59 protein-coding genes and 1 tRNA gene (2 of these 60 running past the window's edge) are annotated in these 55,286 nt (G+C 59.5%); 35 read left to right on the top strand and 25 right to left on the bottom strand.

All coding sequences use genetic code 11. From position 1 onward, the window contains the following. The 3 genes from HEP89_RS17180 to ade all read right to left on the bottom strand — a co-directional run. Positions 1-206: the beginning of a long-chain fatty acid--CoA ligase gene (locus HEP89_RS17180; protein ID WP_168692595.1), read on the bottom strand. The gene continues 1,465 nt to the left of window position 1, outside the view; the window shows 206 of its 1,671 coding nt (coding positions 1-206); its start codon is at positions 204-206; its stop codon lies off the left edge, out of view. Between the two features lie 305 nt (positions 207-511). Further along, positions 512-1,669 (bottom strand): AAA family ATPase, encoded by a 1,158-nt coding sequence (locus HEP89_RS17175; protein WP_077292410.1) that lies wholly within the window; start codon positions 1,667-1,669, stop codon positions 512-514. Positions 1,670-1,682: 13 nt separating this feature from the next. Further along, positions 1,683-3,404 (bottom strand): adenine deaminase, encoded by a 1,722-nt coding sequence (ade, locus tag HEP89_RS17170; RefSeq protein ID WP_168692594.1) that lies wholly within the window; start codon positions 3,402-3,404, stop codon positions 1,683-1,685. A 363-nt stretch (positions 3,405-3,767) separates the two neighbouring features. Between ade and HEP89_RS17165 the strand changes: the two genes are divergently transcribed. The 8 genes from HEP89_RS17165 (at position 3,768) to eda (ending at position 13,733) form a co-directional block, all read left to right on the top strand. Continuing rightward, positions 3,768-5,090 (top strand): ROK family transcriptional regulator, encoded by a 1,323-nt coding sequence (locus HEP89_RS17165; RefSeq protein ID WP_197923239.1) that lies wholly within the window; start codon positions 3,768-3,770, stop codon positions 5,088-5,090. A 24-nt stretch (positions 5,091-5,114) separates the two neighbouring features. Then, the gene (locus HEP89_RS17160) at positions 5,115-6,131 is read left to right on the top strand and encodes a sugar ABC transporter substrate-binding protein (protein WP_023000622.1); all 1,017 of its coding nucleotides are present in this window, start codon (positions 5,115-5,117) and stop codon (positions 6,129-6,131) included. A gap of 81 nt (positions 6,132-6,212) precedes the next feature. Beyond that, positions 6,213-7,295: an ABC transporter permease gene (locus HEP89_RS17155; protein WP_023000621.1), complete on the top strand. Its 1,083-nt coding sequence runs from the start codon at positions 6,213-6,215 to the stop codon at positions 7,293-7,295. Continuing rightward, positions 7,271-8,068 carry an ATP-binding cassette domain-containing protein gene (locus HEP89_RS17150; protein WP_208984213.1) on the top strand — a complete coding sequence of 266 codons (798 nt, stop codon included), beginning with the start codon at positions 7,271-7,273 and terminating at the stop codon, positions 8,066-8,068. Before HEP89_RS17155 ends, HEP89_RS17150 begins: the two co-directional genes overlap by 25 nt. Before the next feature lie 440 nt (positions 8,069-8,508). Beyond that, positions 8,509-9,456: a carbohydrate kinase gene (locus tag HEP89_RS17145; RefSeq protein WP_168692592.1), complete on the top strand. Its 948-nt coding sequence runs from the start codon at positions 8,509-8,511 to the stop codon at positions 9,454-9,456. A gap of 97 nt (positions 9,457-9,553) precedes the next feature. Further along, on the top strand, positions 9,554-11,029 hold the full coding sequence (gene zwf, locus HEP89_RS17140) for a glucose-6-phosphate dehydrogenase (RefSeq protein WP_055655338.1): 1,476 nt from the start codon (positions 9,554-9,556) through the stop codon (positions 11,027-11,029). A gap of 140 nt (positions 11,030-11,169) precedes the next feature. Beyond that, positions 11,170-12,990, top strand: a complete 1,821-nt coding sequence (gene edd, locus HEP89_RS17135; protein WP_023000617.1) for a phosphogluconate dehydratase — start codon at positions 11,170-11,172, stop codon at positions 12,988-12,990. 104 nt (positions 12,991-13,094) lie between these two features. Continuing rightward, the gene (gene eda, locus HEP89_RS17130) at positions 13,095-13,733 is read left to right on the top strand and encodes a bifunctional 4-hydroxy-2-oxoglutarate aldolase/2-dehydro-3-deoxy-phosphogluconate aldolase (protein WP_023000616.1); all 639 of its coding nucleotides are present in this window, start codon (positions 13,095-13,097) and stop codon (positions 13,731-13,733) included. 80 nt (positions 13,734-13,813) lie between these two features. On the opposite strand, the gene HEP89_RS17125 is transcribed toward eda, so the two are convergent. The 3 genes from HEP89_RS17125 to HEP89_RS17115 form a co-directional block, all read right to left on the bottom strand. After that, the gene (locus HEP89_RS17125; RefSeq protein WP_031269168.1) at positions 13,814-14,011 is read right to left on the bottom strand and encodes a CsbD family protein; all 198 of its coding nucleotides are present in this window, start codon (positions 14,009-14,011) and stop codon (positions 13,814-13,816) included. 207 nt (positions 14,012-14,218) lie between these two features. Further along, entirely contained in the window at positions 14,219-15,178 is a 960-nt protein-coding gene (locus tag HEP89_RS17120; protein WP_209014743.1) for a PRC-barrel domain-containing protein, read from the bottom strand. A 296-nt stretch (positions 15,179-15,474) separates the two neighbouring features. Next, complete coding sequence (locus HEP89_RS17115) at positions 15,475-16,092, bottom strand: PilZ domain-containing protein (protein ID WP_168692591.1); 618 nt, start codon at positions 16,090-16,092, stop codon at positions 15,475-15,477. Positions 16,093-16,329: 237 nt separating this feature from the next. Between HEP89_RS17115 and HEP89_RS17110 the strand changes: the two genes are divergently transcribed. The 6 genes from HEP89_RS17110 (at position 16,330) to HEP89_RS17085 (ending at position 20,493) form a co-directional block, all read left to right on the top strand. Beyond that, on the top strand, positions 16,330-17,121 hold the full coding sequence (locus HEP89_RS17110; RefSeq protein ID WP_168692590.1) for a delta-class carbonic anhydrase: 792 nt from the start codon (positions 16,330-16,332) through the stop codon (positions 17,119-17,121). A 148-nt stretch (positions 17,122-17,269) separates the two neighbouring features. Beyond that, positions 17,270-18,892 (top strand): glucose-6-phosphate isomerase, encoded by a 1,623-nt coding sequence (gene pgi / locus HEP89_RS17105; RefSeq protein WP_168692589.1) that lies wholly within the window; start codon positions 17,270-17,272, stop codon positions 18,890-18,892. A gap of 232 nt (positions 18,893-19,124) precedes the next feature. Beyond that, positions 19,125-19,394, top strand: coding sequence for a glycine zipper domain-containing protein (locus tag HEP89_RS17100; protein WP_023000610.1), 270 nt, complete (start codon positions 19,125-19,127; stop codon positions 19,392-19,394). A gap of 50 nt (positions 19,395-19,444) precedes the next feature. Next, positions 19,445-19,714: a glycine zipper domain-containing protein gene (locus HEP89_RS17095; protein ID WP_023000609.1), complete on the top strand. Its 270-nt coding sequence runs from the start codon at positions 19,445-19,447 to the stop codon at positions 19,712-19,714. Positions 19,715-19,757: 43 nt separating this feature from the next. After that, positions 19,758-20,027, top strand: coding sequence for a lipoprotein (locus tag HEP89_RS17090; RefSeq protein WP_055655350.1), 270 nt, complete (start codon positions 19,758-19,760; stop codon positions 20,025-20,027). A gap of 193 nt (positions 20,028-20,220) precedes the next feature. Then, the gene (locus HEP89_RS17085) at positions 20,221-20,493 is read left to right on the top strand and encodes a hypothetical protein (RefSeq protein WP_006932815.1); all 273 of its coding nucleotides are present in this window, start codon (positions 20,221-20,223) and stop codon (positions 20,491-20,493) included. A gap of 209 nt (positions 20,494-20,702) precedes the next feature. On the opposite strand, the gene ald is transcribed toward HEP89_RS17085, so the two are convergent. After that, the gene (ald, locus tag HEP89_RS17080) at positions 20,703-21,842 is read right to left on the bottom strand and encodes an alanine dehydrogenase (RefSeq protein WP_168692588.1); all 1,140 of its coding nucleotides are present in this window, start codon (positions 21,840-21,842) and stop codon (positions 20,703-20,705) included. Between the two features lie 183 nt (positions 21,843-22,025). Between ald and HEP89_RS17075 the strand changes: the two genes are divergently transcribed. Then, positions 22,026-22,496: an Lrp/AsnC family transcriptional regulator gene (locus tag HEP89_RS17075; RefSeq protein WP_023000605.1), complete on the top strand. Its 471-nt coding sequence runs from the start codon at positions 22,026-22,028 to the stop codon at positions 22,494-22,496. Between the two features lie 133 nt (positions 22,497-22,629). Further along, entirely contained in the window at positions 22,630-23,520 is an 891-nt protein-coding gene (locus HEP89_RS17070; RefSeq protein WP_168692587.1) for an SMP-30/gluconolactonase/LRE family protein, read from the top strand. A 315-nt stretch (positions 23,521-23,835) separates the two neighbouring features. Here the strand turns inward: HEP89_RS17070 and HEP89_RS17065 are convergent, their stop codons facing one another. From HEP89_RS17065 to HEP89_RS17055, 3 genes are all read right to left on the bottom strand, one after another. Next, positions 23,836-24,066: a hypothetical protein gene (locus HEP89_RS17065; RefSeq protein WP_023000603.1), complete on the bottom strand. Its 231-nt coding sequence runs from the start codon at positions 24,064-24,066 to the stop codon at positions 23,836-23,838. Between the two features lie 82 nt (positions 24,067-24,148). Then, positions 24,149-24,736: a hypothetical protein gene (locus tag HEP89_RS17060; RefSeq protein ID WP_168692586.1), complete on the bottom strand. Its 588-nt coding sequence runs from the start codon at positions 24,734-24,736 to the stop codon at positions 24,149-24,151. Positions 24,737-24,827: 91 nt separating this feature from the next. After that, the gene (locus HEP89_RS17055) at positions 24,828-25,670 is read right to left on the bottom strand and encodes a rhodanese-related sulfurtransferase (RefSeq protein WP_077292404.1); all 843 of its coding nucleotides are present in this window, start codon (positions 25,668-25,670) and stop codon (positions 24,828-24,830) included. A 451-nt stretch (positions 25,671-26,121) separates the two neighbouring features. On the opposite strand from HEP89_RS17055, the gene HEP89_RS17050 reads away from it, so the two are divergent. From HEP89_RS17050 to HEP89_RS17035, 4 genes are all read left to right on the top strand, one after another. After that, positions 26,122-26,649 carry a PAS domain-containing protein gene (locus HEP89_RS17050; RefSeq protein ID WP_023000600.1) on the top strand — a complete coding sequence of 176 codons (528 nt, stop codon included), beginning with the start codon at positions 26,122-26,124 and terminating at the stop codon, positions 26,647-26,649. Continuing rightward, positions 26,624-27,955: a methyl-accepting chemotaxis protein gene (locus HEP89_RS17045; RefSeq protein ID WP_209014742.1), complete on the top strand. Its 1,332-nt coding sequence runs from the start codon at positions 26,624-26,626 to the stop codon at positions 27,953-27,955. The genes HEP89_RS17050 and HEP89_RS17045 overlap by 26 nt, the downstream gene beginning before the upstream one ends. Before the next feature lie 133 nt (positions 27,956-28,088). Next, positions 28,089-29,363 (top strand): malonyl-CoA decarboxylase, encoded by a 1,275-nt coding sequence (locus HEP89_RS17040; RefSeq protein WP_168692585.1) that lies wholly within the window; start codon positions 28,089-28,091, stop codon positions 29,361-29,363. A 558-nt stretch (positions 29,364-29,921) separates the two neighbouring features. After that, positions 29,922-30,185, top strand: a complete 264-nt coding sequence (locus HEP89_RS17035; RefSeq protein WP_023000596.1) for a hypothetical protein — start codon at positions 29,922-29,924, stop codon at positions 30,183-30,185. A gap of 4 nt (positions 30,186-30,189) precedes the next feature. Here HEP89_RS17035 and HEP89_RS17030 read toward each other — a convergent pair whose 3' ends face one another. The 3 genes from HEP89_RS17030 to HEP89_RS17020 all read right to left on the bottom strand — a co-directional run bounded on the left by HEP89_RS17030 (position 30,190) and on the right by HEP89_RS17020 (position 31,339). Then, positions 30,190-30,378 carry a hypothetical protein gene (locus HEP89_RS17030; protein WP_055655358.1) on the bottom strand — a complete coding sequence of 63 codons (189 nt, stop codon included), beginning with the start codon at positions 30,376-30,378 and terminating at the stop codon, positions 30,190-30,192. Positions 30,379-30,450: 72 nt separating this feature from the next. Then, positions 30,451-30,645 carry a hypothetical protein gene (locus tag HEP89_RS17025; protein ID WP_168692584.1) on the bottom strand — a complete coding sequence of 65 codons (195 nt, stop codon included), beginning with the start codon at positions 30,643-30,645 and terminating at the stop codon, positions 30,451-30,453. After that, a complete protein-coding gene (locus HEP89_RS17020) occupies positions 30,623-31,339 on the bottom strand; it encodes a hypothetical protein (protein WP_023000594.1) in 717 nt (238 codons plus the stop codon). Before HEP89_RS17020 ends, HEP89_RS17025 begins: the two co-directional genes overlap by 23 nt. A gap of 432 nt (positions 31,340-31,771) precedes the next feature. Between HEP89_RS17020 and HEP89_RS17015 the strand changes: the two genes are divergently transcribed. Beyond that, a complete protein-coding gene (locus tag HEP89_RS17015) occupies positions 31,772-32,179 on the top strand; it encodes a hypothetical protein (protein WP_023000593.1) in 408 nt (135 codons plus the stop codon). A 129-nt stretch (positions 32,180-32,308) separates the two neighbouring features. On the opposite strand, the gene HEP89_RS17010 is transcribed toward HEP89_RS17015, so the two are convergent. Both HEP89_RS17010 and HEP89_RS17005 read right to left on the bottom strand, forming a co-directional pair. Further along, positions 32,309-32,384: transfer RNA gene (locus HEP89_RS17010), tRNA-Lys, on the bottom strand. An 80-nt stretch (positions 32,385-32,464) separates the two neighbouring features. After that, complete coding sequence (locus HEP89_RS17005) at positions 32,465-32,821, bottom strand: hypothetical protein (protein WP_168684466.1); 357 nt, start codon at positions 32,819-32,821, stop codon at positions 32,465-32,467. A 270-nt stretch (positions 32,822-33,091) separates the two neighbouring features. Here HEP89_RS17005 and HEP89_RS17000 point away from each other — a divergent pair, with 270 nt between their 5' ends. The 3 genes from HEP89_RS17000 to HEP89_RS16990 all read left to right on the top strand — a co-directional run bounded on the left by HEP89_RS17000 (position 33,092) and on the right by HEP89_RS16990 (position 36,488). Next, the gene (locus HEP89_RS17000; RefSeq protein ID WP_055655364.1) at positions 33,092-34,867 is read left to right on the top strand and encodes an acetolactate synthase 3 large subunit; all 1,776 of its coding nucleotides are present in this window, start codon (positions 33,092-33,094) and stop codon (positions 34,865-34,867) included. 29 nt (positions 34,868-34,896) lie between these two features. Further along, positions 34,897-35,469: an acetolactate synthase small subunit gene (ilvN, locus tag HEP89_RS16995; RefSeq protein WP_023000590.1), complete on the top strand. Its 573-nt coding sequence runs from the start codon at positions 34,897-34,899 to the stop codon at positions 35,467-35,469. A 182-nt stretch (positions 35,470-35,651) separates the two neighbouring features. After that, complete coding sequence (locus HEP89_RS16990; protein ID WP_168692583.1) at positions 35,652-36,488, top strand: arylamine N-acetyltransferase; 837 nt, start codon at positions 35,652-35,654, stop codon at positions 36,486-36,488. A gap of 612 nt (positions 36,489-37,100) precedes the next feature. Here HEP89_RS16990 and HEP89_RS16985 read toward each other — a convergent pair. Next, on the bottom strand, positions 37,101-37,844 hold the full coding sequence (locus HEP89_RS16985) for a hypothetical protein (protein ID WP_168692582.1): 744 nt from the start codon (positions 37,842-37,844) through the stop codon (positions 37,101-37,103). 273 nt (positions 37,845-38,117) lie between these two features. On the opposite strand from HEP89_RS16985, the gene serA reads away from it, so the two are divergent. Beyond that, the gene (serA, locus tag HEP89_RS16980; RefSeq protein WP_023000587.1) at positions 38,118-39,362 is read left to right on the top strand and encodes a phosphoglycerate dehydrogenase; all 1,245 of its coding nucleotides are present in this window, start codon (positions 38,118-38,120) and stop codon (positions 39,360-39,362) included. A 115-nt stretch (positions 39,363-39,477) separates the two neighbouring features. Here serA and HEP89_RS16975 read toward each other — a convergent pair whose 3' ends face one another. Then, positions 39,478-40,737, bottom strand: a complete 1,260-nt coding sequence (locus HEP89_RS16975) for a GGDEF domain-containing protein (protein WP_168692581.1) — start codon at positions 40,735-40,737, stop codon at positions 39,478-39,480. A 255-nt stretch (positions 40,738-40,992) separates the two neighbouring features. Between HEP89_RS16975 and HEP89_RS16970 the strand changes: the two genes are divergently transcribed. The 6 genes from HEP89_RS16970 (at position 40,993) to HEP89_RS16945 (ending at position 45,891) form a co-directional block, all read left to right on the top strand. Further along, positions 40,993-41,433, top strand: coding sequence for a DCC1-like thiol-disulfide oxidoreductase family protein (locus tag HEP89_RS16970; RefSeq protein ID WP_168692580.1), 441 nt, complete (start codon positions 40,993-40,995; stop codon positions 41,431-41,433). After that, positions 41,426-43,153 (top strand): SDR family oxidoreductase, encoded by a 1,728-nt coding sequence (locus HEP89_RS16965; RefSeq protein WP_168692579.1) that lies wholly within the window; start codon positions 41,426-41,428, stop codon positions 43,151-43,153. The genes HEP89_RS16970 and HEP89_RS16965 overlap by 8 nt, the downstream gene beginning before the upstream one ends. 102 nt (positions 43,154-43,255) lie before the next feature. Next, a complete protein-coding gene (locus HEP89_RS16960) occupies positions 43,256-44,005 on the top strand; it encodes a pyridoxine 5'-phosphate synthase (RefSeq protein WP_062488201.1) in 750 nt (249 codons plus the stop codon). Further along, positions 44,005-44,589, top strand: coding sequence for an HD domain-containing protein (locus HEP89_RS16955; protein ID WP_077292395.1), 585 nt, complete (start codon positions 44,005-44,007; stop codon positions 44,587-44,589). The genes HEP89_RS16960 and HEP89_RS16955 overlap by 1 nt, the downstream gene beginning before the upstream one ends. 46 nt (positions 44,590-44,635) lie before the next feature. Further along, complete coding sequence (locus HEP89_RS16950; RefSeq protein ID WP_023000581.1) at positions 44,636-45,259, top strand: LysE family translocator; 624 nt, start codon at positions 44,636-44,638, stop codon at positions 45,257-45,259. Positions 45,260-45,348: 89 nt separating this feature from the next. Then, positions 45,349-45,891, top strand: a complete 543-nt coding sequence (locus HEP89_RS16945; protein WP_167579582.1) for an NADPH-dependent FMN reductase — start codon at positions 45,349-45,351, stop codon at positions 45,889-45,891. Positions 45,892-45,915: 24 nt separating this feature from the next. Here the strand turns inward: HEP89_RS16945 and HEP89_RS16940 are convergent, their stop codons facing one another. The 3 genes from HEP89_RS16940 to HEP89_RS16930 form a co-directional block, all read right to left on the bottom strand. Then, entirely contained in the window at positions 45,916-46,548 is a 633-nt protein-coding gene (locus HEP89_RS16940; protein ID WP_168692578.1) for a DUF1826 domain-containing protein, read from the bottom strand. Continuing rightward, positions 46,545-47,759 carry a GTP-binding protein gene (locus tag HEP89_RS16935; RefSeq protein ID WP_168692577.1) on the bottom strand — a complete coding sequence of 405 codons (1,215 nt, stop codon included), beginning with the start codon at positions 47,757-47,759 and terminating at the stop codon, positions 46,545-46,547. Before HEP89_RS16935 ends, HEP89_RS16940 begins: the two co-directional genes overlap by 4 nt. Positions 47,760-47,963: 204 nt before the next feature. Next, positions 47,964-48,428, bottom strand: a complete 465-nt coding sequence (locus tag HEP89_RS16930; RefSeq protein ID WP_168692576.1) for an Lrp/AsnC family transcriptional regulator — start codon at positions 48,426-48,428, stop codon at positions 47,964-47,966. Between the two features lie 157 nt (positions 48,429-48,585). On the opposite strand from HEP89_RS16930, the gene HEP89_RS16925 reads away from it, so the two are divergent. After that, complete coding sequence (locus tag HEP89_RS16925) at positions 48,586-49,602, top strand: 1-aminocyclopropane-1-carboxylate deaminase (RefSeq protein ID WP_168692575.1); 1,017 nt, start codon at positions 48,586-48,588, stop codon at positions 49,600-49,602. A 74-nt stretch (positions 49,603-49,676) separates the two neighbouring features. Here the strand turns inward: HEP89_RS16925 and HEP89_RS16920 are convergent, their stop codons facing one another. The 5 genes from HEP89_RS16920 to HEP89_RS16900 all read right to left on the bottom strand — a co-directional run bounded on the left by HEP89_RS16920 (position 49,677) and on the right by HEP89_RS16900 (position 53,123). Further along, on the bottom strand, positions 49,677-50,291 hold the full coding sequence (locus HEP89_RS16920; RefSeq protein WP_168692574.1) for an MliC family protein: 615 nt from the start codon (positions 50,289-50,291) through the stop codon (positions 49,677-49,679). A gap of 170 nt (positions 50,292-50,461) precedes the next feature. Further along, positions 50,462-51,259 carry a siderophore-interacting protein gene (locus tag HEP89_RS16915; RefSeq protein WP_197923238.1) on the bottom strand — a complete coding sequence of 266 codons (798 nt, stop codon included), beginning with the start codon at positions 51,257-51,259 and terminating at the stop codon, positions 50,462-50,464. A 233-nt stretch (positions 51,260-51,492) separates the two neighbouring features. Continuing rightward, the gene (locus HEP89_RS16910; protein ID WP_006932858.1) at positions 51,493-51,987 is read right to left on the bottom strand and encodes a YHS domain-containing (seleno)protein; all 495 of its coding nucleotides are present in this window, start codon (positions 51,985-51,987) and stop codon (positions 51,493-51,495) included. 151 nt (positions 51,988-52,138) lie between these two features. Beyond that, entirely contained in the window at positions 52,139-52,747 is a 609-nt protein-coding gene (locus tag HEP89_RS16905; protein ID WP_168692572.1) for a TetR-like C-terminal domain-containing protein, read from the bottom strand. Next, positions 52,740-53,123, bottom strand: coding sequence for a darcynin family protein (locus tag HEP89_RS16900; RefSeq protein WP_168692571.1), 384 nt, complete (start codon positions 53,121-53,123; stop codon positions 52,740-52,742). The genes HEP89_RS16905 and HEP89_RS16900 overlap by 8 nt, the downstream gene beginning before the upstream one ends. Before the next feature lie 156 nt (positions 53,124-53,279). On the opposite strand from HEP89_RS16900, the gene gatC reads away from it, so the two are divergent. The 3 genes in view from gatC to gatA are tightly spaced (at most 14 nt apart) and all read left to right on the top strand, a layout consistent with a single transcriptional unit that may run on beyond the window. Beyond that, positions 53,280-53,567: an Asp-tRNA(Asn)/Glu-tRNA(Gln) amidotransferase subunit GatC gene (gene gatC, locus HEP89_RS16895; protein ID WP_023000570.1), complete on the top strand. Its 288-nt coding sequence runs from the start codon at positions 53,280-53,282 to the stop codon at positions 53,565-53,567. A 14-nt stretch (positions 53,568-53,581) separates the two neighbouring features. Beyond that, on the top strand, positions 53,582-54,055 hold the full coding sequence (locus HEP89_RS16890; protein ID WP_075283531.1) for a GNAT family N-acetyltransferase: 474 nt from the start codon (positions 53,582-53,584) through the stop codon (positions 54,053-54,055). 12 nt (positions 54,056-54,067) lie between these two features. Then, a protein-coding gene (gene gatA, locus HEP89_RS16885) for an Asp-tRNA(Asn)/Glu-tRNA(Gln) amidotransferase subunit GatA (protein WP_168692570.1) crosses the window boundary here: on the top strand, positions 54,068-55,286 show its 5' portion. Its footprint extends 266 nt past the window's final position; 1,219 of the gene's 1,485 nt are visible here — the first part of the coding sequence; it begins with the start codon at positions 54,068-54,070; its stop codon lies beyond the right edge, outside the window.

The raw sequence follows: 55,286 nt of genomic DNA, 5'->3' as shown, positions 1-55,286 counted from the left end.
AGGCCGACGTGAACACCCGGGCCGACGCCCATCGCCTGCAGTCCGGCAGCCGTCCTGTCGACCAGCGCTCCGAACTCGGCATAAGACCACACCTTGCCCATGAAATCACAGGCAGGACGGGTCCCGTATTGGGCAACGGTCGTCTCGAGATACTCGTGTACTGGACGGGGCTTGAACGCCGCGTTCCACTCCTCCGCAGTCGTCATTACGTTCTCCAACGCGTTTTATCGCTTCACTGCGCGGACGGGCCTTTATCCTGAAATTTCGTGATCCGGACAAAATCCGTACCGCGAAATGGTCCTCCTCAAGGGCCCGGCCACCAATGAGGCGTCACCTCTTTGGGTCTCTTCTGACATGACGCAACCTTCCGTTCACGTCAACTCGCGACGTAACGACACCTCGTCGTTTTTTTGCGCGCGAAGAACCATCCGCTTAAGATAAGCCAGCTGAGCCGGTTGGCAATAGAGACGTCAAATCAAAAACTTATAGACAACTCCGCAAAACAGGCGGTTTATCTCTTTGGCCAGTTCCAGCGAGGTGTGTCAGCGCTATCCACAACCGTCTCGCCAAGTTCCTTGCGCAGATCGTAGCGCATGCAGCCTCTTTCCGACGACAGCACGGACACCAGTTCTTCCGCATGGGAAACGACGATCACCTGCGTCTTTTCCGCGGCCCGTGCAATCAGCCGGGCGAGAGGCTCCAGCAATGCCGGATGGAGGCTTGTCTCGGGCTCGTTCAGCACCACCAAGGGCGCCGGGCGCGGAGACAGGAGCGCCGCCGTCAACAGGAGATACCGGAGCGTTCCGTCAGACAGTTCACTGGCCCGTAGCTCGCGCAACAGCCCCTTCTGCTGCATCAGCGGTTCAAAATAGCCGTCGTTGACCGAAATCCTGACGGATGCTCCGGGGAACGCGTCATCGACAGCTTCTTCCAGGGCCCGCTCGTCACCAATTTCCAGGATGGTCTGAAGAGCGGCTGCCAGATCCCCGCCATCCCCGCTCAGCACAGGTGTCCGTGTTCCTATCTTGGGAAACCGCGCGGGAGCGTCCCTGTCGGTGCGCAGGTGATCATAAAAGCGCCAGGCGCGCATGCGCTCACGCATGACCAGAAGTTCCAGACCGTCTTTCGGATCGGCGGCATGGGTCATCATGCTGTCGAAGCGGGCAAGGTTCTGGAATACCGGTATGCGCTGCCCCTGGCTGTTGAGAACCCGAACCGTCGGGCCGTTTCTGGCCGCGATTTCGTTCGAACGGGACAATGCTTCGCCGGCCCAAAGGGCCTCGGTCTTGATTTCCGGATCCATGGAAAACAGCGACCGCCCGGCGTCAGCCGGCAGACCGAGATCTATCGCATAGCCGTAGTCCTCATCGGCAAAGCCCAGCTTCAGGCTGACCACGCCCTTGCGCACGGTTCCCTGAACCGGCACTTCGCCCTGTTTCATGGCGCGGGAGAAAGCTTCAGGGCCGGCCCAGAGCGTCGAATTGAGGCCACCTTCTGCCGCCAGCGAGGCGATCGCCTGGCCCTGCGAGACTTCGGCCAGCAAACGAATCGACCGGTAAAGGCTCGATTTGCCGCTGCCGTTTGCGCCCGTCACCAGGGTGATGCGGTCGAGCGGCAAGACGATGTCGCGTAGCGAGCGGTATCCGGAAACGGCAAGAGTGAGGATCATCGAAAGACCTGTTTCAGCTCCCCTGATCCACCAGTTCGAATTTGTTGACGTCGAAGACGCCAAAATCGGTGATCTTCAGATGCGGAATGACCGGCAACGGTAGGAAGGCGACCTGAAGGAACGGTTCGGCCAGCGTGCAGCCGAGATCCTTGGCGGCGGCACGAAGATGCTCCAGCTCCTCCTTCACCGTTTCGAACGGTTCGAGGCTCATCAGTCCCGCCAGCGGCAGGGCAAGCTCAGCCTTCACTCCGCCCTTGTCGGCAACCGCAAATCCACCCTTCATGGCGATCACCCGATTGACCGCGTGCGCCATGGCTTCCTCATCCGCGCCGACCACGCAGATGTTGTGGCTGTCATGGCCGACGGACGAAGCAATTGCGCCCTGTTTCATGCCGAAACCATTGACGAACCCGAGCCCGATGTTGCCAGTGCCCTTGTGCCGTTCGACGACAGCGACCTTCAGCACATCCTGATCAAGATCGGCCAGCGTCTTGCCGCCGGTCACCGGCAAGGTGCGCTTCAGGTGTTCGGTGATGATCCTGCCCGGCACCACGCCGATGACGTCGGCCTCGCTGTTGCGCGCCGGAACGTCGAACTTCGACGCCGTGACCTCGCCGACATGCACGCTGTCGAGGCCAACCGGCGGGACAATGGTTCTTTTTGCAAAGGCTTCGTCCGTCGCCTGAACGCCGCCGCAAATCACTTGCGCCACGCGGCAATCGGCAAAGTCGCTCAGCAGCGCGATGTCTGCGCGCTTGCCCGGCGCGATCACGCCCCTGTCTTTCAGGCCGAAGGCATTGGCCGCCGACCAGCTTGCGGCCCGATAGGCGTCGAGCGGACGAATGCCCTTGGCGATCAGGCGGCGGATCATGCTGTCGAGATGGCCCTCTTCGGCAATATCGAGCGGATTGCGGTCGTCCGTGCACAACGCGACGAACGCGGAAACATCCGGTGTCAGGATCGGGGCAAGCGCTTCCAGGTCCTTGGAAACGGAGCCTTCACGCATCAGGATCGTCATGCCTTTGGCGAGCTTTTCCAGCGCCTCCTCGGCGGAGGTTGCCTCGTGATCGGTGCGGATGCCCGCGGCCAGATAACCGTTGAGGCCGATGCCCTGAAGCAGAGGCGCATGGCCGTCGATATGACCGTCTTGAAACGCGGCGAGCTTTGCCAGCACCTTGGGATCGCGCGCAAGCACACCTGGAAAATTCATGAATTCGGCAAGGCCGATCACACTTGGATGATCGCGGAACGGCAGAAGGTCCTCGATCTCCAGACAGGCCCCGGCCGTCTCGAAAACCGTCGCGGGAACGCAGGACGAGAGGTTGACCCTGAGGTCCATCACCGTTTCCAGAGAACTGTCCAGGAAATATCGGATCCCTTCGGCACCCAGAACGTTGGCAATCTCATGCGGATCGCAAATGGCTGTGGTCACTCCGTGCGGCAGCACGCAGCGGTCAAACTCGAACGGTGTGACCAGAGACGATTCCACATGAAGATGCGTGTCGATGAAACCGGGAACGGCGGTCAGTCCGCTGCCGTCGATGGTTTCCGCGGCTTCATACTGCCCGTGTGTGCCGACGATCCTGTCACCGACGATCGCAATATCCGTTTCGATCGTGGATCCATCGACAACGCTGAACAGGCTGACGTTCCTGATCACCAGATCGGCAGGACGCTCCCCTGCCCCGGCAGCAATCGCCCGTTCAAGAAACGCTTCGTCATGTGTGGCCGGCATTTTTTGTCTCCGATTCTCGTCCCTCCCCGACAATACGGATGTTGAAAGCTCCGGCAACGATTTCGCGAAGGTGTGTTAGGATGTCCTGCACGAAAGAGCTGAAATACGGATCGCCCGTCAATCCCGCGCGCACCCAGGCTGTGCGGATGTGCCAGACCGGCCCCTGCCGGAAAAATGTTACCGAGGCAGGCGAGAATTTTTCGTGTTGTTGCGCAGAGACTTACCGCGCCACAATATCGAAAACGTGCGTTGCAAAACAGATTGCGATTGACAGCCGGGCCACTTGGGCGAATAATTTTATCAAACTTATTTATTCTGATGCCGCCGACGAGAGCAGGCAGTTCCTGGGGAGGAGCAAGACCGGTGGAGGACACGCCAAAAAGCGGCCGTGGTTCGAATTCCGCGCAATTGCGCCGGTACAACGAACGCATCGTACTTCAGATCCTTCGGCGTGCCGGTGAGGCCTCCAAGGCGGAACTCGCCCGGGCGGTACAGCTGACCAACGCGGCCATCGGCGCCATCATCCAGAACCTCATCGAGGAAGGGCTTATCGTGGAAGCCGGCAAGCGCCACGACGGCAGTCGCGGGCAACCGGCAACCATTCTCCGGCTTGCCCCGCGCGGCGCCTATTCCTTCGGGGTGCGGCTGGACCGGACCAACATGGAAACCGTGTTGATGGATTTTTCCGGCCAGCTGATTGCCCGCCGGCTTCATGACATGATCCTGCCTGCGCCCGAAGAGGCCATGGAAATCCTCAAGGACGATCTGGAATTCCTGCGCCAGCATCTGAGCAAGGAAGATCAGTCCCGCATCACCGGCATCGGCCTGGCGCAACCGTTCAACCTTGGTGCCTGGCTGCATGAACTGGGCCTGCCCCAGGCCGATTTCATGAGGTGGGAAGACTTCGACCTGACCGACGCCCTGGAAAAGGCAACCGGCCTGCCGGTGTTCAGCGAGAACGACGGCACGGCCGCCGCTGTGGCCGAACTCTTCTACGGGCTGGGCCGGCAGAACGACAATTTCGTCTATCTTTTCCTTGGACCTGCCATCGGCGGCGGCCTGATCCTGAAGGGCGATGTCGTGCGCGGCGTATCCGGGAACGCCGGCGACGTTGCCATGATCCCCGTCCCGCCAAGCACGCTGACCACCGCACCAAAGGCCCGCAATTCCTGGGACCTGCTGCTGACCCGCGCATCGCTGGTGGCTCTCGCCCGGCACATGTCGCCCGAAGATTTTCCAAAGCTCAACCGCTCCGACTTGCAGCACGCGGTTGAAACCGGCGACCCTAAATACACCGAGTGGCTGGAAGACTGCGCCGAAGCGCTCGCACTTGCCCTGCGCTCGGCCTATGCGCTTCTCGATGTTCCTCTGGTCGTCCTCGACGGCGACCTTGGCGGCCCGTTCCCCGAAACCTTCCGGGCCGCCCTGAAAAAGGCCGTGGAAAGGGCCGCGCCTGAGAAACGCCATTCACCCGACATCGAAATCGGCAGCTTTGGCCACGACGCAGGCGCTATCGGCGCAGCCAGCCTGCCGCAATTCTTCAATTTCTCGCCCAGGGCAGCAATCCTGACGGGCGGGAAAGACACCGGACCCGCCGGAGCTGGCAGCTCGGAGGATAGAGCCAGCTTTCCGGCACGGGCAGCACGGTTGGGGTCACATCTGGCCACACCCAACCGTTCAACCTGAATTGGCCAGGGAGGAAAAACGCAAATGATCCGCAAACTACTCGCGACCGGTTCCGTTCTCGCCGCCATGGCTGCCACCCCGGCAGTCGCAGCAGACATCTCCGCCTGCCTGATCACCAAGACGGACACCAACCCGTTCTTCGTGAAAATGAAGGAAGGCGCCACCGCAAAGGCTGAAGAGCTCGGCATCGAACTGAAGTCCTTCGCAGGCAAGATCGACGGCGACCATGAAACCCAGGTGGCAGCGATCGAAACCTGCATTGCTGACGGAGCCAAGGGCATCCTGCTGACCGCATCCGACACGTCGTCCATCGTGCCGGCTGTCCAGCAGGCGCGCGACGCCGGCCTTCTGGTGATTGCACTCGACACGCCGCTCGATCCCATCGACGCAGCCGACGCAACCTTCGCCACCGACAACTTCAAGGCAGGTGAGCTGATCGGCCAGTGGGCCGCAGCCAGCCTGGGCGACGAGGCAGCCAATGCCAAGATCGCCATGCTTGATCTCGGCATCAGCCAGCCAACCGTCGGCGTGCTGCGTGACCAGGGCTTCCTGCAGGGCTTCGGCATCGAGCTTGGCGACCCGAACAAGTGGGGTGACGAAACCGATCCGCGCATCGTCGGCAACGACGTGACCGCAGGTAACGAGGAAGGTGGCCGCAAGGCGATGGAAAACCTGCTCGCCAAGGATCCGATGGTCAACGTGGTCTACACGATCAACGAACCCGCTGCTGCCGGCGCCTATGAAGCACTGAAGGCCATCGGCCGCGAAAACGACGTGCTGATCGTTTCTGTCGACGGCGGTTGCCCGGGTGTTCAGAACGTCAAGGACGGTGTTATCGGCGCCACCTCGCAGCAGTATCCGCTGCTGATGGCATCGCTCGGCATCGAGGCCATCAAGGCCTGGGCCGACAATGGCACCAAGCCGGAGCCGACCGAAGGCAAAGACTTCTTCGATACCGGTGTTGCCCTTGTGACCGACAAGCCGGTTGAAGGCGTCGAATCCATCGACACCGCCAAGGGAACGGATCTCTGCTGGGGCTAAGGCACCCCTGAACGAGATCAAAAGGGGCATGGGCGACCTTGCCCCTTTTTTCAAAACCGGCGCAAAGAAGGTTAAACGGGCATGACCTTAGAAAGCAAAACGGCCAAGGGGCCGGCGGACTACGAATCCGCTGCCACCTCCGGACCGCAAGCTGTCGCCTCATTCGATGACGAACGTCATGGGATCGGGCATAAAATCCAGCACACGCTGCACCAGACCCCATCACTGGTTCCGCTGATCGTCCTGGTACTCTCCCTTGTCGTTTTCGGGCTGCTGCTCGGATCGAAACTGTTCTCCCCCTTCGCACTGACGCTGATCCTACAGCAGGTCCAGATCGTCGGCATCGTGGCGGCAGCACAGAGCATCGTCATCCTGACCGCCGGCATCGATCTGTCGGTCGGCGCGATCATGGTGCTGTCCTCCGTCGTCATGGGGCAGTTCACCTTCCGCTATGGTTTGCCGGTGGAGGTCTCCATCGTCTGCGGCCTTATTTGCGGTACCTTTTGCGGGTATCTCAACGGCTTCCTTGTCGCCATCGTCAAGCTGCCCCCCTTCATCGTGACGCTCGGCATGTGGCAGATCGTGCTTGCCACCAACTTCCTTTATTCGGCCAATGAGACCATCCGGTCGCAGGAAATCGCCGAAGTGGCACCGCTGCTTCAGTTCTTCGGCAACAAGGTCAATGTCGGCGGCGCAGTCTTCACCTACGGCGTCATCTTCATGGTGCTTCTGGTGCTGGTGCTGGCCTACGCCCTGCGTCAGACAGCGTGGGGCAGGCATGTCTACGCCGTTGGCGACGATCCGGAAGCCGCGCAGCTTTCGGGCGTGCAGGTGAAGAAGGTTCTGATATCGGTCTACATGCTGTCCGGGCTCATCTGCGCCTTCGCCGGCTGGGCGATGATCGGCCGCATCGGTTCGGTCTCCCCGACCACGGGTCAGCTTGCCAACATCGAATCCATCACGGCCGTGGTGATCGGCGGCATCTCGCTCTTCGGCGGACGTGGATCCGTGCTCGGCACCCTGTTCGGGGCGCTCATCGTCGGTGTGTTCACGCTCAGCCTGCGCCTGCTTGGCGCCGATGCGCAGTGGACCTACCTGCTGATCGGCATCCTCATCATCGGCGCGGTCGCGATCGACCAATGGATCAGAAAGGTATCTGTGTGATGGAACCTGTCCTGCAAGCGCGTAAACTGGTCAAGCGCTACGGCCGTGTCGTGGCCATGGACCGAGCCGACTTCGAACTCTATCCCGGCGAGATCCTCGCCGTGATCGGCGACAACGGGGCCGGCAAATCCACCTTGATCAAGGCTCTCAGCGGAGCCGTGCAGCCTGATGGCGGAGAGATCCTGCTCGATGGCAAGCCCGTCCACTTCACCTCGCCCATCGATGCCCGCGAAGCCGGGATCGAGACGGTGTACCAGACCCTGGCCATGTCCCCTGCTCTGTCGATCACCGACAACATGTTCATGGGCCGTGAGTTGAAGAAACCCGGCTTCCGCGGCACCTGGCTGCGCCAGCTGGACCGAAAGAAGATGGAAGAGATCGCCCGCGAAAAGCTGAACGAACTGGGGCTGCTCACCATTCAGAACATCAACCAGGCCGTTGAAACGCTTTCCGGCGGTCAGCGCCAGGGTGTGGCGGTGGCACGGGCGGCCGCTTTCGGCTCCAAGGTCGTGATCATGGACGAGCCGACCGCAGCTCTCGGCGTCAAGGAAAGCCGGCGCGTGCTCGAACTGATCAAGGATGTCAGGGCCAGGGGCTTGCCCATCGTGCTGATCAGTCACAACATGCCCCATGTCTTCGAGGTTGCCGACCGTATCCACATTCATCGGCTGGGCAGTCGGGCTTGTGTCATCAAACCGTCGGACTTTTCCATGTCCGATGCGGTGGCGATCATGACCGGAGCCATGGATCCGCCGGACAGCATGGCGGCCTAGGCCTGGGAAGAAAAACGGGAGGTGCCTTCATCCGGCGCCTCCTACCCGGGACCTCATCCCGAAGAGAACCGAAAGATGGGCGGCAAAATCAGCGTTCGTGGCCCATCCTTCGAGACGGGCCTATGGCCCTCCTCAGGATGAGGTGGTGGTTTGATGAGCCGCTGTGGGGTGGAGAAAGGTCATTCAACGGGTGCCATTGGCAGGCCTTGTTGGAACCAATAAGGGAACGGGAGACACTGGGTTCAGCACCTCTCCCACCCGAACCCTCATCCTGAGGAGAACCGAAAGGTTCGTCTCGAAGGATGGGCGGCGAGTTCGGCGCCTTGCGGGCCACCTTCGGATGAGGCGGTGGTCTGAAAGGCCGCTGCCGCGAAATGACACAAAGCCATGAATCCGCCGTCGATGCGGTTCCTGACAAACGACGAAAGACCAGAACGTATATGTTTTTGATTTGCGGCGAAGCACTGTTCGATCTCTTTGGAGAAGCCGGTTCCGGCGACAGTGTTTCTTTCGACGCCCGTATCGGCGGATCCCCCTTCAACGTGGCCATGGGGCTGGCGCGCCTTGAAGAGGACGCCGGGTTTTTCGGCGGCATTTCACGCGATGCCCTTGGCGAACGTCTGGTCCAGAAGTTCCGCAGTGAAGGCGTTTCGGAACGCTATATCCTGAGGACTGACTACCTGACGACGCTCAGCCTCGTCCAGAAGGATGAGCACGGCTCTCCTGCCTATACGTTCTACGGCGAGAACGCGGCTGACCGCATGGTAACCGTCGATGACCTGCCGCAGTTCGACGAACCGCCATTGTTTCTGCACATCGGGTCCTACACGGCACTGGTCGAGCCGGTTTCGGCCGCCTTCAGGGCTCTGATCGAACGCGAGCGAGACCATACGCTGGTCTCCTTCGACCCGAACATACGCCCGACCGTGGTACCGGACATGGCGCTCTGGCGCCGCAATACGGAAAGCCTTGTTCCGTTGACGGATGTCGTCAAAGTGTCGGACGAAGACCTTGCCCTGATCGCTCCCGGTGAACCCGTTGAAACCATTGCCCGCGCCTGGCTCGGCATGGGGGCTTCGCTGGTCATCGTCACACGGGGCGGCGACGGTGCAACCGCATTTGCCGAAGGCATCGAAGTCAGCCGTCCGGGCATCAAGGTAACCGTTGAAGACACCGTTGGCGCCGGCGACACCTTCCAGGCAGCCCTGCTTGCAGGGCTGAAACATCTAGGTGCAACCAACCGTGATGCGCTTGCAGCCCTTGACGCCGGCCAGCTAAATCGTCTTCTTGACTTCGCTGTCGGGGCAGCTGCCATCACTTGCTCCCGTAGGGGAGCGGATCTGCCGCGCAGGAGCGAACTGGAAAAAGAGTGGTCGGCCCTGAAATGAGGGGCTGACAAGAGAATTAAATCGATTTAAAAGGCAGTCGAAAACGGTCCAGGCTGGAGCGGCCCATCGGACTGGCAGCTGTGAGAAGGGATGTTTTATGGCGGTACGCGTCATTGAAGTTGAAGAATTCGACCTCGTCGTTTTCGGAGCCTCCGGAGACCTCGCCCACCGCAAGCTTCTGCCTGCCCTTTACCACCGCGACGCGGACGGCCAGATGCCGGAAAACGCCCGCATCATCTGCAGTGCCCGCCGCGACTATTCCGACGACGACTATCGCGACTATGCCAAGGCCGCGCTTGAAGAACACGTCAAGGATCTGGACGACGAGCATCTTCAGCAGTTCCTGAAGCGCCTGCGCTACGTCAAGATCGACATCGCCACAGGCGACGGCTTTGAAGATCTGAGAACCATCCTGGACGAACGTCCTGAAGTCATCCGCGCCTTCTATCTTGCGGTCGGCCCGGACCTCTTCGGCACGATCTGCGAGAACCTCGGCCGTATCGGCGTCGTCAACGACCATTCCCGCGTCGTCATGGAAAAGCCCATCGGCAAGGACGGCAAGTCCGCCAGGGCGCTCAACGACACGGTCGGTGCTGTGTTCAACGAACACCAGATCTTCCGTATCGACCACTATCTCGGCAAGGAAACGGTGCAGAACCTGATGGCCCTGCGCTTTGCCAATGCCCTGTTCGAGCCGCTGTGGAACGCGGCCCATATCGACCATGTCCAGATCACCGTGGCCGAGTCGCTCGGCACCGGTGGCCGTGCCGGCTACTACGATACCGCAGGTGCCCTGCGCGACATGGTGCAGAACCACATCCTGCAGCTGCTCTGCCTTGTTGCGATGGAGCCGCCGGAAAGCATGAACGCCGACAGCGTGCGCGACGAGAAGCTGAAGGTTCTGAAAGCTCTTGCCCCGATCGACGAGCAGAGCATCGACAAGCTGACCGTGCGCGGCCAGTACCGCGCAGGGGCTTCGGCCGGAGGTGCGGTTCCCGGGTACCTGGAAGAGCTCGGCAACAACGAAAGCCGGACGGAAACCTTCGTCGCCCTGAAGGCGGAAATCGCCAACTGGCGTTGGGCCGGCGTGCCCTTCTACCTGCGCACCGGCAAGCGTCTGGCGCAGCGTGTATCGGAAATCGTCGTCCAGTTCCGCCCGATCCCGCATTCGATCTTCGACGCGGAAGCCGGGGCGATCACCGCCAACCGCCTCATCATCCGTCTGCAACCGGATGAAGGCGTCCAGATGCAGATCATGATCAAGGACCCCGGCCCCGGCGGCATGCGCCTGCGTCAGGTTCCGCTCGACATGAGTTTTGCCGAAGCCTTCAAGGTGCGTAACCCGGATGCCTACGAACGCCTGATCATGGACGTGATCCGCGGCAACCAGACCCTGTTCATGCGCCGTGACGAAGTTGACGCCGCCTGGGCGTGGATCGACCCGATCCAGGCTGCATGGGCAGCCTCCAAGGAAACGCCGAAAGGCTACACCGCCGGCACCTGGGGTCCGTCCGCCTCCATCGCTCTGGTCGAGCGTGACGGCCGCACCTGGGCCGAAGACGACAGCAACTGATATCACTCTCGCGCAAGGCCCGGCCTTGCGCGTTTCCGGCCTCTTAAATCGATTAGAGAGCGGCAAGCTCGCCGCAACGCCCTATGTGCCGGACATAGGACCAGCCAGGCCGCGGCGCGGCTAGCAAAGGATTTGAAGCAATGACCATCCAGGATCGCATTGGCGACGTCACCGAACGGATCGTCAAACGCAGTCACGACAGCCGCTCAAGATATCTGGACCGCATCGGCAAGGCCGCCGACAAGGGCCCGCAGCGTTCGCGCCTGTCCTGTGGCAACCTCGCACACGGGTTCGCCGCCTGTGGCCTCTCCGACAAGCAGGCCCTTTCCGGCGACGTGGTACCGAACCTCGGCATCATCACCTCCTATAACGACATGCTGTCGGCCCACCAGCCCTATGAAACATATCCGGCCCTGATCCGCGAAGCCGCACACGAAATCGGCGCGGTTGCCCAGGTTGCCGGTGGCGTTCCGGCCATGTGCGACGGTGTCACCCAGGGACAGGACGGCATGGAACTGTCGCTGTTTTCCCGCGATGTGATCGCCATGGCTGCTGCCGTCGGCCTGTCGCATCAGATGTTCGATGCAGCGGTCTTTCTCGGCATCTGCGACAAGATCGTGCCCGGTCTTGCCATCGCGGCCCTCTCCTTTGGCCATCTGCCGGCCGTGTTCGTTCCCGCGGGTCCGATGCCGACAGGCATTTCCAACGACGAGAAGGCCAAGATCCGCCAGCTCTATGCCGAAGGCAAAGTCGGCCGTGACGCCCTGCTGGAAAGCGAGTCACGCGCCTATCATTCACCGGGCACCTGCACCTTCTACGGCACGGCTAACTCCAACCAGATGCTGATGGAGATCATGGGCCTGCATATGCCGGGTGCCTCCTTCGTCAATCCGGGCACGCCCCTGCGCGACGCCCTGACCAGGGAAGCGGCCAAGCGCGCCATCGCGATTTCCGCTCTCGGCAACGAGTTCACCCCCGCCGGTGAAGTCATCAGCGAAAAGGCGATCGTCAACGGCGTCGTCGGCCTTCACGCCACGGGTGGATCCACCAACCACACCATGCATCTGGTGGCAATTGCCGCTGCTGCAGGCATCAGGCTGACCTGGGACGACATCTCCGATCTCTCCGATGTCGTGCCGCTTCTGGCCCGCGTCTATCCGAACGGCAAGGCCGATGTGAACCACTTCCAGGCCGCCGGTGGCCTTGCCTTCCTGATCCGCGAACTGCTGGGTGACGGTTACCTGCACCAGGACGTGAAGACCGTCTACGGCACAGACCTCTCCGGTTACACTGTGGAAGCGAAACTCGACGCAGACGGCAACGTGCAACGCGAAGAGGTTCCTGAGACCTCCGGCGACGAAACGGTGCTGGCTCCCGTTGCCAAGGCCTTCCAGCCGACGGGCGGCCTGAAGATGCTCACCGGCAACATGGGCAAGGCCGTCATCAAGATCTCGGCTGTTGCCAGGGAACGCCACATCATCGAGGCACCTGCCCGCGTCTTCCACGACCAGAACGATTTCCTGACCGCCTTCAACAACAAGGAACTGACCGGCGACGTTGCCGCCGTGGTCCGGTTCCAGGGCCCGAAGGCAATCGGCATGCCCGAACTGCACAAGCTGACGCCCTGCCTCGGCATCCTTCAGGACCGCGGCCACAAGGTCGCCCTGATTACCGACGGCCGCATGTCTGGTGCTTCCGGCAAGGTCCCGGCAGCAATTCATGTGACCCCGGAAGCTGCTGCCGGCGGCCCGATCGCCAAAATCCGTGACGGTGACATGATCCGCGTCGATGCGGTGACTGGTAAATTGGAAGTGCTGGTCGACGAAGCCGAATTCAACGCCCGCCCGCTGGCGGAAGCTGACCTGAGCCAGAGCCAGTTCGGCACCGGCCGGGACCTTTTCGCCGCCTTCCGCGGTGCAGTTGGTTCGGCCGATACTGGCGCACATGTGTTTGGTGAGTAAGGATCAGGCCCCGAACGGCCAGGTGAATTCGGCACGATAGATTTTGCGATCCGCTCTGATTGGCTTCGGTGCGGACGCGACAAGAAAGAGATTTTGGAGGCGATATGGCCCAGGACATTGAAAAGATCGAGAAGGTAATGTGCGCGGCACCGGTGATCCCGGTGCTGATCGTGGAGGATCCCAGGAAGGCCGTCCCCATGGCAGAAGCGCTTGTGCGCGGCGGCCTGCCTGCTATCGAGATCACCTTGCGCACGGCCCATGCCCTGGAAGCGATCAACGCGGTCAACGAGCACGTGGAAGGCGCGATTGTGGGTGCCGGCACGGTGCTGGACGGCAAGCAATATGATGCCGCCGTTTCTGCAGGTGCCCGTTTCATCGTCTCTCCTGGCGCAACCGCCAACCTGCTGGACGCCGCCGACCAGCACAGCGTGCCTCTGCTTCCAGGTGCAGCCACCGCATCGGAAGTCATGTTTCTGCTGGAACGCGGCTATGAGCGGCTGAAGTTCTTCCCCGCCGAACAGGCAGGCGGAGCGTCCTACCTCAAGTCTCTCTCCTCCCCGCTGGCGGCGGCCAAATTCTGCCCCACAGGCGGCGTCAGTCTCGACAAGGCTCCGGACTATCTGAAACTGCCGAACGTCCTGTGCGTTGGCGGTTCCTGGATTGCCGACGCAAAGGCGATTGCGGAGGACGACTGGTCCGGCATTGAAACCCGCGCAAAGGCGGCAGCCGCCCTCAAAATCTGATCAGCAACCAGCAGATCAGCAATTTCGAACAAAAAGAGCCGGGCGACGGATCGCCCGGCTCTTTTTCATCTGTTCGACGATCAGTGGCGACTTGCCCACTCATCGACTTCGCGCTCTGCTTCGTCGCGCGACTTGCCGTAGAGCTCCTGGATCTTGCCGGCAAGCTGGTCGCGATTGCCTTCGATCCGGTCCAGATCGTCGTTGGTCAGCTTGCCCCACTGTTCCTGGGCCTTGCCTTTAACCTGTTTCCAATTGCCTTCGATAATGTCCCAGTTCATTTTCATCACTCCAGTCAGGGTGCAGTCAGCTTCTCGACCGGATGCTCCCGGCCAACTGCTGCAGGTGTTGAGGTTTGAGAAAGTGACAGACGCCTGTTGAAGCCATCTGTCTCGGGATAGGCGTCCGGATATCGGGAAGGATCTCGATAGAACCGGACGCTGTGTCAGGCTGCCCCGGGTGATGACACCCGGAGCAGTCCACTACTCTTACTCAGCGACGTAGTCCGGCTGAGCTTCCAGTTCTTCCTTGGTGGCGCCTACATAGACGCGCAGGTCGGAACCGTCTTCGTTGCGAATGATCTGCAGCTCGTCAAAGGTGACGGCAACTTCACGCTCGCCGATACCCAGGAAGCCGCCAACATCAAGGATGACCTTTTCGATGGTACCGTCCTGGCTCACGATGAGTGAATCGATCTCACCGATGTCTTCATCGTTGGCGTCGTAGATGGTGGCACCTTCAAGATCATCGGCAGTAAGTTCGGCAACAACTGCTTCGGTGTAGCCATCACGCTCGACTTCGGCACGCGGCAGAAGCGCACGACCATCAGCATCGGTCTGGGGCGTCATCGCAGTTTCCGGAGCAGCCGTCACGCCGGCGTCGCTATCCTGGCTCATCGCGGTTTCGGTCGACGTGTCGGTTTCCGTCGTCATTGCCGAATCAGCAGGCTTCTCCATACCTTCGGAAGTCTGTGTGGCAGCCGTTTCCGCTTCGTCAGCATACGGGTTCTCATACGCCGCAGCATTGGTCAGCACGTCCTTATTGGCGTTGACCACCAGGAAGTAGCTATCGGCGTCATCCTGCTCGCGGACAACCTTCAGCTGCTCCATCGGAAGGGCGATGTCTTTCTCGCCAATACCAAGGAAGCCACCAACACCCAGGATAACGGCCTTTACCGAGCCGTCGAAGCCAAGGATCACATCGTTGACTTCACCGATGTCGTCCCAGTCTTTTTCTTCGTCAGCCTGAGCCTGATAGTCTTCGTTGAACCGGTCATAGTTTTCTTCGACCGAGTAGATCCGCATGCCAATCAGATCAGATGCAAGAACATCACTCATGTTTGCAGACTCATTGAATTCATAAGTCTGGAGCGGTTTTACTTCGTTTGCCGCGTAAAGTGACGTTGTCAGCATCAAGGACATCGCGGTAGCGGTGATAATCCGTTTCATAATATTACATCCTCTCACAGTGATTTCCCAAGCCGGCAACATCAGTATTGCTATTGATGAGGCGGTTACTGTGAGAACAACCGAGAGAGAAAGAAGTTCCGGCTTAAAAACTAAATTTTTGAAAAAAGTGACAATTGCCTTTTCGAAGACAGGCGGAAAACTCGCCCAGCACCCAAGGTACGGATGGACGCGCGAAACCACCGCTCGCCGCGTTTCTTTCACGTCCTCGCGGGAAGTTCAGTCAATTGTGGGAAGTTGATTGGGACACACGCCGACCGCAGCATAAGCGGGCCATGTCAGACGCTCTGGGCTTCTTCGGTATCCGTTTCGGAGGTGCCGTCGGTCTCGTCGTCGTCTCCGTGATCGTCGTCCTGCTCAAGCGTCCGATCCCACAAGAGACGCATGCCGGCGGAGGTGTCATTGCGCCAGGCGAATTCGGCGACGACCGGCCTTTCGAATTTTTTCATCGTCAGCAGAACTTCCTCTGGAAGCGCTGTCAGACCTTTGGCAGTTATGCGGCAACCGTTCTTGCCGGCATCAACGATCGTGCCACTGATTTCCGTAATTCCGTCCAGGTCCGCGATCTTTACCGGAATGCTGACGTTGTTCCGTTTCTCGCGACGCTTGTCCGAAACGGATTTCTCGCTTTTGGCGAAGACCACAGCGGCATCATTGCCCTTCACGGAAGTGACGTGAGCCTTCACCAGTTTGCTTGCATCCTTGGGCCGAACCCCGATGTTCTTGTAAAGCTCGCCGATATCCGGAGAGGTCAACCGGAAGCCCCACTCGCTGACGTTGGATGCAACCGCGTTGATAACCGAGAGATTGTCGAAATCAACCACGAGGACTTCTTCCTCGGCATCAGGTTGATCGAGCAGATGGGTGAGGCCGTGTGATTTGTTTTCGGAATTCATAGATTTAGTTTACCTTGAGCAAACTTTCATTTCACTTAAAATACAGTCAGACAATTCAATTTATCGTTGTTTTCCGCCAACTTCGGAGCTTTTTGCCCTGAACGGCGATTTACCCTGAGCAATTTTTGCAATTGGCGTTCCTTTCAAATGCGCGTTCAAATCATCCTCGCCTCTTCGGCTATCTTTTCTTGAAATGCGCCCAACAGCCTGCCTCAACCACATTCGCAGGAGACTACCATGGCGAAATACATCGGACTCACAATTGCGGCCCTCGCAGGCCTCGGTTTTCTCTCCCAGGCTCAGGCGGAAGAGCTCTGTCAGGGTTTCGGCCCGCAAACTCCACGCGATATCTCGCAGACAGCAGGATTGAACACGTCTTCTGTCTCGATAGCGCCGTCCGCCGACAAGCTGAACCTGTGCAACATCCACACGCACACCAACGCGGAACACAAGGGGCCAGGCTTCACCGTCTTTGCCGGCGATGGAGATCATGGCGGTTACAAGTGCAACGAGACCGCCGACCTGACCGAGGCTGAATTGGCAGAACCCGCTGGGTCAGCTTTCCACGGGGTCAAGCCCGGCGACACGATCGAAGTCCACTGGGTGCATACATCCTGCAACATCACCCCGGGTGAAGGACTTGGTTCTTGCCTGAGCGATGCCTGCGCCAATCCGCAACTTCGTGTCGAGGCCCAGGTCTTCCTCGTCGTGAATGATCCCGAGGCACTGAGCTTCCTCGACTTCGATTATGACGGCAATATCGTGAATGGCCTGCATCAGGCCAAGTCATTGCCGGAAGGCACAGGTACGCCGGTCACCTTCATCGGGTCGACAACAGGGCCCAGTTTCACCCAGGCGACTTGCTCCCCGCTTCAGGTGACCTGGAGCGTGCATCCGCAATGCGCCAAGCTGGACATAAACTCGCTCAACGCCTGGGCGGAAAAAGGCAATGTCTTCAAGGAAGATCATTCCCACGGCATTCGCCAACTTGTGACAGCCCCTGAATTGCTGGCCCCGATTTCCAACTGATTGGCCTCAGCCGCCGGATTCCAACTGCCTGTTTCCGGCGGCATTCTCCTTGAATTTCCTCTCCCCCTCGCCGGGCGGGTATGCTAATGGATGCCCCGCGCGCGTCGGCGCGAAAACAAGCTGTTAAATCGATTTAAGAGGATTGTTCATGGCGCTAGAAGCAGCATTTGAGGCTCTCAACCGGCAGGCGGAACAATTGAAGGGTACCTCCCTGCGGCAACTGTTTGCGGCCGCCCCCGACCGGTTCGACACATTCTCCGCGAGGACAGACGACCTGTTGCTCGATTATTCCAAGTCCCGGATCGACGACAAGGCGTTCAACCTGCTGCTCGACCTTGCCCGCGCTGCGGACGTGGAAGGCAAACGTGCGGCCATGTTTGCTGGCGAGAAGATCAACGGCACCGAAAAGCGCGCCGTCCTGCACACTGCGCTTCGCAACCAGTCGGACCAGCCGGTTCTGGTCGACGGTGCCGATGTGATGCCAGATGTGCGTGCGGTCCTGGACGCGATGGCGGATTTTGCCGAAGCCGTTCGCTCCGGCGAACTGACCTCATCCACCGGCGACGCCTTTACCGACGTGGTCAACATCGGCATCGGCGGCTCGGACCTCGGGCCGGTCATGACGACAATCGCGCTCAGCCCCTATCATGATGGTCCGGAGCTGCACTATGTTTCGAACGTGGATGGCGCTCACATTGCCGATACGCTGGAAAAACTCGACCCTGCCACGACGCTGATCATCGTCGCTTCGAAAACATTCACCACCATCGAAACCATGACCAACGCGCAGACCGCGCGCAAATGGATTGCCGGCACTCTTGGCGAAGAGGCTGTCGGCGACCACTTCGCCGCCGTTTCCACCGCCCTCGACAAGGTAGCCGCCTTCGGCATCAACGAAAGCCGCGTTTTCGGTTTTTGGGACTGGGTCGGCGGCCGGTATTCCGTCTGGTCGGCCATCGGCCTGCCTCTCATGATCGCCATCGGACCGGACGCCTTCAGTGACTTTCTGTCCGGCGCCCATGCGATGGACACCCATTTCGCCGAAGCACCGCTTGAAAAAAACCTGCCGGTTCTGATGGCGTTGATCGGCGTCTGGAACCGGGACGCGCTTGGCCTTTCCGCCCGCGCCGTTCTGCCCTACGACCAGCGCCTGTCTCGCCTACCCGCGTACCTGCAGCAGCTCGACATGGAATCAAATGGCAAGCGCGTGAAGCTGGACGGCAGTCCCGTGACCGAGGAAACCGGTCCACTGGTCTGGGGCGAACCAGGCACGAATGGTCAGCACGCGTTCTATCAGCTCCTGCACCAGGGCACGACTGTCATCCCGTGTGAATTCCTGATTGCCGCCAACGGCCATGAAGAAGACCTGAAACATCATCACGACCTTCTGGTTGCGAACTGCCTGGCCCAGTCCGAAGCCCTGATGCTCGGCCGGACGCTTGACGAGGCAAAGGCACTCCTCAGCGCTTCCGGAATGGCTGCAGACGAAGTTGATCGTCTGGCACCCCACAAGGTGTTCCCGGGCGACAGGCCCTCCATGACCCTTGTCTATGACCAGCTGACACCTTTCGCACTCGGCCGTCTGATCGCCCTTTATGAGCACCGGGTTTTCGTTGAAGGCGTGATCTGGGGAATCAACTCCTTCGACCAGTGGGGCGTGGAACTGGGCAAGGAACTGGCCACTGCCCTGTTGCCAATGGTCAAGGGCGAAGTCTCTGCAGATTCCAAGGACGCCTCGACCAAAGGCTTGCTTGCCGCCCTGAAAAGTTGACGCGGGAACCACACCTTTGTTTACGCGTTAATACATGAGGCGATCTCGTCATAATTTTGCCCAACCGGCCCTATCTGGTTCACATCGTTGAAGAACTCTTATTGGTATTCACGATGAACACGGGCCGGCTGTGGCAAACAGAGATTGCCCCAACGTGCAAAGCAGCTTAGGCTTGGAAAGATTTTATACATTCGACCCGCCGAGGTTGCGGTCCGACAGGGAGACTGATTTCATGAAAAAACTAGTTCTGCTCGCAGCAGTAGGCCTTGCCCTGGCGGGCTGCCAGTCCGATAGCCAGCGCGATCGCGCCCTCGTAGGCGGTGGTCTTGGCGCGGCAACCGGTGCAGCAATCGGCGCTGCGGCAACCGGCGATGTCGGCGGCGCCCTGGTTGGTGGTGCAATCGGTGCAGCCGGTGGTGCAATTGTCGGCAGCGCAACGACTCCGAAGAACTGCGTCGCCTATGACCGCTACGGCAATCCTTACCGGGTCGCTTGCCCGTAATCGGGGGCGATCCTTTTTCGTTTCGGTAATAGACCGTTGGGAAGAAAACTATGAAGAAACTCCTTCTGATTGCCGCTTCGGCCGCATTTCTGGCAGGCTGCCAGTCTGACAGTCAAAGAGACCGCGCGCTTGTTGGCGGCGGTCTTGGTGCGGCAACCGGTGCCGTGATCGGCGCCGCCGCCGGTAACGGCGTCGGCCCGGCACTCGCCGGTGCGGCAATCGGTGCTGCAGGCGGTGCCATCATCGGCTCCGCAACGACACCCAAGAACTGTGTCGCCTACGACCGGTATGGCAACCCGTACCGCGTCGCCTGCCCCTGATCTCAACTGACCTGAGTCAGTTGGGTCTTCACAGGTTTACGAAATGAAAAAGATCCTGCTGGTGGCCCTTGCGGCCACCGCCCTCGCCGGCTGTCAGTCAAGCAGCCAGAGAGACCGCGCGCTTGTCGGCGGTGGCCTTGGTGCCGCGACCGGCGCCATTGTCGGTGCCGCTGCCGGTGCCGGTGCAGCTCCGGTTCTCGCCGGCGCCGCTATCGGTGCAGCGGGTGGCGCTGTTATCGGCGCTGCGACCACACCGAAAAACTGCGTGGCACATGACCGGTATGGCAACCCCTACCGAGTCGCCTGCCCGTAAGGCCAGGTTCTCTGTCGTCCTGACCATCGTCAGAGCGGACGAATTTAACGACAATACCGGGCATGCCCATGGATTCATGGGCATGCCCGTTTTGCTTTCAGGATCTGCCTTGGATAAATCCGCCTTGGTAAGAAACTGTTAACCATAGATCTCCACCCTTGGCTCACACATGTTTTTCGCCAAGGGGTTCTGGATGAGATCCGTCCTTGCAGCCGCAAGTCTCGCCATTGTGCTGACAGGCTGCGCCAACACCGAAAGTCAACGGGACAGGATGCTGATCGGGGCAGGTCTCGGTGCAGCAACCGGTGCCACGATCGGCGCCGTTGCCGGTTCCACGGTGAACGCGACCCTTGCAGGCGCCGCTCTCGGCGCCGTCGGTGGTGGCCTGATCGGTGTCGTCACCACCCCGCGCAACTGCATTGCCACGGATGAACAGGGCACACCTTACAAGGTCCGCTGCCCGTAAACCCTTTCGCACGACAATAAGGTTTGATTGCCCCCCTGCGAAATCAGGAACGCAATAACCTGCGAAACAGCCCGACATTTTCAACGCGACTTTCGCCGAACAGCAGGTCACGGGCTCACCGCTGTCACGTCAGTCCAAAATCCCGTTGAGAAAGCAAAAAGCCGGCCCAACAGACCGGCTTTTCTCATCTTTGAAGCGAAGTCCCCTTATCAGGCTGCAACGCTTTCCTTGGCCTGCTCAAGAGCAACCTTCGGATCGACGTAGGCATAGCCGAGAGCGGTTGCGACCGCCTCACAGGTCACCTGACCGCCGATCACGTTAAGGCCCGGCAGGAAGTGCGGATCATCGAGCAGCGCCTTCTTGGCACCCTTGTCCGCCAGTGCGAGAGCAAACGGCAGGGTGGCGTTGTTCAGCGCGTAGGTGGACGTCTTCGGCACGGCGCCCGGCATGTTGGCGACGCAGTAGTGAACGACTTCATCGATGATGTAGGTCGGCTCGGAATGCGTCGTTGCCTTGGAGGTTTCGAAGCAGCCGCCCTGGTCGATGGCGACATCAACGAGAACCGAGCCCGGCTTCATGCGGCTGACCAGCTCGCGCGAGACCAGCTTCGGAGCCGCCGCACCGGCAACCAGCACCGCACCGACGACCATGTCGGCCTCCAGCACATGTTTCTCCAGGGCAGCCTTGGTCGAATAGACGGTTTTCAGTGCCGGACCGAACGTCTGTGAGAGATTGCCCAGAACGGCGGTAGACCGATCGAGAACGGTGACATCGGCTCCGAGGCCAAGCGCCATGGTAATGGCATGCGAGCCGACCACACCGCCGCCGATGACAACGACCTTGGCCGGTTCGACGCCGGGAACACCGCCCACGAGCGTGCCGGAGCCACCCTGGGCCTTTTCCAGCGCCTTGGCACCGGCAATCACCGACAGGCGGCCGGCAACCTGGGACATCGGCACCAGAAGCGGCAGACCGCCACGAGCATCGACAACGGTTTCATAGGCAATGCAGGTCGCACCGGACTTTACCAGGTCCGCGGTCTGCTCCGCGTCTGGCGCCAGGTGCAGATAGGTGAAGAGAATGTGGTCGGGGCGCAGCATGGCGCGTTCGACGGCCTGCGGTTCCTTGACCTTCACGATCATGTTCGCGGCATCGAAGACTTCCTTGGCTGTTGCCAGGATCTTCGCGCCTGCTGCTTCGTAGTCGGCATCGCTGGCGCCGATGCCGACACCGGCATTGGTTTCAACGACAACTTCGTGGCCATGAGCCACCATTTCAAGAACACTGTTCGGGGTCAGACCAACCCGATACTCGTGGTTTTTGATTTCTTTCGGCACACCAATGCGCATAACTCGACTCCTCTGGAAGCATTATTGATTGCCGACGATTTTACGCCTGTTTTCGTCGAATGTGCTTGCGTTCCCGGGGGGCTCCGTTCAAATACGCGCAATTTTATTGTGTCGAATTGATATTTCTTCAAATTATCTGCTATGTATTATCTTGAACTCGGCATTATGTGCGGTGCAGCAAAAATGAAACTCGATCGCCTCGACCAGAAGATCCTGAACGTTCTGCAAAGCGACGGCCGCATCGCCAACGCGGACCTGGCGGAAAAGGTGGGGCTTTCCCCTTCCGCCTGTTTGCGGCGCATGCGCGCGCTGGAGGAAGCCGGCATCATCGAAAAATACGTCGCCCTTCTGGACCAGAAGAAACTCGGCCGACACATGGACGTTTTCGTGGAAATCTCGCTGACCGGCCAGTCCAAGGAAACGCTTGAGAATTTCGAACGCGCCGTGGCCCGGTCCGGCGAAATCATGGAGTGTTTCCTGATGGCGGGTGATGCCGATTACATTCTGCGCCTCTCGGCCCGAGACCCGATCGACTTCGAACGCATCCACCGCGACCACCTTGCCCAGCTTCCAGGCGTTCTCAGAATGAAATCGTCCTTCGCCATCCGGCCGATCGTCAGACGCACAGCGATTCCCCTGAACGGCGAAACATGAGTTCCTTTCAGGACCGGTCCACAACCAAACCGCCTGCAATTCCGCCACTAAATCCAGCGTCTCGACGCAGCCAGCACTGGCAGGTATAGTCCGCATCCATTCAACTGCCCGGCTTTTCAAGGAACCCGCTCCGGTGACCCATACGATCACCCGTTTCATCGATACGACTTACCAGCTTGCAGAATGTCCGACCTGGGACGACAGATTGAACCGCTTGCTCTGGGCCGACATCCAGGGCCGCTCCATCCAGTCCATGGATTGGGCCAGCCGCAAGATCACCACATGGCAATTCGACAATGAGGTCGGTTCCTTCGGCCTGACGGATGACGATCGCCTGATTGTCAGCATTTGGGACAAGATCGTTCTGTTCGATCCCGAAAGCGGTGCCAGCGAGGTTCTGGCGGAAGTTCAGGCGGATGAGCCGCGCACACGGTTGAACGACGGCAAGGTCGGTCCGGATGGGGCCTTCTGGGTCGGCACCATGGACACCAGCTCACCGCGTGAACCGATTGCCGGTCTTTACCGGGTCGACGGCAGCGGCGACGTTGCCGAGATCCGTGACGAACTGCAATGCTCCAACGGGCTCGCGTGGACGCCGGACGGCACCTACATGTACCACTCCGACACCTCCCCCGGCTGGATCGAATATTACGGCTTCGACCCGGAGACCGGTGCACTTGGCTCCAAGATGCTATACGCCCAGCAGACCAACGACACCGGACGGCCGGATGGCGCAGCGGTCGACACCGAAGGCAATTATTGGAGCGCAGGGGTATCCGCCGGCGTGCTCAACTGCTTTGCCCCGGACGGCAACCTGCTTGCCGCCATCAAGCTTCCGGTCGACAAGCCCACCATGCCCTGCTTTTGCGGCCCGGATCTGGACCATTTGATCGTCACCAGCATCAAGCAGCCCGCCGACCCGACCGCGGTCGAACCCGACACATTGTCAGGCGGCCTGTTCCTGGTGGAAGGTCACGGCAAGACCGGCTTGAAGACCTACCGGTTCAGGACAGCAAAAAGCTGATCAAAAGCAACGCCTTGGGCAAGTCGGTTTCTGCTGTAACCGGCTTCTGCCGCATATTTGGCCTGTCATCCGTTCCGCCGACCCGGGCACAACATCAGGGTGAAGATAAACATCCCTCCTCCTCATCCTGAGGAAGCGCTTCAGCGCTGTCTCGGAGGATGAGCTGCTTGCTCCGAAAGTGCCGCCCATCCTTCGAGACGGACCTTTCGGTCCTCCTCAGGATTAGGGAGAGCCTTTGGCTCGGAGGCCATGTCGGGACGATTTTTTTGCGGCCCGCCTGACGACTGTCTGTCGACGGCAGTTGTTTAGGGCCGGTTATTCAGCGTCCTTCGGAGGCTGGCAGTCCCTGAGAGCCTCGATGATCTGTTCCGCTTTCACACCCGGCACCTGGATTTTCGTTTCACCGTAAAGGTGAACGACAGCCCCCTCTCCCTTCACCGATTGCTCGTTGAAAATGCGGACCGACTGGTTTTCGGGAATGAGCACGGCCATGGAGCCGTCCTCCATGCTGAGCAGGATGGAAGACGCAATCAATGTGCAAATCATGTTTCAGCCCCACAACTGGTCAGGTAACCGGCTTTCAGCCTGCTCCGGAAAACGGACAGACAACCGATCTTGACCCAGTCACCTAGTAGCGGCAACCCCGCACCTTTACGGGCTTCCAGACTGTCTGGGCGGGTTGAACCAGCACCTGGCGGCTGACCGTCTGGTAAACCGCGGGCTTTTGCACCCGGTAGCTCGTGGCAGGCTGAACCAGCACCTTTTCCTTCACGGAGCTGTAAATGGCAGGCTGGCGCACTGCGACACGGGACGCCGACTGCACGAGAACCTTCTGGCTGACGGTTCGATAGACGGCGGGGTTCTGCACCTTGCACAGGATGTTGCGACCGTTGATGACCCGGTATTCCCAGCCGACGCTGGCGGGTTGAACCAGAACCCGGCTCTGCCGTGTCTGGTAGACAGCAGGCGATGTGCGATAGCTGACCCGCTCCGGCTGCACCAGAACACGCCGGGCTTGATAACTGTAGACGGCCGGCTTCTGCACCACGTAGCTGGATGCCGGCTGGACGAGCACTCGCTCGTTCACAGTTTTGTAGACGGCCGGCACGGTGGCCTGTTCATAGCAGGACAGTGCCTTGCCCCCGGCCAGCACGGACGTGCTGACCAACGGACTGACGATCAGCGCGGCAAGCGCGCTCCAGAACCTGTGACGCATGTACTTTCCCCCAGTCTGGCGCAGGAGATCTCCCGCACCCCTGACTTTAGGGAAGTTCCACAAGGCATTAAAGCGAAAAAGTTAATATCCGTTAAGAAACGGCCCTGACGATCTGCTGTTCGACGTCTTCGTCATCAGCTTCAGCGCGAGCACTCTTCTCGTAGTCGGTGTCCTCATTGATGATGTGACGGGCCTCTTCGGGGATCCATTCTCCCCAGCGCGGCTGCAGCTGATGGTCGACGGACACCCGATCGTCGAAGACGAAACATTCGCCCTTCCAGAGGCTGTCGGCTTCCGGCACCTTCTCCAGATAGTTCAGGATACCGCCTTCGAGGTGATAGACTTCCTCGAAGCCGTTTTTCAGCATCCAGGCCGTCGCCTTTTCACAGCGGATGCCACCGGTGCAGAACATGGCGACCTTCGGCTTTTTCTGAAGCTCGTCTTCGCCGTCCACCCAGGCCGGGAATTCCCGGAACGACTGGGTTTTCGGATTGAGCGCCCGCTCGAACGTGCCGAAGGCGAATTCGTAGTCGTTGCGCGTGTCGATGACGACGACATCCGGATCGGAGATCAGGGCATTCCAGTCTTCCGGCTTGACGTATTCGCCTACGATCTCATTCGGATCGATCCCGTCAACCGCAAGCCGCACGATCTCCTGCTTCAGCCTCACCTTCATGCGCTTGAAGACATGTCGGTGGGTCCAGGCTTCCTTGTGGTTCAGCCCAGCAAGCCGCGGGTCCGACCGCAGATGCGCAAGGACCTCACGCACACCGGCTTCCGGCCCGCAAATGGTGCCGTTGATACCCTCTCCTGCAAGCAGCAGGCTCCCGCGCACATCCCGTTCCTCGCAATAGGCCTTGAGCGGACTGCGCATGGCCTCGAAGTCGTCGAGCGGCGTAAACATATAAAGGGCGGCAACGAGAAATTCGTTCATGGGGCTTGTTCTGTTTCTTGAAAGACGCCGGGCCCAAGGGGCAAAAGCACCACCCGGCTATTGGCGCCCTCTATACAGCCTAAGCCCCCCTTCTGAAAAGTCCGCAGTTTCTCGGACCCGGTTCTCTGCAGGCGAGGCCGCCCTGCAGGTTTTGCTTGAGCACAACCGAACATGCGCCAGGGGCCATGCAACGCGGAACTTGCCGATTGAAGTTCCTCGAAAGGAACATCGCCCAAACCCTTCGGAAGAATCGAAGAATAGCGTCAGAGTAACAAAAATATCGGCAACAATTCGCCTCAACAAAACGCTCTACGGAGAAAGATGACATCGTTAGAAATACGAATGAATTCACATAGTTAAAAATCAAACCTCATCCGCTTTCATTTAAGGATCATTAAGCACGCAACCGTACCCTAACCCTGAATTGCCAACATGAGCGGGCGCACCAAGGATGACCCAGTACAAGGTCACCCCGACGGGGGTGGAACGGTTCTTTTCCGAACGGGACCTGATCGTCTCGAAAACAGACACGCGCGGGCGCATCACTTACGCCAACAACATCTTTCGGGATATTGCGGGTTTCGATGGCAAGGCTCTGGAAAATGCGCCGCACAGCCTCATCCGTCACCCGGACATGCCGCGCTGTGTCTTCAAGCTGCTGTGGGACACGATAGAGGCCGGCGGAGAGATCTTCGCCTATGTGGTCAACATGTCCGCGAACGGCGATCACTACTGGGTGCTGGCCCATGTCACGCCGTCCTATGGCGAGAGCGGCAAGATCATCGGCTATCATTCCAATCGCCGGGTGCCCAACCGCCGTATCGTCGACGACATCATCACCCCGCTTTACGCCCAGTTGCGACAGACAGAACAGCAGGCGGACAACCGCAAGACCGGCATGCAGGCCGGTCACGATCAGCTGGTATCGATCCTTCAATCGAAAGGCGTGAGCTATGATGAGCTCATTCACACTCTTTAACGCCACGATCGCGTCGGGTGCCGCACTGGTGGGCGGCGCGGCGACGGTGGTCTGCGCCCTGCTGGGCCTGACCATGGCTACGGTCCTCTGTGGCGCCATCGTCATGCTGGCCATGCTGTTCGCGCTGACCGCGGTGCATCGGACCCGGCGGGGGCTTGGTGCTGCGACGGAGGTCTGCAACCAGATCGGCTGGGGCAACTTCGAGGTGAGAGCCAAGGATTACACCGAAGCCGGTGAAGTCCGTGAGCTGATGACCTCCATGAACCACATGATCGACCGGACGGACGCCTTCCTGCGTGAAGCTGCCGCCTCGATGACCGCGATCGAGAACAACCGCTACTACCGCCGCATCCAGCCAGGTGGCCTTAATGGCAGCTATCTGCAGAATGCGGAAATCATGAACATGGCCATCGAGACCATCAAGGGCCGGGTCGGAGCCTTCCGCCAGTCGACGGATTCCTTTGAAAGCCAGATCAGCCAGATTGCCCAGAGCCTGATGGCTTCCGCCGAGCAGATGACAGGAACCGCCGAGGAAATGGAAACCTCTGCCGTTTCCAATTCGGAAGTCGTGACCGCCATTGCCGACGCGGCCGACCTGACAGCCGAAAATGTGAATGCGGCGGCATCCGCCGCCGATCACCTGTCCTCGACGGCCAGCGAAATCAGCGGCCAGATCGAACGCTCCATCGAAATCGCCCGTGCTGCCGTTACCCAGGTCACGCAAGGCCAGGACAAGGCAAACAGCCTTCGGACTTCCGCCGAAGCTATCGGCGAGATCATCGACCTGATTTCCTCCATTGCCGACCAGACAAACCTGCTGGCACTCAATGCCACCATCGAGGCGGCCCGCGCCGGTGAAATGGGCAAGGGCTTTGCGGTGGTTGCAGCCGAGGTCAAGGAACTGGCAACGCAGACAGCCAAGGCGACACAGGAGATCACCCAGTCTTTGGAGGAAGTCGACGCGGCCAGCCGCGATACGGCTCAGTCCTTCGACACGATTTCCAAAACCATTACGGAAATCGAATCCATTACCACGATGATTTCCAACGCCTCGGTAAAGCAGGCGGAAGCGACACAGGCCATACAGGAGAACGTGACCAACACCGTGGCCTGCACCAACAAGGTGACCGGAATTGTGGATGGTGTCGCCCAGAATGCGGCGACCACTCACGCGGCCTCCAAGACCGTGCTGAGCTCCGCGGAAAGCATGTCCTCCAATGCCGGGCAGCTCACCGAAGCAGTGGCGGCCTTCTTCAAATCGCTGAAGAAAGGCCCGCTCGAGCAGCAGAACAGCGAAGCCGCCTAGGCACACTGGCTGTTAGGCAATCCAACCCGGGCATTCGTGTCCGGATTGCCTCTTTTGGGGAATTGGGTCAAAGCCTCACACCTCTTATCTTCAGGACAGAGCCCACCCCTCACTGGACGTTCTGGAGGCCTACATGACCATTCTCGGCGACCTGCTGTCGACCATCTTCGAGCGCCGCTATCGCACAGCGGCGCCGGACCGGCGCGACAACCGGCCGATGGAGGATCTGGTCAGCGCACTTGTCGGCACGGCCGGCGACGTGACGGGCCTTGCCGCGGCCAGCACGCTCCTGCAACGGTTTCAGGAAATGGAGGACAGCGACAAGCTGCAGTTCTTCCGTCACCTTGCCCACGACATGAACATCGATCCGGCCGGCGTGCGTACTGCCCTTGATGCCTATGAGGCGAGCCCGAACCGGAAGACATACACGGCCTTCATGGCGGCTGTGGAGCCCAAGCGCCAGGAATTGATCCGGCGGCTGAACCAGATTCCCGGTGCCACCGAGCAACTGGTGCGCATGCGCGCCGACCTCCTGCGTCTCGGCGGCGCCGACCCGGAATTGCAGGCGCTCGACCAGGATTTCCGACACCTGTTCATTTCCTGGTTCAACCGGGGCTTTCTGGTGCTGCGGCCGATCAGCTGGGAAAGTCCAGCACATATCCTTGAAAAGATCATCGCCTATGAGGCCGTGCACGAAATCACCAGCTGGGAAGACCTGCGCAGCCGCCTGGCCCCTGGCGACCGCAGATGCTTCGCCTTTTTCCACCCGTCCATGCCCGACGAACCGCTGATCTTCGTGGAAGTCGCGCTCACCGCAGACATCCCGGGTTCCATCCAGGACCTTCTGGCAGGTGACAGGGAACCCATCACAGCGACCACGGCCCGTACCGCCGTGTTTTATTCGATTTCCAATTGCCAGGAAGGCCTGGCCCGCATTTCCTTCGGCAACTCCCTTATCAAGCAGGTGGCCGCCGATCTTTCGGCAGAATTGCCGGGACTGAAAACCTTCGTCACCCTGTCGCCGATCCCTGGCCTGACGAAATGGCTGTCGGCGGAAGGCATTGCTTTCCAGGACGCGGACCCGAAACTGCTGCGCACTCTCGCCGCGCATTATCTTCTGTCTGCCCGCCGCGAGGACGGACAACCGGTTGACCCGGTGGCCCGCTTCCATCTGGGCAACGGCGCATTGGTGCATGCAGTTCACGCTGAAGCCGACACCTCCGCAAAGGGCCGTGCCCAATCTGCCGGCGTGATGGTGAATTACCTCTACGATCTCGGCAAGGTGGCCCAGAACCACGACCGCTATGCGGCGGCAGGGGAAATCGCCGCCTCTTCGGACATCAGGTCTCTGGACGCGGCCGCAAAAAAGCTGGATTTGCGCGAAGCGGAAGCTGCACAACAGGCGTGATGGCGCACGGGTCGGGAGCCAATCGCAGCTCATGCTGCCGGTGCCCTGCCCGCCGAGCCCGCGCCATTCGTCCCCCTGGCGCGCTAACTGTCCTGATCAGAACGACAGCTGGAACCGGGCTCGACGCATCACTGGTCAACGCGATTCCCGCCGCCCCCTCCCCAACCGATAGCTATCGGTTCCAGCGTTTTCCTGACGCTGCCGGAAAGACGGATTTCGGCTGTCTTGGCCTTGTCTTCGGCTTGAAAACCGTCAACTTGCAGGTGACGTGACAGTGCACGGGCGACTACTTCTGCGCTTCTTGGGTAACACCTAAGGAAAGTTGAAGAAGAAATCTCGCGTGCAGCAAAATTCTTTGCTAATCTGCGATTGGCGAAACGGGATCCATACCAATCTCGGATTGAAGCGGCCTCTGCACATCAGGGGACGTCTGGAAGATGTACCGGCGCGAAAAGCCGGCCGCTTTCCAGGCGAGCAGACCGTTCAATGTGTTTCTCGACGCCGGAAATTGTCTGAAAGGCAAAACAAAAAATGACATGTAAAGACAAGGCGGCAGGGATGAGCGAAGATCAATACACCAAAGAGCAGCTCGAATTCCTGGAAATATTTGAAATTGCAGCAAGATATGACTGTCTGTTCCTACTCGATTTCCATTGCTTCGATCTGTTCGACCACGACCAGACCAGCCTGCTGAGCGACGGCGAACGTGCCCAGTTGGCGGCAGCGGCAAGATATGACATCTATGCCGAAGCCATGCAGAAGGGGTTTCTTCCGAAATCCAGTCCCTTTGGAGGCGTCCATGAGCATCAACACTTTTGTTGAGCCGCTACCCTTCTCGCTGATCGAAAACGGATTGGCGGGAGACAAGACGCAGTTTCTGTTCAAGACCTGGCGCGAAAACGAAGGCATCATCGTGCAGGACAGCCGCATGACGCAGCTGAGCCCGTATCTGCTGATGACCTTGCCGACCGCCGAGCCGGGCGATGTGCCGCCGCTGACCTTTGTGGGCAAGCACAGCACCTTCCGCCGGTTCTTTCCACAGGCTCTTGACCCGGAAACACCACGTCCGCCGACCAGCTTCCTACCCTCAGTCTACCGCCAGGGCGTTGCTGATGCCTACCAGATTGCCATGGAAGGCGAGCCCTGGTTCGACATCCAGCGCACAGGCAACAAGCTGGGCGAAGGTGTGCCGGACATGACGCTGCAGCGTCTCCTCGTGAAATTCCGCACCAGTGCCGGGTTCACGCGGATTTTCTGCCTCATGACTTTGCTTGAAGTCCATTCGCGATCCTATCAATCAGATCGCACACATCGTCAGCTGTGTTCGCAACAAAAATCAGATTGGCATCCAGCGTACCAGGCAGCGGCTCAACCCAGTTCAGTGCATGAAAGTGTGCACGGGTAAAGCCGCAGTCGCGCCAGAAGCCGTCCATGAAGTTGAAACCCTGCACCCAGCCGTAATAGAAGCCGGCGCCCCACTCATCCAATGCCTCGATCTGGGCCATCTGGTTGAGCAGGCCGCCGAGCTTCGAACCGCGCCACTCCTTGGCAACTTCCGTTCCGCCCAGATAAACAACGTCGCCGGTAATGCGCCGGCCAACGCGCGGCTGCTTGTCACTCAGCACAACCTTGCCGCCCTCCGCATCCGGGTAGCAGCGGTGAAAATACTTGCGCCAGAAATCGGTCAGCGTCATCGGATAGGCCATTCTGTCGAAACGGGCGCACACCCGCCCGACCATCCGGTCTTCCTCATCCACCAGCGCCAGCCAGAACGCTTGTGAAGGCGTATAGGTGTTGAGACTGGGGGTGAAATGCCCCTCCAGTCGCTTCAGGCCGCTGGCCGCCGCCATGGCCTCGACAACATCGAAATCCGACCCGCGGCGCAGCATCAGCCCCAGGCGTTGAAACTCCCTGTCTATAACGCCCCAGGCACGTTTCAGCTGTGCCTTGTCCAACTCGAAATCCAGTTTATGCATGGATGTCCCGTCTGATGTTGCCCTTCATCCGCATCCTGCAAAGAGCGGCCGCGTCAAACGCGGCGATCGCCTTGTTTGCCAATAGATTAAATAGGCACCGATTTTCCCTGCTTGGCAGCACGTTAAGTTGTCTGCCAAGGCGGTCAAACAAGAAAAAATATCAAGGTTAAAACTTGCGGGTACCGGTTTGAAAGAACGGGAGTTTTCAACCGGAGATTCACTGCCCGCAAGGCAAGCCGGTTATCCACCGCTGTGCGAATGAAACTCTACGCGGTCAGATTTCCCCTTCACGAAGGGGTCATCGTTCCCCTTGGATTCGCACCGCCAAACACATCCTTTGATCAAGTTGTCACCGTCACCGGGCACAACTACAGTTCAGACGTTACTGTGCAAGGACTTGTTGATTGATATTGAACTTGATTGGAGAACACGATGATGAAGCAACTTTTCTTACTTGCTGCAATGTGTGCAATTTCAACTGGCTCAATCGCCAAGGATCTTCCGGCATCAGCCAAGCCGATAACAGAAGCCGAACGGATCGAGATCTTGTCCGGCAACAAGATCGAAGGAATTTTCTACGGAAAAAACGGCAAGAAAGCCGGTGACTGGATTGTCGAGTGGAACGACAACGGCAACAAGATCGCCGTGGTGACCGTGACGGGTAAAAAGCCCGCGAAGAAAACACTGAAATGGGAAGTGAAGGACGGCCAGTTTTGTGAACAGGGCTTCCGGGACGAGACAATGGTCTGCGGCCACGAGAACACCTACTTCAAGGACGGCAGCACCTGTTTCACCACCTTGAAGGATTCGAAATTCATCACGAACGAGTTCCCCTGCTGATCGCAGCAACCACGCACTGAATCTCGTGGCCGTCGACCGGCGGCCACGGATCTCGACAAAATGCACAATAAGAAGCACGGCGCGAACTCGCGGCGCCTTGGCATTTGCATAATTTCCAGGAGAAGAAAATGGTGGGTGAGTGGGGGCTCGAACCCCAGACCCGCTGATTAAGAGTCAGCTGCTCTACCAACTGAGCTACACACCCAAAGCGACAGGGCCGCGAGAACCGCGCGGCACGTCGGATGGCGGGTGTATATAGTGCGATCCGATTTGGCGCAACGGTTTTTATGACAATTTTTTATCATGGCCGGTCTGCGGGGAACGCAACCCGGAGAAAATCCGCAGCCGCCGGAAGGAAAGCTCGTTAACGCCGCCCAAAAGGCAACTTTCAGAAACATCTTCGATCTTTTGCGCAATTTTCGAAATTAAGGCTTGACCGGTTTTATCCGCCTGACTAGGGTGCGGCGCATCAAGACCGGGGCAGACGTGACGGGCTTGGGCCAGCTTGTTGAAGTCGCTGTCATATCGGCTTGCCTCAGGTTGGCGGGACAAACCCGGTTCCGGGAGTTCCACAACGACGTCGAACCGGGCCAGACGGCCTGCAGCATCAAAGGACCGGGACGACATGGCAATGTCGCTCATTCTAGTAGTAGTAGGAAAGCGCGCCTCCGCGGCGGGATAACCCCGTACGGACAGGATGGCGCGCGACCAAGGCTCCCAAAGGGGCCTTTTTTTGTATCCGCCTCCTGACCACGCATTTTCCACCACTGCCCGGATCTTTGACGCCGCATGCGTCAGGCCAGACAGACAGTGTTGTATCAGTCCGCGCCCGATCGGGCAGGATTGACAGAAGAACAAACAGTTATGTGAGCCAAAGCCTGATCCACAGGCGAGAATGCAAGGACGAAACGAATGACACGGGAAATGACCGGCGCCGAAATGGTCATCCAGGCGCTGAAAGACCAGGGAGTTGACACGATCTTCGGCTACCCGGGCGGTGCTGTGCTTCCCATTTACGACGAGATCATTCAGCAGGAAGGTCTGGAGCATATTCTCGTACGGCACGAACAGGGCGCAGGCCATGCCGCCGAAGGCTATGCCCGCTCCACCGGCAAACCGGGCGTTGCCCTGGTCACCTCCGGTCCCGGCGCCACCAACATGGTGACTGCCCTGACCGACGCCATGCTGGATTCCATTCCGCTTGTTTGCATTTCCGGCCAGGTACCGACCCATCTGATCGGCAACGATGCCTTCCAGGAGTGCGACACGGTCGGCATCACCCGCCCCTGCACAAAGCACAACTGGCTGGTTCGCGATGTCGACGACCTGCCGCGCATCCTGCATGAAGCCTTCTATGTCGCCACTTCCGGCCGTCCGGGCCCGGTTGTCGTCGACATTCCGAAGGACGTTCAGTTCGCGACCGGCACATACCAGGGCCCGACGCCGAACCCGGCTGCCGCGCACAAGAGCTACCGTCCGCAGTTGAAGGGCGATGCCTCCAGCATCCGCATGGCCGCCGAATTGATGGCCAACGCCAAGAAGCCGGTTCTCTATACCGGCGGCGGTGTGATCAACTCCGGCCCACAGGCCTGCCAGTTGCTGCGCGAACTGGTGTCGCTGACCGGCTTCCCGATCACCTCCACCCTGATGGGCCTCGGCGCCTATCCGGCGTCCGGTGACAACTGGCTCGGCATGCTGGGCATGCATGGCACCTACGAAGCCAACATGACCATGCACGACTGCGATGTGATGATCTGCATCGGGGCCCGCTTCGACGACCGCATCACCGGCCGGACCGATGCCTTCTCGCCGAACTCGAAGAAGATTCATATCGACATCGATCCGTCCTCCATCAACAAGACGATCAATGTCGACCTGCCGATCATCGGCGATGTCGCCCACGTGCTGGAGGACCTGGTGCGGATCTGGCGGTCTTCTTCGCTGAAATCCGACGCCAAGGCCATGAAGGACTGGTGGACGCAGATCGATCAGTGGCGCGCGCGCAACTCGCTGGCCTACAAGCCGAACAGCGACGTCATCATGCCGCAATATGCGATCCAGCGGCTTTATGAACTGACCAAGCACCGCAAGACCTTCATTTCCACCGAAGTCGGCCAGCACCAGATGTGGGCTGCCCAGTTCTACGGCTTCGAGGAGCCGAACCACTGGCTCACCTCCGGCGGCCTCGGCACCATGGGCTACGGCCTGCCGGCTGCCATCGGTGCGCAGGTGGCCCACCGCGACGCGCTGTGCGTGGACATTGCCGGCGATGCATCGATCCTGATGAACATCCAGGAAATGTCGACTGCCGTTCAGTTCGGCCTGCCGGTCAAGGTGTTCATCCTCAACAACCAGTACATGGGCATGGTGCGCCAGTGGCAGCAGCTGCTGCACGGCAACCGTCTGTCCCATTCCTACACCGACAGCCTGCCGGACTTCGTCAAACTGGCCGAGGCCTATGGCGGGGTTGGGTTCCGGGTCGAAAAGCCGGGTGATCTGGACGGGGCAATCGAGGAAATGATTGCCGTCGACAAGCCTGTCCTGTTCGACTGCCGCGTTGCCAATCTGACCAACTGTTTCCCGATGATCCCCTCGGGCAAGGCTCACAACGAAATGCTGCTGCCGGACGAAGCCAACGACGAAGCGGTTGCCAACGCCATCAGCGCCGAAGGCAAGTCGCTCGTTTAAGGTGAAATAGGCAAAAGGACTTTAAGAAAATGAACGCACAGAATGTTGATGCGCCTTCCGCCTATTTCCTGGCCGAAGTCAGCAACGAAATCGAAACCCACACCCTATCGCTCCTCGTTGACAACGAGCCGGGTGTCCTTGCCCGCGTGATCGGCCTGTTCTCCGGCCGCGGTTACAACATCGACAGCCTGACCGTGTCGGAAACCGAACACGAGAAACACCTGTCCCGCATCACCATCGTGACCACCGGTACGCCGATGATCATCGAGCAGATCCGCCACCAGCTCGACCGGCTGGTGCCGGTGCACCGGGTGACCGACCTGACCGTTCGCGCCAAACGCACCAACCAGGACAAGCCGCTGGAACGTGAGCTTGCCCTGGTGAAGGTGGCAGGCACCGGTGAAAAGCGCCTGGAGGCCCTGCGCCTTGCAGATGCCTTTCGCACCACCGTGATCGACGCGACGACGGAACATTTCGTCTTCGAGATCACCGGCCGGACCTCCAAGATCGAGCAGTTCATCTCCATCATGAAACCGCTCGGTCTGGTCGAAGTCTCCCGCACTGGCGTTGCTGCCGTTCAGCGTGGACCAGAAGGCCTTTAAGAGATCGGTTTCTGATCTCAAGGCCCGTCGCACCCGGTGCGGCGGGCCTTTTTTTGTTTTCCTGCGCATGTTGAGGCACGGCACACGGCAGGTCGGGCGAACTCCCGCCGTCGTGTTCCTTGGCATCAGCCGAAGACTTGCCTACATGCATCGGACACCTCGAAACCGGACAGAACCTGCCCATGCCCTTCGATCTTAATATTTATCTTGAGCGGATTGGCCTGGAGACGTGCCCGGCCACCTTGGACGGCTTGCGGGCCCTGCAGGCAGCTCAGATCAGCGCCATCCCGTTCGAAAACGTTCTGCCTTTTCTTGGCAAGGTTCCGGAGCTTGGCCGGGACAGCCTCTGGCAAAAGCTCGTTCAACACCGTTGCGGCGGTTACTGTTTCGAGCTGAACTCTCTGCTGGGTGACGCACTGGCAGCCATTGGCTTTTCCTCCCGGCAGGTGCTTGCCCGGGTGCGCATGGGGGCGGCGGAAGGCGGAGCACGCTCACACCTTGCCCATGTCGTGACATGTGATGGAACCGAATGGCTGGTCGATGCCGGGTTCGGCGGCCAGGCCCCAGCCGAGCCTGTGCGCATTTCAGAGGAACGCCAGCAGATCCGCGACCAGGTCTACAGAATACGCTTTGAAGCTGTGTCAGGAGAGCACGTACTGGAACGACAGACTGAGGAGGGTTGGTTCGCGCTCTACGGATTTGACCGGGTAGACGTCCGCCCTGTCGACATTGAAGCCGCCAATTTCCTGTGCGCCGCCTCGCCCAGGCAGTCCTTTGCGGGCAGCATGAAATTCTACCGGCTGACGGATCGGGGTTTCATCAGTTTTCTGGACGGCCGGGCCCGGTTTGTCGGTGGCGGCAACAAGCGGGAGTGGCTGATTGAAGAAGCGGAAGACCTTGGCCGTTTCATGCGCAACGACCTTGGCCTCGGATATGACGACGACACGGTGCGAGCCATTGCCCTGCGCTTGAGGGATCTGCTTCTTGCTTGCCCCCCCGAGGCTTCCGAAAGGGACTGAAACCGCTCTTTTAGGCCAAAGTCGACAGAGCTGTGCGGAGCAGGATCTATGAAACGTGGACTACCATCAACAAGATCGTAATACTGAATTCCGCCACCATTTTCTCTTTGAAGTATACCGTTTACCAGCATCGCCTCAACGAACCAAATTTACTTTTAAAAAGTGCAGTATTTTTACCTCAAAGTATTTTATCACCTCTAAGCAACCGTATCAGGAAAATAAATGAAAAAAAACGCAAGACCCATAGAAATTAATACCTGAGCCTTATCTAAATACTTAGATTCTGCGCCGAAAATTTTAAATAACAAAAAAATAAAACAGCATCCCAAGAATGGATAAAAGACTTTCTTGCCAACTTTTTCCTTATTCACCTAGACTCTCGCTGAGAGTTGAATGATTGTTTCCACCTACCGTCGCCATCCCGCAGCGCCGAAAAAACCGATCAGCGTCTTCCGCATTCTTGCCATTGGTGAACTGCACCATCAGATGCTTGCAGCTTCCAGTCTCAGCCCAGTGGCGCACTGCCTGAACTTTGCGCCGTCTCGTCTGAATTGTGCGCAACAGCACCGCAATACCGAGAGGCCTGTGGCATTTCCACAGGCCTCGCCTTCCCTAAAGCTTGCTTTCGATATTGATCGTCAGCGTCTTGCGCAAGGGTGCATCCTCCGGTCCGGTCATCGGCGCGACGTGGTGCCAGGAATTGTAGGTCTTCACGAACAGGACACACTGGTTTTCCTCAAACGGGAACGTCTTCAGCGTTTCAACATCCTCGAGAGGCATCGCCTTGTTGATGTGGTTGAAGACCTTCGTCCGGTCCTTGGGAAGGCACACCGCCGTGCCACCACCCCATGCGTGATCCCAGGCTCCCGGCTCCATCATGGACAGAACCAGCGTGATCAATTTATGCGGAGCGTCGGTGTGCGGCAGGATCTGACCGCCGTTTGCCGGCATCATCGAGAACTCGAACCGGGCACTGATCTCTGTCTGGCGACGGAGGCGACTCAGCAGGCTGGCCTTCCGCTGCCCGTCCTTCGCAATCACCTTGAGCCTGCGCAGGCCCAGGTCGATATTGTTGGCGACCAACATATCCAGCACGTTGTTTATGAAGTTCTCGGATTTCACATGATCGTAAAACGCTTTCCAATCAGGTTTTTCTGACAGGAACTTGTAGTAGTTATCCGGATTATTGATGTCGGACAGAGAATATTTGTGTCCGAGGTTTGGCATGTATTTGAACAGATCCCTGTCAGGATAGCTCTCGACGAGTGACCGGTACATTTCCGGCGGCAATACATCTGTTACATAGCAAACGGGATATGGCTCGTAATCGAATTGAGGCCCGCTCAAATTCAACATGGATCGGGGTCCCTGCTCTCGCTTGGTGTTGGATATTATTCAAGCAGCCGGTTGGAGATCCGGCCGAAACGCGCCCCCGCCGCTTATTGGCACAGGCTGTCGTCCGTCAGCAACCGCTTTCACAAACACCGGGGTGACAAAACGCGCGGTGTCGGCTTGCGTTCCATCAAAATGGCGCCCTAGACGCGACGTGAACGAGCGCGTATACGACACGCGCGCTGTTAGCGCCGATCCGGCGCGATTCAAACCAATCAGACCAAAAGGCATTTCGCCATGATTCACGGTCTCTCCCGGCCGAAAAACCAGATCCGCTGGCTGCTGCTGGAAGGCATTTCGCCGACCGCGCGCGCGGTTCTTGAAAAACACGGTTATACAAACGTTGAAGTCCTGTCCGGAGCCCTGGAAAAGGACGCGTTGATCGACAAGCTGCAGGGCGTCCAGATGCTCGGCATCCGCTCCCGCACCCAGGTCACCGAAGAGGTTCTGGAAGCGGCCAAGAGCCTGGTTGCTGTCGGCTGCTTCTCCGTCGGCACCAACCAGGTCGACCTCAAGGGCGCGCTTACGCGCGGCATCCCGGTGTTCAATGCCCCCTTCTCCAACACGAGATCCGTGGCTGAACTGACCGTTGCCGAAATCGTCATGCTGATGCGTGGCGTCTTCCCGAAATCCACCGCTGCCCACGAAGGCCGCTGGATGAAAAGCGCTGCCGGTTCCCACGAAGTTCGCGGCAAGACGCTTGGTATCGTCGGCTACGGCAATATCGGCACGCAGTTGTCGAACCTGGCCGAGGCCATGGGCTTGCGGGTGATCTACTTTGATCTCGTCGACAAGCTGCAGCACGGCAACGTGATGCCGTCCGAAAGCCTCGATGGCCTGCTGGCTGAATCCGATGTCGTGTCCCTGCATGTTCCCGATACGCCGGAAACGCGCGACATGTTCGGTGCTGACCAGATTTCGAAGATGAAGAAGGGCGCGTTCCTGATCAACAACGCCCGCGGCAAGGTTGTCGATATCGACGCTCTGGCCGCCGCGCTGAAGTCCGGTCACCTGGCAGGCGCTGCCATCGACGTCTTCCCGGTTGAGCCGAAGTCCAACAAGGACGAATTCCTGTCGCCGCTGCGCGGCCTCGACAACGTCATCCTGACCCCGCACGTGGGTGGTTCGACGGAAGAAGCCCAGGACCGGATCGGCGAGGAAGTCTCCAAGCGACTGGTGGAATACTCCGATGTCGGGTCCACCATCGGCGCCGTCTCGTTCCCGCAGGTTCAACTGCCCAAGGGCACGTCGGCCACGCGTTTCATCCAGGTGCACCACAATGCTCCCGGTGCCATGCGCACGCTGAACGACCTCTTCACCCGGCACAACCTCAACATCTGTGCCCAGTACATGCAGTCCCATCTGGACATCGGCTACGTTGTTCTGGATGTCGACAGCCCGGTGGAAGATCCGGTCAGCATTCTGGAAGAGATCCGCACCCTGCCCAACACCATCCGGGCAAGGCTGCTTAACCGGGTCTGATCGTCCCGGCCTTCAGAAACGACAAAAGCCCTGGACCGGTTCCAGGGCTTTTTCTTTTTCGGCGCAGCTGTCCGACCCGTCACTCAACCGAACGATCGCGGGTGCCACAGAAGGTCTAATCAACAGTGACCGGGCTGAAGACCCGGTTGCGCCCCTGTTTCTTGGCTTCATAAAGCCGAAGGTCTGCCTGCCTGAACAGGGCCTCCATGGTCTCGCCGTCCTGCGGCGCACTGGCCAGACCGATGCTGACCGTCACCTTTTCCGGAAGATAGATCTTGCTGAAACGCTCGATCGCCTTGCGCAGCCGCTCGGCCATGGAGGTCGCGCCTTCCACCGGCAGTTTCTCGCACAGAAGCACGAACTCTTCGCCGCCGACCCTGTAGAGGTGATCGTCGGAACGCAGGTTGTCGGCCAGAAGCCGGGCAACCATCTTCAGGATCTCGTCACCGGCCTGATGGCCATGCCGGTCGTTCACCTGCTTGAAGTGATCGATGTCGATCACGAGCAGGGACAGGGGCCGGTTTTCCTGCAGGTTCTTGGCGAGGATCTTGGGCGCATTCTGGTCGTACTGGCTGCGGTGAAGCGTGCCGGTCAGGTGATCGCGAATGGAAGCTTCCAGAAGCTTGTGATAGCGCTCCCGGTAGGTCAGCACCTGAAACACGTCCTTGAAGGACCTGTTGGTGAGCCAGCTGCTCTCGTTGTCGAAATACTTCAGGTAGAGGATGAACAGCGCCGTATAGACCAGCGTCGCCACCATCTTGGCCGCCCAGCCGCCGACAAACACATGCCAGGGCGCACCGGAAACATAATGCAGCGCCAGGAAGAACCCGGCCTGGTCGAAAGTCAGCACTGCCGCGCCGCAGATCAGGAAACGCAGGCCCAGGTGCCGCCCGACCCAATTGCCGATCCGCTCATAAAGCACGATGATCGCGATCGCGTCGACAAACAGCAAGATGGTGCCCCAGACCATCAGCAGTCCCATTTCATCGATAAAGGCGAAATCCGGATTGCGGCCGTCCGTGACCGAGATGGTATCGTGGTTCCGCAGGATCATCACCAGCGCGACGATCAGGAAGTTGCCGATCAACAGGCCGTAGATCGGCTGGCGGACGATCAGCGCATCCTCGCGGATGTAAAGCAGCAGGATCATCAGAAGCTTGCCGGAAAAGAGCACTGTCGACCCGGGGGAGACGATGCCGAACGGCAACTCGATGTAAAAGACGCTGGCGAGATATGTTTCCAGGAAATGCATCACACCAAGCGCGCACATGAAGACGCCGATACCAATCACCTGACGAGCCCGCAGAAGGCTCATCATGACGATGAAATAAACGGCTGCCTGGGCCAAGAGGAGGAGCGCGTTGGAGATGGCCATGGATTACCTGGTAGTTTTCTCGATCCGAGACCTCGATGTATGCATTGATTCTCGTTCGGATCGACACCGAAATCGGTTTCAGTCCGGAACAAGCTTAAGAATCGGGCCCCTTGCGGCCAGTCTTAGAGGAAACGGCGGAACCTGAAAACCTAGTCGTAATACTGTACTGCGACCTTGTGCGGGCTCGCCGAACCCTGCGTTGCAACCCTACATGAGAGGCGGAAACCTGTCATTGCCCGCGAAAGCCCCAAGACGATGGATACCAGACGCAACGTCAAACCGGTCCCGCCTGCCCTTGCAGAGTTGCCGGAAAACCTGATCGTCTTTGATGGCATTTGCGTTCTGTGCTCCGGCTTTGCCCGGTTCGTCGCCAGGCACGACCGGACAGCAGGCTTTCGCTTTGTCGACGCCCACTCGGAAATCGGTCAGGCACTCTACCGGCACCACGGGCTCGACCCGCAGAAGATGGAAACCAACATCGTTATCTGCCGCGGCCGGGCCTTCACCAAAATGGCGTCCTTCACCGCAGCCATGAAAAGTCTCGGCTGGCCCTGGAAGGCTCTCACGGTGCTGGATCTTCTGCCGCGCAGGCTCGCGGACTGGACTTATGACAGGATTGCCCAAAACCGCTATCGGCTCGGCAGACGAACCTGTCCCCTGCCGTCGGCGGCCCTGAAGGAACGGCTCCTTGACTGAACTTTCCCGAAAGAAGCGGATCGTCGTTCTCGGTGGCTATGGCGTTTTCGGCGGAAAGCTGGCCGAGGCGCTGCTGAGGCACGAGCATCTGGATGTCATCGTTGCAGGCCGCAGCCAGCAAAAGGCTGAAGACTTCTGTCGCCGGCATGGTGGCACTGCCGCCGTTCTGGATCGGACGGCACCTGATTTCGCTGCTGCCCTTCTCGCCCTTCGCCCCTTCGTCACCGTCGACGCCGCCGGACCGTTTCAGGCCTACCGGCAATCCCCCTACGCTGTTGCGGAAGCCGCCCTTGCCGCCGGGAGCCATTATCTGGATCTTTCCGACGATGCCGGGTTCACCAGCGGTATTCCTGTGCTCGATGAGCAGGCACGCTTGAGCGGACTGACCGTGCTGTCTGGCGTTTCCAGCGTACCGGCCCTCTCTTCGGTTGCGGTCGAAGCTCTTCGGCATGAGTTCTCACAGGTCGACCTGATCGAAAGCACCATCCTGCCGGGCAATCGTGCACCTCGTGGCCTCTCCGTCATCGAAGCGATCCTGACACAGTCCGGCAAGCCCGTTTCCGTCTACCGCGATGGCGGATGGACAAAGGTCATCGGCTGGTCCGATCTCTCCCGGCGCCGGATCGGCCCTGAAGGCAGCAGCGGCCTTTCAAAGCGCTGGTCGAGTTTCATCGGCGCGCCGGATCTGACACTCTTTCCCAGGGTCTACAACGCCCGAACGGTGCTGTTCCGGGCGGGACTTGAACTCTCCCTCCTTCATCTGGGCCTCTGGGCTCTCTCCTGGCTGGTGCGACTTCGCCTTGTCAGGTCACTACAAGCTGCCGCTCCACTCCTTCGTACTGTCGCGGGCTGGTTCGAACGGTTCGGGTCCGACCGCGGCGGCATGGAAGTCCGGCTTGCCGGGCTTGGCAAGGACGGCCAGCCCTTGGCCGCCAGCTGGTCTCTGATTGCGGAAGCCGGCGACGGACCGCATATCCCGGCAGTCCCGGGCGCTATCTTGTGCATGCACCTCGTCGAAGGTGTTGTTCCAGCCGGAGCGCGGCCGAGCCTTGGTGAATTCAAGCTGGCAGACGTCGAGGAGGCCACCGCTCATCTGAACGTCCGCACCTTCACTGCAAAGCAGGCTGAACCGGTCTTGTTCCAGCAGGCACTCGGCAGCAGCACCTTCAAAGCTTTGCCTGAAGAGATCCGCTCCCTTCACACAGTGTTTGACCACCGGCAATGGATCGGTGAGGCAAAGGTCACGCGCGGCACCTCGCGGCTCGGCCAGTTGCTGTGCCGTATCGTCGGCTTTCCGCCCGAAGCAGATGCCACTCCGGTGAACGTGACCATCAAGCGGCAGGGCGACAAGGAAATCTGGCAGCGCAATTTCGGCGGCAAGACTTTCCGCTCCGTGCTCAGCCTGTCAGGAGCACCGGGGTCCGGCGTGGTTCAGGAGCGTTTCGGACCAACAACGTTCAACATTCACCTGAACCTGAAAGGCGATGCACTCGCCTACCCCGTTCGCAGCGGCAAGCTGTTTGGCATTCCCTTGCCGCGCTGGTTGTTGCCGATCAGCGAAACAGCCGAGACGGCACCGGATGGCATCTTCCGCTTCGACGTCGAGATCTCCCTGCCTGGTCTTGGGCGGCTCGTGCGATATCAAGGGTGGCTGAAGCCCCTCCAACACAATCTCACGGGAAATCCGACAACGACCAACACTGAAAAACATTGTCTCTAGTGACAATTCCTCGTTTGACTTCAACAGCTTTTGACACAATCTTGCGAACCTGACCCAGTCTCTTAAAGCCAGATCAGAACCGTTTTCACCGGACTATCAATCATGCCTGCCGTTTCGCGCCTTTCCGTCAATGTCAACGCCATCGCCATGTTGCGAAATCGCCGGGATCTGCCCTGGCCGAGCGTGACTGGCCTTGCGGCCATCGCGATGGAAGCCGGCGCCAAGGGCATCACCGTGCACCCTCGTCCCGATGAACGCCATATCCGCAAGACGGACGTGTTCGAGCTGTCCGAGCTGATTGAGGACCGGTTCCCGAACAAGGAACTGTGCCTGGAAGGCTATCCAGCCCCCGATTTCATGAAGCTGGTGGAGGAAGCTCGCCCCGAACAGGTCCTGTTCGTGCCGGACGACCCGCAGCAGTCCACCTCGGACCATGGCTGGGACTTTTCGAAAGACACCGGCGCGCTGGAAACGGCGATTGCCGCCGCCAAGGAGTGGGCGGTCACGGTCTCGCTCTTCTGCGATCCGGACCCGGCGGCTCCCGAACACGCTGCAAGGCTCGGGGCGGAACGTATCGAGATCTACACCGGCCCCTATGGTGCCTGCTACGACGACCCGGCACGCGCCGAAAAGGAACTCGACATGATTGTCGCCACGGCGGAAGCCGCCCAGGCCTGCGGGCTCGGCGTCAATGCCGGGCATGATCTGACCGTCGAAAACATTCCTGCCCTGATGGCGCGCGCGCCCTTCATTCGGGAAATGTCGATCGGCCACGGCTTTACCGCCGATGCGCTGATCCATGGCTTTGCCGAAAGCGTTGCCCGCTTCCGCCGGGCCATGGGCGAGATCTGATGAACGACACTTTGGAAAAGCAGGTCGCGTTTCTTCTGGAAACCGACAAGCTGAAGGAAGTCGTCCGGCTGAACCAGCTCACGGGCGGCGCCCGGCGCGAGACCACGGCCGAGCACTGCTGGCACGTGATCCTGCAGACGCTGACGCTTGCCGAGCACGCCCCTGCCGGCACCGACATCAACCACGTCGTCAAACTGCTCGCCGTTCACGACCTGGTCGAGATCGACGCAGGCGACCACTGGGTCACAGACGACAACCGGGCCGGCATCAAGGATCTTGAACAGGCAGCCGCAAGCCGACTGTTCGCCCTGCTTCCCTCATCGCAAGGCCTGGATTTCAAGGCTCTTTGGCTGGAGTTCGAAGCCAACGAAACACCGGAAGCCAAATTCGCCAACGCGATGGACGCGCTACATCCGATGGTGCTGGTCTTTGCATCCGGCCTGGACGATCCGACCCATGAACCCATTTCCGCCGAAGCGTTGAAGCTGACGAAGGAATCCCGCCTGTCTCCCTTCCCGGGTCTTTGGGATTTTGCCCAGGACCTGCTGAACAAGGCCGTACGCGACGGCCGGCTGCTGCCCTGAAACATCCTTCCGGCTGCACCCCGCAGCCTTTGCTTCGAGAACCGAAATGCCGATAGATCTTTGGCTCGTCTTTATTGCTGTCTCGCTCCTGCCTGCCGTCAGTCCCGGCCCCGCAGTCATGCTGGCCATTTCCAACACGCTCCGGTTCGGCCGTAACGCGACCCTCGCTTCCGCTGCAGGCAATGCCACGGGACTGGTAATCCTGGGATACGCGGTCGCCCTCGGCTTCGGCGCCCTGATGGCAGCCTCCGCCGTGGCCTTCACGGTGCTGAAGGTCATTGGTGCCGCCTATCTCATATTCATCGGCCTCAAGATCTGGCGCGACAAGTCTGCCTTTCACGTGGAAGATGGTGTCCTGATTGCCCGCAAAAGCCCCAGAAAGCTGTTCCTGGAGGCACTGCTCGTTTCCGTCACCAATCCGAAGGCCATTCTGGTCATCACCGCGCTGTTCCCGCAATTCATGCGCGCCGACGGCATCGATCTAACGGAGATCTCTGTGCTGTCCTTCACCTACGCCGCATTGTGTTTCGCCAACCATGCCGCAATTGCCTACGCAGGTGGCCATATGCGCCGCTTCCTGACGTCTGCAAAGCGCATGCTGTGGGTACGCCGGATCACAGGCACGCTCTTTGTCGGCTTTGGTGCAGCACTGGCGGCTGCCAGCCGGTAAAAGGCACAAACTGGTCGGTCGTTGGGGGATCACGATACGGGGCGAATCCGATAGGCTCGCCCCTAGCCTCCTTCAACAGGACCAGTCCCTTGCCCTTCAGGATCCTTACATTTTGCGGCAGTCTTCGTGCCGCATCGTCCAATCTGGCCCTGCTGAGCGCAGCAGAACGACTGGCGCCCGACGGGCTCGTTCTCAACCGCTACGACCGCATCGGCGATCTGCCGCATTTCGTGCCGGATCTGGATATTACCGACCACCTGCCGGAGATCGTCATCGACCTGCGCGAACAGGTTGCGCGCGCCGACGGGCTGCTGTTCGCCGTGCCGGAATACATGCATGCACTGCCCGGCAGCTTCAAAAACACTCTCGACTGGATGGTTGGTTGTCAGAAGTTTCCGGGCAAGCCGGTCGCGCTTGCCCACGTCACCTCCCGCCACGCCTTTGCCCCGGTTCAGCTGGAAGAGATCCTCCGGACCATGTCCGCCGAAATCGTCAGCGAAGCCGGATTTTCGCTTGGCCTCACCAGCAATGCCATCACCCCTGAGATGATCTGTACGGATGCCTCCCTCGCCGCGATCGTCACGCGACACCTCGACCGATATCAAACCTGGCTAAGCCGAGAGTGTGACTGAGACCCCTTCGGAAATGCAGCCCGCCTAGTCTGCCGGATCGATCACCAGAAGAAGCCGCGGTCCACCTGCCGGAGTTGCGACCGGGGACCGGTGCAAGAGAGCGGTTCTTTCGCCGCAAGACCATTGCCGGCCGCGAAAAACGGCAACGCCCCCAGGCGGCACCTGACGGATGCGGCCAGGCTCCTCGGCCACATTTTCCGGAACATATTCCGTGCCCGGCCCGCGATAGGTGCACAACAACCGGGCGCGAACATTGTCCAGGTGGAACTTCGGACACATGACGTCGTCCGAAACATCCAGCCGCAGTCGCAGCAGACGCACTGTCAGCGTCTTTGCCAGCATCAGGGCAAGTGCCCCGACATCACTTGCCAGCATGTCCCTCTCCCGACACGCAGGAAGTCCATGGCTCTCGCAAGCCGCCCGGACAGCCGCCTCAGCCAGATGCACAGGCACCACCGTGCGCAGTTCCGGCAGGTTGTCTTTCGGCAAGGCATTCATCCGCCTCTGAAATTCGGGATCCGGCGTTCGCCGCCAGATAGCGGCGGCGATGCCCGGATCGCGAATGTCGGCGAGAATGTCCGGATCCCGGCCGATAATCACATCCCGTGCGGCAGGCCCGTTCGAAAGGGAGTCCACCTTCGGTTCCAGCGCTGTCATGCTGCGCGGTCCGCATGGCGGAAGGCTGGAAAGGGATCCGGCAGTTGCGCAAAGGCCGAAAGTTCGTTCCCCGCGTTTTCGCCGATCAGGCACGCGTCGAGCCGGCTTTTCAGAAGTGGCCAGTCGATGCCCGCACCGATAAAGACAATTTCCTGCCGCCGGTCGCCAAACGGTTCTACCCAGCGCGACTTCGCATAGGCCTGGGCGCAGTCGTCATCCGGCCAACGCTCCTTCGGCACTGACGCCCACCAGGTGCCAAGCGGACTGATGCTGGAGAGCGCTCCGGCCAACGAGAACTCGATCACCCACTGCGGCCGGCTGCCGATCCAGAAATGGCCCTTGGCGCGGATCACGCCCGGCAACTGCCCGTTGAGCAGCTCATGGATCTTTTCCGGATCGAATGGCCGCCGTGCCCGGTAGACGTAGGAGGTAACGCCATATTCCTCGGTTTCGGGAATGTGGTCGGCAAAGCCGTAAAGCTCCTTGGCCCACATCGGGTGTTCATGAGCCTTTTCAAAATTGAAGAGCCCCGTGTTCAGGATGTCGGAAGGCGAGACTTCCGAATAGTCGGTCTCGATAATCTTCGCATCCGCGTTGAGACTGCGGATGATCTTGCGGGCAGCATCCACCTGTCCGGCTGACGCGGCACCCACCTTGTTGAGAACCACCACATCGGCAAACTCTATCTGGTCCGTCAGGAGATGCACCAGCGTGCGTTCGTCCTCCTCGCCCAGCGTCTCTCCCCGATCGCTCAGGAAATCATGGCTGGAGTAATCCTTCAGCAGATTGACCGCATCGACCACCGTCACCATCGTGTCGAGCCTTGCCACATCGGCAAGGCTGTCGCCGGCTTCGTCTTGGAACTCGAAAGTCGCTGCCACCGGCAACGGTTCGGATATCCCCGTTGATTCAATAAGCAGGTAGTCGAACCGTCCTTCGCCAGCCAGGCGGCGAACCTCGTTCAGCAGATCGTCGCGCAAGGTGCAGCAGATGCAGCCATGGGACATCTCGACAAGGGTTTCCTCGGTCTTGCTCAGCGCCGCACCGCCTGCCCGCACCAAGTCTGCGTCGATATTCACTTCCGACATGTCGTTGACGATTACAGCCACCTTCAACCCGGAACGGTTGTTGAGGATGCGATTGAGCAAGGTGGTTTTTCCCGCTCCAAGGAACCCGGACAGAACGGTTACAGGCAGGCGTCGATCGGACATAAGGCCTCCAGCAAGTTTGATATGTTATGTTATTACATATCAAATCTGTACTTTATTGCCGATGACCAAGGCAACCGTTTTTTAAGCCAGGGCGATCGAGGCTCACTGACGGCAGAACAATGGAAGGGAATTTCAGGCAGCAGATCCGGGGCGCTCATCAGTCGGCCGGTCTGCGAGGCCGGCGACCAGGGAAGCCGAACTGTTTCAGAAAGGCAGCGGCGCGTTGTCCGTCACTTCCTTCATGACAAAAAACGTTCGGGTCTGGCGCACACCCGGCAGCGCAATCAGCTTTTCGCCGTGCAGCTTGTTGAAGTCCGCCATGTCCCGTGTGCGGATTTTCAGGAAGTAATCGAAGTCGCCCGCCACCAGGTGGCAGTCGAGAACAAAGTCCGCCTTGCGAACCACTTCTTCAAACTCCGCAAAACTTTGTGGCGTCGACCGGTCCAGCACCACACCCACGATCACAAGGGCAGATCTGTCGACCTTTTGCGGATCGATTTGCGCGCGCACGCCCTGAATGAAGCCCTCGTCGAACAGCCGCTGCGTCCGTCTGTGACAGGTGGCCGGGCTGACATTTACCAGACCGGCAAGTTCGGCGTTGCTGAGACGGCCATCTTCCTGCAGCAGCTTGAGAATTTTGCGGTCAATCCGGTCGAGCTCGCCAGCCATGGAAGAATCTTTCAGTTTTTTGACCTTAATTCGATGATTGAGGAGTCAATATACGCTTCAAGTTCTCATTGACAGAAAAAATACATCAAACTTTGAAAGCACCTTTCTGAAGTTTTCTGCAAGGCTCAAAGGGTCAACAATCAATCCGGTGTGCTCCATGAACCTCAGCAAGTTTGAACGCTATCCCCTCACCTTCGGCCCAACGCCCATCGAACCTCTACCCCGGCTTTCCGAAGCGCTTGGCGGCAAGGTGGACATTTATGCAAAGCGGGACGATTGCAACTCCGGTCTTGCCTTTGGCGGCAACAAGCTGCGGAAACTGGAATATATCGTACCCGACGCGATCGCTTCCGGCGCAGACACGCTGGTTTCCATCGGCGGCGTCCAGTCCAACCACACCCGCATGGTTGCGGCAACCGCCGCAAAGATCGGCATGAAATGCGTCGTGGTGCAGGAAAAGTGGGTGCCCCACTATGATGCGGTCTACGACCGTGTCGGCAACATTCTGCTGACCCGCCTGATGGGCGCGGATTCCCGCCTGGTCGACGACGGCTTCGACATCGGCATCCGCCAGAGCTGGGAAGATGCCATGCAGTCCGTGCGCGATGCCGGCGGCACGCCTTACGGCATTCCCGCCGGTGCGTCCGTGCACAAATACGGCGGCCTTGGCTATGTGCGCTTCGCCGAGGAAGTGAAGCAGCAGGAAGAAGAACTCGGCTTCTCCTTCGACTACATCATCGTCTGCGTGGTCACCGGCTCGACCCAGGCCGGAATGATCGTTGGCTTTGCCGACCAGAACCGGGCCGACCGCGTGATCGGCATCGACGCCTCCGGCACGGTGGACCAGACGCGTGCACAGGTCCGTCAGATCGTCGACAACACGGCCTCCCTGGTGGAGCTTGGCCGCGCGGTGCGGGACGACGAGATCGTGATCAATCCCGATTACGCCTATCCGGCCTATGGCGTTCCGTCTGAAGAAACCAACGACGCCATCCGGCTTGCCGCAAAGACCGAGGCAATGATCACCGACCCGGTCTATGAAGGCAAATCCATGCAAGGCATGATCGACCTGGTCAAGAAGGGCAAAATTCCAGCCGGATCGAAGGTGCTCTACGCACATCTGGGCGGCGCGCCTGCCCTCCACGGCTACAGCTACTACTACAAGGACGGCTGATCCTGGTCAGTCCGGCCGCTGTGCGGATCACACCGGCCGGTTCCCGTGGCCTGACAGGCCCATCCCAAGGCCTGTCAGCTGCGCGCCTTGCAGTCGAAAGACGTGCCCTGCGGCCACTCGACCATGGCCTCGTCTCCCTTGCTCCAGAACAGAATGCCGAAGTCCCCCTCGTAGCGTGCGCCGGATCCGCTTGGCCCCTGCACCACAATCTCCGTCGTGTCGCCGCGTTCCAGCCGGGCAGACGGTGGTTCCGTATCGAAAAACGTCGCGACGATCTCGTCGGCCGGATTATCGTTGCAGGTGTAAAAGACCGGGGCCTGTCCCTTGATCAGTTGATAGCGCGCGGTCAGCTCGGCGATCCGCCGTTCATAGGCCGAGCGGACGCAGGAGAGTTCGTCGTCGCTCTTCCAGCAGTCGTCGCGCCCCTTCACCCAGCCGCGCTGATAGGCCTTCAGCGTGTTGAGCTCTTCTTCCGCGCCCGCATCCAGCGACTTCACGACGCTGACCGCGCCTTCATAGACATCCGCCAGTTTCTGATCCAGCGCTCCCAGATCGTCATTCGAACAGACCAGCTTTTCAGCCGAACTTTCCGCTTTCGCGCAATCGAAGGCCGGACCGGCGGCCCAGGCCGCCGGCACAAAGCCAACCGCAGCAACAAAGAGACCAAGACCAACTGTCAAACCACGCATGAGACCACCTCCCGAAAGACCTGTATCAACAGATCTAAGGGATCTCAGGTTGATGGCAAGATTGGGATGGACGAAAGCTGTGCACCAGCACGCTTCACCGGGTGGTCACCAGCTCCTTCCGGTTGGAACGGCGCCAACCGGTGAAGCGTGCGCTTTTCCGGCGAAGGGCTTCAGGCGGCTTCCGCCCGCTTGAGCTGCTGGTGCTCGTCCTCGACAAGTCCGATTTTCCAGTAGCCGGAGATGTAGGTGTCTGCCTTGGGGACTTCCCGCTCGTTGTGAAGGTAATCCCGAAGCGCCCGAATGACGGAGCTTTCACCTGCAATGCAGGTCTGGATGGTTCCGGCAGGCCATTCCAGGGACTTCACAAGGTCAACCTGCGCAGTTGACGGCACATGTGGACGCTCCTGGATCAACCACCTGATTTCAACCCCTTCAGGTGCTGCAATGTCGCGCCGGTCTTCTTCCGAGGGCACTTCAAACAGCACAAGCCCGCTAGCATCGCGGGGCATTGCCTCAAGCGTCGCTTCGACAACCGGCATTGCTGAAAGGTCCGCTGCCAGCAGATACCAGTCGGCATGAAACTCGGTGATCTTCGGCTGGCTGGGACCCATAAAGCCCAGGAAGTCCCCTTCCGCGGCTTGCTGAGCCCAGCGCGTTGCCGGGCCTTCGTCGCCGTGCGCAACAAAATCGATATCAAGTTCGAGCGCCTCCTTGCGGAAGGATCGAACGGTATAGGTGCGAACCGGATGCACACGTTCGGATGGTCCGTCTGGTGCAAAATACGCTTCAAAGGCCTCTCGGCTTTCACCGTCGCGCGGCAACAGCAACTTGCAGTTCGCACCCTCGTGGCCTTCCGGAAAGCCTTCCAGTTCTGGACCTGCAAAGGTGACACGGATGAGATTGGGGCTGAGGTAGCGCGTCGTCTTGACGGTCAGAAAGCGGGGCTTGCGTTTCGGTGGAGTGGCCAAGGGGCACCTCATAAATCTTGAGTAATAATCTCATGATTTAACATCAGCGGAAGCCGATTTAAAGATCCACCTTTTGGAAAAGTCATTCCGCGCCCCTCAGGAGAGGCTTCGCGCCTCCCCAATCCCGCTCGCACCGAGCTTTGCCGGGAAGACGATGAGAAGATTGGTTTTCCTGCAAAAAGGCCTGAGCCCGCCGGCGGGCGGGGTTGCCGATGAAAACTGCAACCGCCGCGTCACTCGCGGATGATCGGTTCCTTCAGGTCGCCCGGGTTCTTGTCCTTGATGATGTCCCAGTTAAGGGTCGCCTTGCGGATATAGCCCGGCACATCTTCCTCGAACCGTTCCTGAACCTTCAGGGAGTTGTTCAGGTAAAGCTTGCCGTCCACGATCGACCAGGCTTCCGGCACCACCGGCACCTTGAATCCCATGGCCGCACCGAAGGCACAGAAACCGCCGTATTGCGGGGCATATTTCGCCGGGTCGGCAAGGAATTTGTCGCGGTTTTCCGCAGACGAGAACTTCCAGGTGACGTCGTCATATTCCGCGGTGAATTCATCGGAGCCGGCAACCGGTTTTCCGGCCGTGAAATAGGCCACCGGATCGGTTCCGCCAATCGCGGCTCCACCTTTGGTGAAGGTGGTGATCTCGTCGGCGGAAGCGGTAAAGGCAGCAGCGGAGAAGAGCGCGGTCAGTCCCAGCAGAACGGATTTGGACGTATAGAGCGTCATGTGCGTCTCCAATGGAGTGTGAATGGCGTGATCAGGTGAAGCCTAACGCTCCACGCGGAAAAAAACATGTCTTCTGCCGCAGAATTTGGCCAATCACCCTTGATCACAGAGCCGCTAACGAAGAGCGAGAAAATCGTGATGGCGGCTGGCTTCACAATCCGGGGAGGCCCGGCAGATCCGGGCGTGGTACGGGTTGGCGCGGTGCCACCAGCCCCAGCACCAGATAGATGGCCGTTTCTATGTCCCTCATCTCGATCCTGATATTGCGGATCAGCAGGCGGAAATAGATGAGGCCGAGAAGCAGGTCGATCCGCGCTTCCATGTCAGCTTCGAACGGGGTCGCGATGAAGATCTGCCGCAGGACCAGACGTCTGGCAGCCTCCGCCTCATCGAGGACGCCAGCAAGGTCCGGTCTGCTTCGATAGGGAACCAGTGCCCGAACCGCCGCGCCCAACGCGGTATCCTGCAAGGCCGCAACGGTGTTCGACAGACATTGCCGCAGATCCTCCGCAACACTGCCCCGCTGAGGCGGTGCCGGGTTCACGCTGGCAAGTGCTGCTTCGACAGACGCCGCAATCAGCGCCCCCTTGTCCGCATAGCGCCGGTAGACCGCCTGCTTGCTGGTGCGCGCTCGCGCCGCAATGGCGGCAATCGTCGTCTTTTCATAGCCGTTTTCGGCAAGCTCAATCAGCGTGGCCTCCAGAAGCGCCTTGCTGACCCTGCCCTCCCGCGGCCGGCCGGCAATGCCTTCCTCAGGCATCTCCAGCCTCCGGAACCGCAGCACTTTGAAGATTTGCCTCGTAGTCCTGAAAGCCATTCTCAATGCCGGTCGTCACGTTGACGATCCGCGCATAGGGTTTTGAGAAGATCACCGTGTCGCGCAGTCCCTCCCACAAGTGATGATAGGCGCGCATGTCGGAAAACCGGCAGATCGCGAAATCCGAAAACCCGCCTGCCAGGGCATCGGCGTCAAACCATTCGAAGGCAACCTCTGGATGACGCGCCAGGATTGTGCCGATCTGGCCGGCAACCTCGCCTCTTTCCTGGCGGCTGAGCGCCAGCCAGGCTGGTTCGAAAGCCAGATAGACGATGGCCGCCATCGGCAATGGCCGGATCGTTTCGCAAGACTGGATCACGTGCAAATCCCTATTTCGGTTCCCATTGGTACCGATTTATTCCGATTTCTCCCGCAAGGCAAGCCTGCGCTCTTGCCTTCCCCGCGCGGCCGCCGCAAGAAGAGCACAAGCCATGAGCGGATTTCCGCTTCAGGCACCAGTAACGACGAGGAACACATGTCTGTTGATACCGATACGGTGAAACGCGTTGCCCGGCTGGCGCGCATCAAGGTGAGCGAAGAAGACGCGACCCGCATGACTGGCGAGTTGAACGCCATTCTCGGCTTTGTCGAGCAACTGGACGAAGTCGATATTTCCGGCGTCGAACCGCTGACGTCCGTGGTTGAACAGACCATGAAAAAGCGCGCTGACGGCGTGACCGACGGCAACAAGGCTGCCGACATCACCCTGAACGCACCGGCCTCCGAAGATCATTTCTTCATGGTGCCGAAAGTCGTCGAATAAGCGGACCAACCCGGATGATCGCACCCGTTCCAGCTATTGCCGTCGAAACGTCCTTGTCTGCCGACATGGGTGAGATGATTGCCGAGCTGAACGACCTGCTGCTGACACTTAGCCCGCCCGAGGCCTGCTACCACATGACGGCTGAAGAGATGTCCGGTGAGGCAACGACTGTCTTCGTTGCACGGATTGACGGCAAGGCAGCTGCCTGCGGTGCCCTGCACCGGCACGCTGACGGCATTGCCGAGGTCAAGCGCATGTACACCAGACCGGCCTATCAGGGCCTCGGCCTGGGAAGCCGCATTCTGGACCGGATCATTGAGCTGGCAACCCGGGAGGGCATTTCCATGCTCGTGCTGGAAACCGGCGACAAACACCCGGCAGCCTGGCGCATCTATGAACGAGCCGGCTTCAGCCGCTGCGGACCGGTGCTCGATTATCCCGACAGTCCCTATTCCATCTTCTATTCCCGGCCGCTGGCGGCCGCCTGAGAGTTCAAATCCATGACCGATCTGACCAAACTGACCATTGCCGAGGCCCGCGAAGGCCTGAAAAACAAGGACTACACGTCCCTGGAACTGACCGATGCCTTCATCAAGAACATCGAAGCCGCCAATGAAAAGCTGAATGCCTATGTCACCGTGACCACCGACAAGGCGCGCGACATGGCAAAGGCATCCGACGCCAAGCTTGCCAAGGGCGAAGGCGGTGCCCTGGAAGGCATCCCGCTTGGCATCAAGGACCTTTTCGCCACCCAGGGCGTACACACCCAGGCCTGCAGCCACATTCTGGACGGCTTCAAACCCGCTTATGAATCCACCGTTACGTCCAACCTGTGGGCCGACGGCGCGGTCATGCTCGGCAAGCTGAACATGGACGAGTTCGCCATGGGCTCCTCCAACGAGACCTCTTATTACGGTCCGGTGATTAACCCGTGGCGGAAGAAGAACTCGAACCAGGATCTCGTCCCCGGCGGGTCTTCCGGTGGTTCTGCCGCCGCCGTTGCCGCCCGCATGTGCATGGGTGCCACCGCAACCGACACCGGCGGCTCCATCCGTCAGCCGGCCGCGTTCACCGGCACTGTCGGCATCAAGCCGACCTATGGCCGTTGTTCCCGCTGGGGCGTTGTTGCCTTTGCTTCCTCGCTCGACCAGGCCGGCCCGATTGCTCACACCGTTCGGGACAGCGCGATCATGCTGAAATCCATGGCCTCCGTCGACGCCAAGGACACCACCTCGGTCGATCTGCCTGTGCCGGACTATGAAGCGGCCATCGGAAAATCCGTGAAGGGCCTCAAGATCGGCATTCCGGCGGAATATCTTCTGGACGGCATGCCTGCTGACATCGAAGCGCTCTGGCAGAAGGGTATCGACTGGCTGAAGGATGCCGGTGCGGAAATCGTCGACATTGCGATGCCGCACACCAAATACGCCCTGCCGGCCTACTACATCGTAGCACCGGCGGAAGCTTCCTCGAACCTCGCCCGTTACGACGGTGTGCGCTACGGCTTGCGCGTTCCGGGCAAGGACATCGTCGAGATGTACGAGAACACCCGTGCAGCGGGCTTCGGGGAAGAGGTCAAGCGCCGTATCCTGATCGGCACCTATGTGCTGTCCGCCGGTTACTACGATGCCTACTACCTGAAGGCCCAGAAGGTTCGCACCCTCATCAAGCGCGACTTCGACCTTGCCTGGGAAAACGGCGTCGACGCAATCCTGACCC

Source organism: Labrenzia sp. 5N (assembly GCF_012395805.1).
Lineage (GTDB): Bacteria > Pseudomonadota > Alphaproteobacteria > Rhizobiales > Stappiaceae > Roseibium > Roseibium algicola.
The sequence above is the reverse complement of the archived record's forward strand: the minus strand, read 5'-3'. Positions and strand labels throughout refer to the sequence as shown.

Bases quoted from the DNA above. Each gene is read 5' to 3' on its own strand.
- HEP89_RS17175 (WP_077292410.1), bottom strand. From the start codon at position 1,669: ATGATCCTCACTCTTGCCGTTTCCGGATACCGCTCGCTACGCGACATC.
- ade (WP_168692594.1), bottom strand. From the start codon at position 3,404: ATGCCGGCCACACATGACGAAGCGTTTCTTGAACGGGCGATTGCTGCC.
- HEP89_RS17160 (WP_023000622.1), top strand. From the start codon at position 5,115: ATGATCCGCAAACTACTCGCGACCGGTTCCGTTCTCGCCGCCATGGCT.
- HEP89_RS17155 (WP_023000621.1), top strand. From the start codon at position 6,213: ATGACCTTAGAAAGCAAAACGGCCAAGGGGCCGGCGGACTACGAATCC.
- HEP89_RS17150 (WP_208984213.1), top strand. From the start codon at position 7,271: ATGGATCAGAAAGGTATCTGTGTGATGGAACCTGTCCTGCAAGCGCGT.
- HEP89_RS17145 (WP_168692592.1), top strand. From the start codon at position 8,509: ATGTTTTTGATTTGCGGCGAAGCACTGTTCGATCTCTTTGGAGAAGCC.
- zwf (WP_055655338.1), top strand. From the start codon at position 9,554: ATGGCGGTACGCGTCATTGAAGTTGAAGAATTCGACCTCGTCGTTTTC.
- edd (WP_023000617.1), top strand. From the start codon at position 11,170: ATGACCATCCAGGATCGCATTGGCGACGTCACCGAACGGATCGTCAAA.
- eda (WP_023000616.1), top strand. From the start codon at position 13,095: ATGGCCCAGGACATTGAAAAGATCGAGAAGGTAATGTGCGCGGCACCG.
- HEP89_RS17125 (WP_031269168.1), bottom strand. From the start codon at position 14,011: ATGAACTGGGACATTATCGAAGGCAATTGGAAACAGGTTAAAGGCAAG.
- HEP89_RS17120 (WP_209014743.1), bottom strand. From the start codon at position 15,178: ATGAAACGGATTATCACCGCTACCGCGATGTCCTTGATGCTGACAACG.
- HEP89_RS17115 (WP_168692591.1), bottom strand. From the start codon at position 16,092: ATGAATTCCGAAAACAAATCACACGGCCTCACCCATCTGCTCGATCAA.
- HEP89_RS17110 (WP_168692590.1), top strand. From the start codon at position 16,330: ATGGCGAAATACATCGGACTCACAATTGCGGCCCTCGCAGGCCTCGGT.
- pgi (WP_168692589.1), top strand. From the start codon at position 17,270: ATGGCGCTAGAAGCAGCATTTGAGGCTCTCAACCGGCAGGCGGAACAA.
- HEP89_RS17100 (WP_023000610.1), top strand. From the start codon at position 19,125: ATGAAAAAACTAGTTCTGCTCGCAGCAGTAGGCCTTGCCCTGGCGGGC.
- HEP89_RS17095 (WP_023000609.1), top strand. From the start codon at position 19,445: ATGAAGAAACTCCTTCTGATTGCCGCTTCGGCCGCATTTCTGGCAGGC.
- HEP89_RS17090 (WP_055655350.1), top strand. From the start codon at position 19,758: ATGAAAAAGATCCTGCTGGTGGCCCTTGCGGCCACCGCCCTCGCCGGC.
- HEP89_RS17085 (WP_006932815.1), top strand. From the start codon at position 20,221: ATGAGATCCGTCCTTGCAGCCGCAAGTCTCGCCATTGTGCTGACAGGC.
- ald (WP_168692588.1), bottom strand. From the start codon at position 21,842: ATGCGCATTGGTGTGCCGAAAGAAATCAAAAACCACGAGTATCGGGTT.
- HEP89_RS17075 (WP_023000605.1), top strand. From the start codon at position 22,026: ATGAAACTCGATCGCCTCGACCAGAAGATCCTGAACGTTCTGCAAAGC.
- HEP89_RS17065 (WP_023000603.1), bottom strand. From the start codon at position 24,066: ATGATTTGCACATTGATTGCGTCTTCCATCCTGCTCAGCATGGAGGAC.
- HEP89_RS17060 (WP_168692586.1), bottom strand. From the start codon at position 24,736: ATGCGTCACAGGTTCTGGAGCGCGCTTGCCGCGCTGATCGTCAGTCCG.
- HEP89_RS17055 (WP_077292404.1), bottom strand. From the start codon at position 25,670: ATGAACGAATTTCTCGTTGCCGCCCTTTATATGTTTACGCCGCTCGAC.
- HEP89_RS17050 (WP_023000600.1), top strand. From the start codon at position 26,122: ATGACCCAGTACAAGGTCACCCCGACGGGGGTGGAACGGTTCTTTTCC.
- HEP89_RS17045 (WP_209014742.1), top strand. From the start codon at position 26,624: ATGATGAGCTCATTCACACTCTTTAACGCCACGATCGCGTCGGGTGCC.
- HEP89_RS17040 (WP_168692585.1), top strand. From the start codon at position 28,089: ATGACCATTCTCGGCGACCTGCTGTCGACCATCTTCGAGCGCCGCTAT.
- HEP89_RS17035 (WP_023000596.1), top strand. From the start codon at position 29,922: ATGAGCGAAGATCAATACACCAAAGAGCAGCTCGAATTCCTGGAAATA.
- HEP89_RS17025 (WP_168692584.1), bottom strand. From the start codon at position 30,645: ATGGACTTCAAGCAAAGTCATGAGGCAGAAAATCCGCGTGAACCCGGC.
- HEP89_RS17020 (WP_023000594.1), bottom strand. From the start codon at position 31,339: ATGCATAAACTGGATTTCGAGTTGGACAAGGCACAGCTGAAACGTGCC.
- HEP89_RS17015 (WP_023000593.1), top strand. From the start codon at position 31,772: ATGATGAAGCAACTTTTCTTACTTGCTGCAATGTGTGCAATTTCAACT.
- HEP89_RS17005 (WP_168684466.1), bottom strand. From the start codon at position 32,821: ATGAGCGACATTGCCATGTCGTCCCGGTCCTTTGATGCTGCAGGCCGT.
- HEP89_RS17000 (WP_055655364.1), top strand. From the start codon at position 33,092: ATGACACGGGAAATGACCGGCGCCGAAATGGTCATCCAGGCGCTGAAA.
- ilvN (WP_023000590.1), top strand. From the start codon at position 34,897: ATGAACGCACAGAATGTTGATGCGCCTTCCGCCTATTTCCTGGCCGAA.
- HEP89_RS16990 (WP_168692583.1), top strand. From the start codon at position 35,652: ATGCCCTTCGATCTTAATATTTATCTTGAGCGGATTGGCCTGGAGACG.
- HEP89_RS16985 (WP_168692582.1), bottom strand. From the start codon at position 37,844: ATGTTGAATTTGAGCGGGCCTCAATTCGATTACGAGCCATATCCCGTT.
- serA (WP_023000587.1), top strand. From the start codon at position 38,118: ATGATTCACGGTCTCTCCCGGCCGAAAAACCAGATCCGCTGGCTGCTG.
- HEP89_RS16975 (WP_168692581.1), bottom strand. From the start codon at position 40,737: ATGGCCATCTCCAACGCGCTCCTCCTCTTGGCCCAGGCAGCCGTTTAT.
- HEP89_RS16970 (WP_168692580.1), top strand. From the start codon at position 40,993: ATGGATACCAGACGCAACGTCAAACCGGTCCCGCCTGCCCTTGCAGAG.
- HEP89_RS16960 (WP_062488201.1), top strand. From the start codon at position 43,256: ATGCCTGCCGTTTCGCGCCTTTCCGTCAATGTCAACGCCATCGCCATG.
- HEP89_RS16955 (WP_077292395.1), top strand. From the start codon at position 44,005: ATGAACGACACTTTGGAAAAGCAGGTCGCGTTTCTTCTGGAAACCGAC.
- HEP89_RS16950 (WP_023000581.1), top strand. From the start codon at position 44,636: ATGCCGATAGATCTTTGGCTCGTCTTTATTGCTGTCTCGCTCCTGCCT.
- HEP89_RS16940 (WP_168692578.1), bottom strand. From the start codon at position 46,548: ATGACAGCGCTGGAACCGAAGGTGGACTCCCTTTCGAACGGGCCTGCC.
- HEP89_RS16935 (WP_168692577.1), bottom strand. From the start codon at position 47,759: ATGTCCGATCGACGCCTGCCTGTAACCGTTCTGTCCGGGTTCCTTGGA.
- HEP89_RS16930 (WP_168692576.1), bottom strand. From the start codon at position 48,428: ATGGCTGGCGAGCTCGACCGGATTGACCGCAAAATTCTCAAGCTGCTG.
- HEP89_RS16925 (WP_168692575.1), top strand. From the start codon at position 48,586: ATGAACCTCAGCAAGTTTGAACGCTATCCCCTCACCTTCGGCCCAACG.
- HEP89_RS16920 (WP_168692574.1), bottom strand. From the start codon at position 50,291: ATGCGTGGTTTGACAGTTGGTCTTGGTCTCTTTGTTGCTGCGGTTGGC.
- HEP89_RS16910 (WP_006932858.1), bottom strand. From the start codon at position 51,987: ATGACGCTCTATACGTCCAAATCCGTTCTGCTGGGACTGACCGCGCTC.
- HEP89_RS16905 (WP_168692572.1), bottom strand. From the start codon at position 52,747: ATGCCTGAGGAAGGCATTGCCGGCCGGCCGCGGGAGGGCAGGGTCAGC.
- gatC (WP_023000570.1), top strand. From the start codon at position 53,280: ATGTCTGTTGATACCGATACGGTGAAACGCGTTGCCCGGCTGGCGCGC.
- HEP89_RS16890 (WP_075283531.1), top strand. From the start codon at position 53,582: ATGATCGCACCCGTTCCAGCTATTGCCGTCGAAACGTCCTTGTCTGCC.